Here is a 51,414-nt window from a genome sequence, read left to right on the forward strand (position 1 = left end):
GACCTGGGAAAACGTCGCAGTGACCAGGCGATTTGACTCCCCGTTAGTGCTCACGTAACTTATTCCAGGTCAGAGCGCTCGGCGCGGAGCGCCTACACGCCCGTGCGCTCGACGCCCGCGATGTTGCGCTTGCCACGTCGCAACACGAGCCAGCGATCATGCAGAAAATCCGAATGCTGTGGTATCCACTCGTCGCTTTCAATACGAATGTTGTTCACATAGACGCCGCCCTCTGCCACGGTGCGGCGCGCGGCGCCCTTGCTGTTCACCAATTCCGTGGCGACCAACAAATCGGTGATCGAGTCCGGACCGCCCGGCTTCAACTGCGCCACCGCTCCGTTACTGGCCTCGCGCAGCGCGGCACCGAGGGTCGGCTCGTCGAGATCGGCCAACTCTGCCCGACCGAACAGCGCCTGGCTGGCCAGCTCGACAGCCTTCGTCGCGGCTTCTCCGTGCACCAACGTGGTGAGTTCGCGTGCCAAACGTTTCTGCGCGGCACGTTCATGCGCACGGTTCTTCGTGGCGTCCTCGAGTTCGGCGATCTCGTCCGACGACAGAAAGGTGAACCAGCGTAGGTACCCGATCACGTCGGCGTCGGCGGTGTTGACGAAGTACTGGTACCAGGCATAGGGGCTGGTCATCTCAGGGTCCAGCCACAGATTGCCGCCGCCGGTCGACTTACCGAACTTCTTGCCCTCGGAGTCGGTGACCAGCGGAGTCGTCATGGCGTGCACGGTGGCGCCGGCCTTCTGCCGCACCAGCCGGGCGCCGGCCACGATGTTGCCCCACTGGTCGGAGCCGCCGATCTGCAGCGCACAGCCGTGCCGCTGGTGCAGTTCGACGAAGTCGTTGGCCTGCAGCAGCATGTAGCTGAATTCGGTGTAGGAGATACCGTCGCCCTCAAGCCGGCGCCGAACCGTCTCCCGGTCGAGCATCACGTTGACCGAGAAGTATTTCCCCAGGTCGCGCAGGAACTCGATCGCCGAAAGTTCGGCCGTCCAGGAGAGGTTGTTCTCGACGATGGCACCCGTGGGCGTGTCGTCGAACTCGACGAAGCGCTCCAGTTGGCCGCGGATGCGATCGGCCCAGTCGGCGACGGTGTCTGCGGTGTTGAGGGTGCGCTCCCCCGTGTCCCGCGGGTCGCCGATCATCCCGGTGGCGCCGCCGGCGAGCACGATCGGACGGTGCCCGGCGCGCTGAAAGCGCCGCAGCGTCAACAGGGGTACCAGGTGGCCCGCGTGCAGGCTGGGCGCGGTCGGATCGAAGCCGGAATAGACGGTCATGGGTCCCTTGGCCAGGTCTTCGGCCAGGGCGTCGCGGTCGGTCGACTGCGCGATCAGCCCACGCCAGTCCAGCTCATCGAGAATTCCCATGCTCATGACGACGATCATGCCGCATTGACGACATCAGTCACTTGCGCCGGGCGCCGGCGCACGTGGGCTACGCCGATACGCCGACACCTGGGGGCAGTCAGCCAGCCAGAACCGCCACGGCCGGTCGGCGGCCTTGCTCACCCCGACGCGCGGGCCTTCCACCGCCTGGTGCGCCTCGCCCATCGTCAGCCGCACCGGACTGTCGGCCGCGAACAAGTCGATTCCGTTGTCCTCCATGGTGATTCCCAACGCAGAGCACAGATTGCCCGGGCCCCGCGCCAATCCGACCGGCAACACCGCAGGCCCGCGACGACGGGTGGCCAGCGCGGTTCCGCTGTGCACCACGGCGGCCCGCAACAACACGGCAGCCGCGACGCCGTCGTAGCCGCAGACCACGTTGGCGCACACGTGAATGCCGTGGCTGCGATAGGTGTAGAGCCGCCCCGGTGGTCCGAACATCACCTGGTTGCGCCCACTCGGACCGCGATACGAATGCGCCGCGGCGTCGGGCCAGGGCCCGTCCGGCGGGCCGCCGTAGGCCTCCACCTCGACGATCGCGGCGCGTACACCGCGGCCGATCAGCTCGGCTCCCAGCAGCCGGCGGGCTGCCAGCAGCGGATCCACGGCCAGCTGCTCAGCGCTCACCCGAGCGATTCTGCACTTCGCAACAACCACCGTTGACACCGCCCGCACAGTGAGCGCAGTATTCATCACATGATGACTTCATCGGTCGATGAATTCTCGGGGCCGTCCACCTGTGCCGTCGAGATCACCGGGTTGCAGGTCGACCGCGGTGGCCGGCGAGCAATCAGCGACCTCGACGTGCAGATCAAACGGGGCGCGATCACCGGTCTTCTGGGGCCCTCGGGTTGTGGCAAGACCACCTTGATGCGCAGCATCGTCGGCACCCAGATCATCACGGCAGGCACCGTCACAGTGCTGGGACACCCGGCAGGTTCGGCGCCGCTGCGACACCGGGTCGGCTACGTCACGCAAGATGCCACGATCTACGACGACCTGCGGGTCATCGACAACGTCAGGTACTTCGCCGCCCTCTACGGCACGTCGGCGAATTCGGCAGCCGAGGCCATCCGATCGGTGGGTCTCGATGACCATCGCGGCGCATACTGCGGCGATCTCTCCGGAGGTCAACGCACGCGCGTCTCGCTGGCCTGCGCCTTGGTGGCCGAGCCCGAACTGCTGGTGCTCGACGAACCCACCGTCGGCCTGGACCCGGTGCTGCGCGTCGACCTGTGGGAACAGTTCCGGCGGCTCGCCGCGCAGGGAACGACACTGCTCGTCTCGAGCCACGTCATGGACGAGGCCGATCACTGCGGGGACCTGCTGCTCATGCGCGAAGGCCGATTGCTCGCCCACACCACCCCTGACCGGCTACGGAAGGACACCTCATGCACGTCTCTGGAGGAAGCGTTTCTCACCGTCATCCGGCGCAGCGCCACAGCCGGCCGCGACCGGGCCGACTGAGCCCGACGGCCTACCTGGCCACCACCGGCCGCATCCTGCGGCAGTTGGCGGCGGATCACCGCAGCGTGGCGATGATCCTGGTGGTGCCCAGCCTGATCATCGCCCTGATGTACTTCATGTTCCAGAACGCACCGACGGCACCGGGGCACCCGGGCCCGTTCAACAACGCGTGCCTGATCATGCTCGGGGTCTTCCCGCTCATCGTGATGTTTCTGATCACCTCGATCACCATGCAACGCGAACGGGTGTCGGGAACGCTCGAGCGGATTCTCACCACACCGCTGCGCCGCTTCGATCTACTCGCCGCCTACGGCACCGCGTTCTCGCTCGCCGCCGCGGCCCAGGCCACCCTGGCCTGCATCGTCTCTTTCTGGCTCCTCGGATTCCACACCGAGGGAAGCCCGGCCCTGGTCTTCCTGATCGCGATCGTCAACGCCGTCCTCGGCGTCGGTCTGGGCCTGTTGTGCAGCGCGTTCGCCCGGACGGAGTTTCAGGCCGTGCAGTTCATGCCGCTGGTCATCGCTCCGCAACTGTTGTTGTGCGGCATCATCGTCCCGCGCGCGGCGCTGCCCGAGTGGCTGCAGTGGATCAGCAACGTGCTGCCGGCCAGTTATGCGCTCGAAGCGTTACAGCAGGTCGGCGCCCACCCCGGGCTGACCGGCGTGGCGGTACGCGACATCGCGATTGTGGTGGGCTTCGCGGCAGTGGCACTATGTCTGGCCGCAGCCACACTGCGCCGCCGAACCCCCTAGGAAGCCGTGACCACCGACATCGATTCCCGACGAGAACGCAAACGCCCCGGTCGTCCCGCCGGGCGGTCGGACAAGCGCGAGCGCATCCTGGCCGGCGCGCGAGAATTGTTCGCCCGCAACGGGTTCGACAAGACGTCGATCCGCGCCATCGCCGCCGAAGCGGGAGTCGACGCCGCCCTGGTACACCACTACTTCGGGACCAAGACCGAGCTGTTCGCCGCCGCGATCCACATTCCCATCGATCCGATGACGGTGATCGGGAAGCTGCAGGAGGTGCCGGTAGAGCAGATCGGGCACACGCTGCCGGCAATCCTGTTGCCGCTGTGGGATTCCGAGATCGGCAAGGGATTCGTGGCGACGCTGCGCTCGATCCTCGCCGGCAACGACGTATCGCTGGTGCGGTCGTTTCTTCAGGAGATCATCGTCGGTGCGATCGGTCCCCGGGTGGACAACCCGGTCGGCAGTGCCCAGATCCGAATCCAGTTCGTCGCCTCACAACTGGTCGGGGTCGCGATGGCCCGCTACATCCTGGAACTGGACCCGTTCGCGTCGCTGCCGGTGGAACAGATCGTCGAGACCATCGGCCCCACCCTGCAGCGGTATCTCACCGGGGACCTACCCGGACTCCCCTGACCCGGCCAGCGCCAGCAGTCGGCGGTGCTCGGCATCGTCATCGATGGCCACGGCCTCGTCCACGAGCAGCACCGGGATACCGTCCTCGATGCGATAGGCGCGCCGCAGCCGCGGGTTGTACAGCCAATCCGCGCCGGCCAGCAGCAGCGGGCCGCGGTCCTGCGGACAGACCAGGATGCTCAAGAGCTTGTCGTCGACCACCACGTGACGCTAGCCCAGCGGGATCTGGATGCCGCCACTCGGGCCGGGCTGTCCCCCGCCCGGAAGGGGAGCGATGCCTGCCGGGAACTGGCCGACGCCGGGATTGACGACCCCCTGCTGTGGGACCTGCGCGGCGTTCGACTGGGCCTGAAGCTTGCGCTGATAGGACAAGGTGCTCTTGAGCGCGTCGATCAACGGAACCTGGTTCGGGCGCTTGTCGAGTGCCTTGGTGATGGCCGTGCGGTTGGCGTTCGACGGCCTGTAGCCCTGCGCACGCAGCTTCATGATGTCGTGGATCAGCTGGGAGATCTGGCCGCCGCCTTCGCCGGTGTCGTAATCCCGGGCGATGATGGCCAACGCCTCGTCGGCGGTCATCGGTGGCGCTTCACGCGCATCGCCCCCGGACGCACCCGCTCCCGCCGCGGGCGGCGCATCGGCGTGAGCCGACGGCTCGACAGGATCGGCGGCCGCCTGCGGCGCGCCGGCGCCCACCAGCAGACCCACCGCCAGCGCGGCGCCGGTCACCGATCCGGTGACGACGCGACGCCACTGGTGCATACCCGATCCCGATGTCATCGATCCTCCTGTCGCTGCGCCGTCCGCCGGAGCGTAACAGCGCTTTCCGGCGCCGGCACCTCGTCGGTTACCGGGCCTCCGGTGCGTCGGCGGCTGCTCCGCCGACGAGTTCGGCCCGGCTGGCCGCGGTCAACTTCTTGTATGTACCGGTATCGGCATCGAAGTACCAACAGTTACGGCGCGACGGTTTGGGGATCCCGGCCTTGCGCAACGGCGCGATCAGCGGGCGGTACGACGCTCCGAGTTCCATGTCGGCCACCACGTGCACGACATCGGGCGGGCAGCCGGCGGCCAGCTCGTCCATGGCGCGCGTGAGGTCGGCGGTCGGAACGCTGCCGCCGGGGCGCAGCGCCAGCGCCGTCACCGCCAGCAGCCGGCCGCCGTCCTCCACTCCGTAGGTGACCGACATGTCGACCGCATCCAGGCAACCGACCGCATCGTTGACACTTGTCGCGAAGACGGGGCCGCGTTCGGTGCGGATCACCGCGCTGCGGTTGTCCACCAACCAGTAGTCACCGTCCTCGTCCCGGCGGAAGAGGAACTCGGTGGACACCCAGGTGTCGGCCGGCGCGAACACGCCGCGCTTGACCACCGCGGTCGGATCGACCGGGCCGCGCGGATGGGCCAACAGCACACCGACCTCGTTGGTCTCGGCCTTGCGCACGAAGCCCTGCTCGTCTTCCAGGATCAGATCGTCGTCGGCGTCGTACGCGGCGAGCGCAACCGTGCCGCCGCCGGGCAGCGGACGACCCTTGCTGCCGATCTTGGCGCCCGACACGTTGGCCAGCACGGCCTGCCCGTCGGTGGTGGCGAAGAATTCGACGACGTGGGCCGGCTCGAACACGTCGATCACGCGTTTCCACAACCCGGCGGGCATACCGGAGCCGATGAAGAGGCGGACCGGGTGGCTACCGGTGAGCGAGAACGACGGATCGTCGATGACCTCGCGGAGCATGGCCCAGGTGTAGGACACCACGGTGACGCCGTACTGCCGGATCTCCTGCAGGAACCGGTCCGGCTGTAGGCCCCGGGACAGCGCGATCCGCGAGCCGCCGACGACGGCACCGCCGAGGCTGACCAGCAGACCCGACTGGTGATGCAGCGGCGTGAGGCAGTACACGGTGTCGCCGCGCCCCAGATTGGCCGCCGACGCCGTGCCGAACGCCGACAGCGCCCAGCGGTAGTTCGTGATCTGCCGGGCCACGAGCTCACCGCCGACCTCGCTGAACGCGACGAAGGCCAGATCCCGGGCCAACCCCGGGTTGGGCCGGTACCAACCGGGGAGTTCGACGGCGTCGGGATCGATCTTCTCCATGTCGACGACCGCGGCGACGTCGTCCGTTTCCTCCGGCAGATCGAGGTCCCGGCTCTCACCGCCGCCGAGAACGAGCACGCGCATATCGAGTTGCCGCGCCACCTCGAGATGGCTCGGGTCGGCGATGATCTCGGCCACGCGGCCGAGCCGGACCGCCTCTGCCAGATCCGCCTTGGGCAGCAACACCGCCACCGCACCCAGCCGGGACAGGGCCGCGATCGCCACCAGTGCGCTGGGTCGGGTGTCCATCAACACGCCGACCCGGGCGCCCTGTCGTACCCCAACGTCGATCAGGCCACGCACCACGTTGTTGATCCGGCGATCCACCGCCTCATAGGTGTGCACGCGGCCGTCGAACAGCAGTGCCTCACCGTTGGGGGCGCTGCGCGCCTGCTCGCTCATGATGCGGCCGAGCGAGATCCGGGTGTGGTCGTTGACCTGTCCCAGCCTGGCCAGGCGGGGCAACGTGCGCGCGGTCTCGATCACCAGCGTGCGCGCATTCTTGTTCGCCGCCACCAACGCATCCGCGGCCGACCGGGCCACCCCGAACGCCATCTCTGTCGCGGCGGTGGCCCCGTGGGTGACCCGGGTCGAGAACGACACTCCCCCCTCGGGGTGATTCGCCGGCTGTGATTCCATCGGGACGACGCCTTCTGGCATCTCTTCTCCGCCAAGCCATTTCACCCACTGCGCCACAGTCGGCCAGGTCTGGGTGGAGGCTTTCGATCCGACCACCAAGCCGAAATGCCCCGCCCTGATCAGATATTCGTAGACGTCGGCATCCGGCGCGGCGCGCTTGATCCCGCGAACGGCGGCCGGCTGGCCGATGTCGTCCACCTCGCCGACCACGGCCAGGATCGGGCAGTCGATGTCGGACAGCGTGACCAGATCGCCGTGCACCGAGAACCCACCGGTGATCATCCGGTTGTGCGCGATGAACTGCTTGAGCAGTTCGGAGATCGCCGGGCCCGACCACGCGATCCAGCCCTCCGAGGACAGGAACCGACGCTGCTGTTCGCGCGGCAGCAAGGCCTCGCGGTCATGCAACTGGCGCAGGAACTCCAGCCGCGACTGGGCGGTCTTGATGGGGTCGAGCATCTGAAATCCGGTGCGGGCCAACCACCCCGGGATGTCGATGCGGCTGAACACATGGTCGGCCATGAAATCCGCGGCGCCGGCGGCCACCCCAGCCGGAACGTTCATCGGCAACGCGGCCAGGGTGTCCACCGGCGAGCCGAAAGCGATGATGCTGGCCAGATCCTTGGACCGCCGGTACGCCGCGGCCTGGTAGGCGAACATCCCGCCTTGGGAGTACCCGGCCAGGTGGACGTCGCGGCCCGTGACCTCTTTGACCACGTCGATGGCTTCGGACAACGCCACCACGTGGTCGGCGAGGTTGCGCTGCATCCCGCCCTCGACCTTGTCCGGTGAGCCGAAGTCGATCACCCACGGGTCGATCCCCGCGGCGTTCAGGATCCCGACGGCGCCGTCCTCGCGCGTGACGTCCCACATGTCGGCCGACATCATCATCGGGTGCACCATCAGCACGGGCGGACGCGGATGCTGCGCTCCGGGGCGCACATCCGGCGGGAAGTACCGACGCAGCCGGTACATCGGCACACTCTGGATGAGCTGAAATGGCGAAGGGACCGCGCCGGTCTCCAGGCCGCCGTAACGCAGCACCTCCAGGCCGTTCTGCGCGGTTGCCAGCAACCGCTCCACCGGTCTGGTCACTGCCGAGAAATCCACCAGCCTGCTCCCCACATGACTAATCGACCCAACCCCCGATTGACCTGGCCATCATGGCACAACAGCAACGGATCACCGACTTGATCGGCCCGAGCCCGGATACGGCCCCGGGCGGTGCCGGTGTCGGTGCCGCCGAACGATAGGGTCGGCGGCGATGGCTCACCTGCTCGGGGGCGAAACCCTACATCTGGAGTACCCCACCGGGGTGGTGTTCGATTCGGTCACCGTCGGCGTCAGCGAAGGCGACCGGATCGGAATCGTCGGCCGCAACGGCGACGGAAAGTCGACGCTGCTGGGCATGCTCACCGGCCGCATCACGCCGCACTCCGGCCGCGTGACCCGGCGCAGCGGGCTACGAGTGGGTTCCCTGGACCAGACCGACACGCTCGATCCCGAGCACACCGTGGGCTGGTCCTTGGTCGGAGATCGGCCCGAACACGAATGGGCCGGTGATGCCCGCACCCGCGACGTGATCGGCGGCCTGGTCGCCGATATCCCGTTCGACGCCCAGGTCTCGACGCTGTCGGGTGGACAACGTCGACGGGTGCAGCTGGCCGCGTTGCTGATCGGCGACTGGGACGTCATCGCGCTCGACGAGCCGACCAACCACCTCGACATCCAGGGCATCACCTGGCTGGCCGGCCACATCAAGGCGCGCTGGGCGCGCGGGACCGGCGGGCTGCTGCTGATCACCCACGACCGTTGGTTTCTCGACGAGGTCGCCACCACCACCTGGGAGGTGCACGATCGGATCGTCGAGCCGTTCGAGGGCGGCTACGCGGCGTATGTGTTGCAGCGGGTGGAACGGGACCGCCAAGCGGCATCGATCGAGGCCAAGCGGCAGAATCTGATGCGCAAGGAGTTGGCCTGGCTGCGCCGCGGCGCGCCGGCGCGCACCTCCAAACCCAAGTTCCGGATCGACGCGGCCAACGCCCTGATCTCCGACGTGCCGCCGTTGCGCAACACCGTGGAGCTGTCTCGGCTGGCCACCGCACGGCTGGGCAAAGACGTGATCGACCTCCTCGACGTGTCGGTGTCCTATCCCGGCGCCGAACGAGAAGTGTTGCGCGACATCGAATGGCGCATCGGACCAGGTGAGCGCACCGGCATCCTCGGGGCGAACGGGGCCGGCAAGTCCACGCTGCTGGGCCTGATCGCCGGAACGGTGGCCCCGACCAGCGGCCGGGTCAAACGCGGTAAGACCGTGCGGCTTTCGATCCTCGACCAGCAGTCCAGCGAGCTCGACGCCGTCGCGGGTGACATGGTCCGCGAGGTGATCGGCCGGCTGCAGACCAGCTACCAGATCGACGGCAAGGACTTCACCCCGGCGCAATTGTTGGAACGGTTGGGGTTTGCCCGCGACCAGTTGTCCACCCGGGTCGGACAACTCTCCGGCGGGCAGCGCCGCCGGCTGCAGCTCATGCTGGTGGTTTTGTCGGAACCGAACGTGTTGATCCTCGACGAGCCGACCAACGACGTCGACACCGACATGCTGACCGCCACCGAGGATCTGCTGGATTCCTGGCCGGGCACGTTGATCGTGGTGTCGCACGATCGGTATCTGCTGGAACGGGTCACCGACCAGCAGTACGCGATCCTCGACGGCCGGCTACGGCACCTGCCCGGAGGCGTCGACGAGTACCTGCGGTTGAGTGCAGCGTCGGCCACCTCGTCGGCGCCGGCTCCGCGCGCGGAACCGGCGGTGTCACAAGGGCTTTCCGGCGCCGAGCAGCGCGCCATCGAGAAGGAGATCTCGTCGATCGACCGGTCGCTGGCCAAGCTGGCCGATCGGATCGCCGCCAAACATGACGAGCTCGCCGCTCACGACCAGTCCGACCATGTCGGGCTCGGCAAGCTCACCGGCGAACTGCGTGAACTGGAATCACAGGTCGCCGAGTTCGAGGCGCGTTGGCTGGAGCTGTCCGAACACCTGGAATAGCCGCTAGCGGCTCAGCCGGATCCGCAACTCCTCCATGGCGTTCCGGACCATTCCCAGCTGCTTGGCCACCTGAACGGGCGCGGTACCGCCGCGGGCACTGCGCGCGTTCACCGAACCCTCGACCGTCAGCACCTCACGCACCCGCGCCGTGAGCGCTGGGTTGATCGCGGCAAACTCGTCGTCGGTGAGCTCGTCCAGCCCCACACCGCGGCCCTCCGCCGTCTGCACCGCGGCACCGGCGGCCTCATGGGCCACCCGGAACGGAACACCTTGGCGAACCAGCCATTCGGCGATGTCGGTGGCCAACGTGTAGCCGGCCGGGGCCAGCGCCGCCATCCGCGCCTCGTCGAAGGTCAGTGTGCCGACCAGCCCGGCCATTGCCGGCAGCAGCAGCTCCAACTGCGCCACCGAGTCGAAGACCGGTTCCTTGTCTTCCTGCAGGTCGCGGTTGTAGGCCAGCGGCTGCGCCTTGAGCGTGGCCAGCAGGCCGGTCAGGTTGCCGATCAGCCGCCCGGATTTGCCGCGGGCCAGCTCGGCGATGTCCGGGTTCTTCTTCTGCGGCATGATCGAGCTGCCGGTCGACCAGGCGTCGTGCAGTGTGACGTAACCGAATTCGGTGGTGCTCCAGAGGATGATGTCCTCGGCGAGCCGGGACAGGTCCACCCCGATCTGGGCGAAGACGAAGGCGGCCTCGGCGGCGAAATCGCGTGCGGCGGTGGCGTCGACGGAATTGTCTGCAGCCGAGGCGAACCCGAGGTCCGCAGCGATGGCATCGGGGTCCAGCCCCAGCGAGGAGCCGGCCAGCGCCCCCGAGCCGTAGGGCGAGACCGCGGTGCGGTCGTCGAAGTCGGCGAGCCGGTCGACGTTGCGCAGCAAGGGATGAGCATGCGCGAGCAGGTGATGTGCGAGCAGGATCGGCTGGGCCGCCTGCAGATGGGTCTTGCCGGGCATGATCGCCGTCGGGTGTGCCGCAGCCTGGATGGCCAGCGCATTGACCACCTCGAGCACCCCGTCGGCGACGCGGCGGACGGCGTCGCGCAGCCACATCCGGAACAGCGTCGCCACCTGGTCGTTGCGCGATCGTCCGGCCCGCAACCGGCCGCCAAGATCGGGACCGACCCGGTCGATCAGGCCACGCTCGAGGGCACCATGCACATCCTCGTCGGTGGGCAGCGGTTCGAAGCTGCCGTCGGCGACGTCGGAACCGAGGCTGTCCAGCCCGGCGAGCAGGCCGTCGCGCTGCTCGTCGGTGAGCAGCCCGGCCCGGTGCAGCACCCGGGCATGCGCCTTGGACGCGGTGACGTCGTACGGGGCCAGCACCCAGTCGAAGTGCGTCGACTTGCTCAGGGCCGCAAGGGCATCCGAGGGGCCGTCGGCGAACCGACCGCCCCACAGCGAACCTTCGTTGGTACTCATGTCCGTTCCTTCCGCGAGCAGACGCACATGTACCCGACACACCGAGGTTTTGGGGACATCCGCGTCTGCTCGCGCGTCGAGGTGACCTAGAGGCCCAGGTCGCGCTTGGCGGAGATCTTGCTGCTCAACCCGTGCACGTGCACGAAGCCCTTGGCCGAGGACTGGTCGAAGCTGTCGCCCTCGTCGTAGGTGGCCAGGTTGAAGTCGTACAGCGACTCCGCGCTGCGGCGGCCGTTGACCGCGATGTGGCCGCCGTGCAGAACCAGCCGGATCTCGCCGGTGACGTGCTGCTGGGTGTGCTCGACGAAGGCCTCCAGCGAGGCCTTCAGCGGCGAATACCACAGGCCGTCATAGACCAACTCGCCCCACTTCTGGTCGGTGGTGCGCTTGAACCGGCCCAGCTCACGCTCCAGCGTGACGTGCTCGAGTTCGGTGTGGGCGGTGATCAGCACCATGGCGCCCGGCGCCTCGTAGATCTCGCGGCTCTTGATGCCGACCAGCCGGTCCTCGACCACGTCGAGGCGGCCCACACCTTGGGCGCCGGCGCGGCGGTTGAGCTCCTCGATGGCCTGCAACACGGTCACCGGACGACCGTCGATCGAAACCGGGACACCCTTTTCGAAGCCGACAATGACCTCGTCGGGGGTGTTCCAGTTGACCGTCGGGTCCTCGGTGTAGTCGTAGACGTCCTTGGTCGGGGCGTTCCACAGGTGCTCCAGGAACCCGGTCTCCACCGCGCGGCCCCACACGTTCTGGTCGATCGAGAACGGCGAGCGCTTGGTCACGTTGATCGGGATGGCGTTCTCCTCGGCGAAGGCGATGGCCTTCTCCCGGGTCCAGGCGTAATCGCGGACCGGGGCCAGCACCTGCAGATCGGGCGCCAGCGAGGCGAATCCGACCTCGAAGCGGACCTGGTCGTTGCCCTTGCCGGTGCAGCCGTGGGCGACGGTGCCGCCGCCGTGCTCACGGGCCGCGGCCACCAGGTGCTTGACGATCAACGGCCGGCTGATGGCCGACACCAGCGGATAGCGGTCCATGTAGAGCGCGTTGGACTTGATGGTCGGCAAGCAGTACTCGTTGGCGAACTCGTCGCGGGCGTCGACCACCACCGCCTCGACCGCACCGCAATCCAGTGCACGCTGCCGTACGACCTCCATATCCTCGCCACCCTGGCCGAGGTCGATGGCGACGGCGACGACCTCACGGCCGGTCTCCTTGCCAATCCAGCTGATGGCCACCGAGGTGTCCAGACCCCCGGAGTACGCGAGGATCACGCGATCGGACATGTGAGCAGTCTCCTTTTACTTCAGCTCTATTTGAGGTTCTCGAAAGTGCTGGCGAGCTCGGCACCGGTCATCGGCTCGCGAGCCAGTACGAAGATGGTGTCATCACCGGCGATCGTGCCGACGACGTGGGGTAATGCCGCCCGGTCGATCGCGCTGGCCAGATAGTGCGCACCGCCGGGCGGGGTGCGCAGCACGGCAAGGTTAGCGCTGGAGTCGGTGGACACCAGCAACTCCCCCAGCAACCGGGTCATTCGCTCGGTGCCGCCGGCCACCCCGCGCACCGGGCTGCCGTCCTCGGGCACCACATAGACGCCGACGCCGCCGTCGGCCCCACGCAGTTTCACCGCGCCGAGTTCCTCCAGATCGCGCGACAACGTGGCCTGGGTGACCTCGATGCCCTCCTGCCCCAGCAGAGCGGCCAGTTCGGTCTGACTGCTCACCTGCCGCGACGACAGCAGGGCGATGATGCGGGCCTGACGGCCGGCGCGGGTGGGGGTACTCACCGGGGTTGCCTCACCGGTGCTCCAGCAACCAGACCAGTAGCGCCTTCTGCGCGTGCAACCGGTTCTCGGCCTCGTCGAAGACTGCGCTCTGCGGCCCGTCGATCACGTCATCGGTGATCTCGTGACCGCGGTGCGCCGGAAGGCAGTGCAGCACAACGGCTTCCGGGTCGGCGAGCTTGAGCAGGTCGGCGTTGACCTGGAACGGGCGGAACGGCCGCACCCGGTCCAGCCCGTCGTTCTCCTGCCCCATCGAGGTCCAGGTGTCGGTGACGAGCACGTCGGCTCCGTCGGCACCGGCCCGCGGGTCCTCGGTCAGCGACACGGTGGCTCCGGTCTCGGCGGCGCGGCGCTTGGCGGCGTCGACGAAGTGCGGATCAGGTTCGAAGCCGGCCGGGGCGGCGATGGTGACGTGGATGCCGGCGGTGACCCCACCCAGCATCAGCGAGTGCGCCATGTTGTTGGCCCCGTCACCCAGGTAGGTCAGCTTCAGGCCGTTGAGGTCACCCTTGCGCTCGGCCAGGGTCTGTAGGTCGGCCAGCACCTGACAGGGATGGAACTCGTCGGACAGCGCATTCACGATCGGCACGCTCGACCCGGATGCCATGGCGGTCAGCCGTTCCTGGGCGAAGGTGCGCCACACGATGGCGTCGACGTAGCGCGACAGCACCGCGCCGGTGTCTTCCAGGGTCTCCTCGCGGCCCAGCTGGGTGCTGCGGCCATCGACGACGACGGCATGGCCACCGAGCTGGGCGATGCCCATCTCGAACGAGAACCGGGTGCGGGTCGAGTTCTTCTCGAAGATCACCGCGACGCCGCGCGGGCCTTCCAGCGGGCGGCGCGAGAACGGCGCCTTCTTCAGCTCGGCGGCCAGGGCCAGCACCTCGGCCTGCTCGTCGGGCGACAGGTCGTCGTCGCGCAGGAAATGCCGGGTCATGAATCAGCCTCCACAGCGGTGTCGAGTACGGCGGGCAGGGCGGACAGGAACGTCTCGATCTGGCCTTCGGTGATGATCAGCGGCGGCGCCAACCGGATCACGTCGGCGGCCGCGGCGTTGACCAGGAAGCCGGCATCGCGGGCGGCGGTCTCGACGGCCTTGGCACTCGGCGCGGTCAACACCACGCCCTGCAACAGACCCTTGCCGCGTACGTGGTCGACGAGCGGATGGCCGAGCTCCTCAATGCCGTGGCTCAGGGTCTTGCCGAGCACGCCGGCACGCGTGATCAGGTCCCCGTCGGACAGCGCCTTGAGCACGGCCAACGCCGCCGCGGTGCACACCGGGTTGCCGCCGAAGGTGCTGCCGTGCAGGCCCGGGGTCAACAGATCACCGGCCGCGCCGATGGCCAGGCAGGCGCCGATCGGCAGCCCGCCGCCCAGGCCCTTGGCCAGCGTGACGATGTCGGGGGTGATGCCGTCGTGCTGATGGGCATAGAAGGCACCGGTACGCCCGACGCCGGTCTGCACCTCGTCGAGCACCAGCAGGGCGCCGTTCTTGGTGGTGATGTCGCGGGCTTTCGCCAGGTAGCCGGCTGGCGGGACGACGACGCCGCCCTCCCCCATGATCGGTTCCAGGAACACCGCGGCGGTATCCGAATCGACCGCGGCGGCCAGGGCTTCGGCGTCACCGTAGGGCACGTGGGTGACGTTGCCCGGCAGCGGCTCGAACGGCGCCTGCTTGGCGGGCTGGCCGGTCAACGCCAGCGATCCCATGGTGCGGCCGTGGAAGGCGCCTTGGGCGGCAACGACATTCGTCTTGCCGGTGAGCCGGGTGATCTTGAAGGCGACCTCGTTGGCCTCGGTGCCCGAGTTGCAGAAGAACACGCGAGCCTGAGTTCCCAGATGGTCCACGAGCTTTTCGGCCAGCGCGATCCCGGGTTCGGTGGCATACAGGTTCGAGGTGTGGCCCAAGGTGTTGAGCTGGGTGGTGACGGCCTCGATGACCGCGGGGTGGCGGTGCCCGAGCAGGTTGACCGCGATTCCGCCGAGCAGGTCGAGGTAGGACTTGCCGTCGGTGTCGGTGACCACGGCGCCGTCGCCGCTGGCCAGGGCCAACGGCGGGGTGCCGTAGTTGTTCATCATCACCGCTTCCCAGCGGTCCTGCAGAGTCACGACGGGCTCACCACTTTCGTTCCGGTTCCTTCATCGGTGAAAAGCTCGACCAGCACACAGTGTTCGACGCGGCCGTCGATGACGTGCGCACTCGGCACCCCGCCGTTGACCGCCCGCAGGCAGGCCTCGATCTTGGGCACCATGCCCGATTCGAGCTTGGGCAGCAATTGGGTCAGTGCGGCCGTGTCGATCTCGCTGACCAGTGAGGAGCGGTCGGGCCAATCGGTGTAGAGGCCTTCGACATCGGTGAGCATGACCAGCTTTTCGGCACCCAACGCCTCGGCCAGGGCTGCGGCCGCGGTGTCGGCGTTGATGTTGTGCACCACGCCGTCGACATCCGGACCGATGGTCGAGACCACCGGAATACGTCCGGCGGCAATGAGGTCCAACAGGGAGCCGGCGTTGACGTGCTCGACGTCGCCAACCAGCCCGATGTCGGTGGCCACACCGTCGACGGTGACGCTGCGCCGCACCGCGGTGAACAGGTGTGCGTCCTCACCGGTGAGGCCCACCGCGTACGGGCCGTGGGCGTTGATCAGGTTGACGAGTTCCCGGCCCACCTGCCCGAACAGCACCATGCGCGCCACGTCGAGCACCTCCGGCGTCGTCACCCGGAAGCCGCCCTTGAAATCGCCGGCGATGCCCAGCTTCTTGAGCATGGCACTGATCTGCGGCCCGCCGCCGTGCACCACGACGGGTTTGATGCCGCAATTGCGCAGGAACACCATGTCGGCAGCGAAGGCGGCCTTGAGGGTGTCGTCGGTCATGGCGTTGCCGCCGTACTTGACGACGACGATCTGGCCGTGCAGTTGCTTGAGCCACGGCAGCGCCGAGGCGAGCACCTGGGCCTTGACGCCGCGCTCGATGAGTTGACTCATGAGCTGTAGGCCGAGTTCTCTTCGACGTAGGCGTGGGACAGATCGGTGGTCCTGATGGAAGCACTGCCGCTTCCCACCGCCAGGTCCACCGCCACGGCGATGTCCGCACCGGATAGGTCGACCTCGCGGGCACCAGGCGCCCCGGCCCCGTCGATGCACACCGGAGAACCGTTGAACGACACGCTGATCCGCTCCGGATCAAGCTTCACCGGCGCGATACCGACCGCGGCCAGGACCCGGCCCCAGTTCGGGTCGGAACCGAACAGCGCGGTCTTGACCAGGCTGTCGCGGGCGATGACCCGCGCCGCGACGAGCGCATCGTCCTCGCTCTCGGCTCCGGTGACGGTGATGGTGATGCGTTTGGTGACACCCTCGGCGTCGGCCTGCAACTGCGCGCACAGGTCGTCGCACACCCGCAGCACGGCCGCGTCGAGATCGTCCTGGCTCGGGGCGATCTCGCTGGCACCCGAGGCCAGCAGCAGCACGGTGTCGTTGGTCGAGCAGCTGCCGTCGACGTCGAGCCGGTCGAAGGTCAGCGCGGCCGCGCGCCTGAGTGCGGCATCGAGCGCCGCAGCATCGGCGACCGCGTCGGTGGTCAGCACCACCAACATCGTGGCCAGTGACGGCGCCAGCATGCCAGCACCCTTGGCCATCCCGCCGACCGTCCAGTTCTCCTCCGATTCCGGGGAGTGGTGCAGCGCAACCTGTTTCGGCACGGTATCGGTGGTCATGATGGCCCGGGCCGCGTCTTCGCCTCCGGTCAGGCCGCCGGCCAACTCATGCACGATCTCGGTGACGCCGGCCAGCACCTTGTCCATCGGCAACCGGTCCCCGATCAGGCCGGTGGAGCACACGGCTACTTCGATGGCACCGGTCTCGGTGCCCCAATCACTCAGCGCAGTGGCCACGGCCTCGGCGGTGGCGTGGGTGTCCTGGAAGCCCAGCGGGCCGGTGCAGGCGTTGGCGCCGCCGGAGTTCAGGATCACCGCGCGCAGCCGGCCAGTGGTCAGCACCTGCTGTGACCACTTCACGGGTGCGGCCTTGATCTTGTTGCGGGTGAACACGCCGGCCGCGGCGTAGTCCGGGCCCTCGTTGAACACCAGCGCCAGGTCCGGCGCACCGGATACCTTGATACCGGCGGCGATTCCCGCGGCCCGGAACCCGGCCGGGGCCGTGACACCCTGGGTGCGGAAGAGCTTGGTCGTCTGTGCCGCTTCTGTCACGGTGCCACTCCCACGATCGACAGTCCTTCGGTCTCAGGCCAGCCCAGGGCCAGGTTCATCGACTGCACCGCGGCGCCGCCGGTGCCTTTGGTCAGGTTGTCGATGGCGGCGATGGCCACAAGACTGCTCGCCTCAACATCCAAGCCGACCTGGATCTGGGCGGCATTGCTGCCGATCACCGATCCGGTCTTGGGCAGTTGCCCCTCGGGCAGCAGATGAATGAACGGCTCTGCGTCGTAAGCCTTTTCGTAGGCGGCCCGGATCTCTGCGGCTGATGCCTCGGTGCGGGCGGTGCAGGTGGCCAGGATGCCACGTGCCGTCGGGATCAGCACCGGGGTGAACGAGACGGTGACGTCCTTGTCGGTCACCGCCCGCAGTCCCTGCGCGATCTCCGGGGTGTGCCGGTGCTTGCCGGCGATGTTGTAGGCGCGGGCCGACCCGATCACCTCCGCGCCGAGGAGATCCACCTTGGCCGATTTGCCGGCGCCGGAGGTGCCGCTGACGGCGACCACCGTGACGGTTGGGTCGACGAGATCGGCGGCGACGGCCGGCAGCAGCGCCAGCAGTGCCGCGGTCGGATAGCAGCCGGGTACCGCGATGCGCTTGGTGTCGCGCAACCGGTCGCGGGCGCCGGGCAGCTCGGGCAGGCCGTAGGGCCAGCTGCCGGCGTGCGCGGAGCCGTAGAACTTCTCCCAGTCGGCGGCGTCGGTCAGCCGGAAGTCGGCACCGCAGTCGATGATCAGGGTGTCCGGGCCGAGTTGTTCGGCCAGGGCCGCGGAATGTCCGTGCGGCAACCCCAGAAACACCACGTCATGCCCGGCCAGCACCTCGGCGTTGGTCGACTCCAGTACTCGCGAGGCCAACGGCAGCAAGTGCGGATGATGTTCAGCGAGCGTCGTCCCGGCACTGGATGCCGCGGTCAATGCCCCGATCGTCAATCGACCGTCTGCATAGGCCGGATGTCCGAGCAGCAAGCGCAGGATCTCTCCGCCGGCGTAGCCGCTGGCGCCGGCCACCGCTATCGAAGTCATGCCGCCAATTCTGCATGGTTATGCATGCAGATGCAAACTCATTAACCCGTTCGCTCCGTGAGCGGGTGGGGGGGTCAGCCGCGCAGGACGGCGCCGACCCGCTCACCGGCGACAGCGACGGCAGCGTCGCGGGCGGCGCTCGCCTCGTCTTCGGTGAGGGTGCGGTCGGCGGCCCGGAACCGCAGCGCCAGGGTCAGGGACTTGCGCCCCTCCCCGATCTGCGGGCCGGTGTAGACGTCGAACAGCCGGACGTCCTCCAGCAGTTCACCGGCGCCGTCGCGGACGGCGTCGACGACCGCAGCGGCCGCGACGTCGTCGCCGACGATGACGCTGATGTCCTGGAACACCGCCGGGAACGGCGAGACCTTCGGCGCCGGCAGCGTCTCGACGATCGGCACCGCATCGAGGTCGAGTTCGACGACACAGGTGCCCTTGGGCAGGCCGGTCCGCTCGATGACGGCGGGGTGCAACTGTCCGGCATAGCCGACGATCGTGTCGCCAACGAGCACCTCGGCGCAGCGGCCGGGATGCCACGGCAGTTCCTGGGCAGCGCGCAGGGTGAATTCCACCCCGGCGGCCCGGCCGATCACCCGGACCGCCTCGAACGCATCGGCGGCCTCGACAGGGCGGCCCGGGCCCCATGGCCCAGCGGGCTCACGGAGCCCGGCCAGCACCGCGGCGACATGCTGCGGTTGCCGTGGCAGCGAGGCGTCCAAACCGGCGATCTCGGCATCGGTGGGTCTGCGGTCGTTCGGGATCCGCTCGACGGAGCGAGTCTCGTCGGTGGGGTGCACCACCTGCTGGATCGCGAACAATGCCACATCGGCGGTACCACGGGAGACGTTGCGGCCCAACGCCTCCAACAGCCCCGGCAACAGGGTGGTGGCCAGCTGGGGCCGGTCGGCCTCCAGCGGGTTGAGCACCTTGGTGGTGCGGCGGCGCGGATCGTCAGCGGCCAGCCCCCAGGCGTCGAACACCCCGGCAGGTAGGAACGGCGTCGGCAGGATCTCGACGAATCCGGTCAGCGCCAATGACTTTCCGACCGCACGGCGACGCTTCTGGACTGCGGACAGCCCCCGCCCGGCCGGCGCGGTCGGCAGCACCGACGGGATGGACTCCAGCCCTTCCAGACGCAGCACCTCTTCGACGAGGTCGGCACGCTGACGCAGATCGGGCCGCCAGCTCGGCGGGGTCACCGTGAGTGGATCGGAACCGGCGACAACAGCCCCGATCTGGGCCAGCCGCCGCGCCGTCGTTCCTGCGGCGTACTCGACGCCCGCGGTGCGGTCGGGCAGATCGGCCGGGATCTCGATGGCCGGCTGCGACCAGTCGGTACGCCCGTCGGCGCGCCAGTCGGTCAGCTTCGGTTCGACCGTGCCGCCGGCGATCTCGGCCAGCAGGGTCGCGCAACGATCAAGTGCGGCAACTGAAATCGCCGGGTCAACGGACCGCTCGTAGCGGCGTCCGGCCTCACTGGCCAGATGCAGGCGGCGCTGGGTGCGTGACACCGCGGCCGGATCCCACACCGCGGCCTCCAGCAGTACATCGGTGGTGGAATCGCGCACCTCGGTGGTGCCCGCGCCCATCACGCCACCGATCGCGGCGGTCGCGACGTCATCGACGATCAACACGTCGGCCGAGTTCAAGGTGCGCTCGACATCGTCGAGGGTGACGACCTTCTCGCCGTCGCGGGCGAAACGCACGTCGAACCCGCCGGTGATCAGGCTGCTGTCATGTGCGTGCATCGGGTGCCCGAGTTCGAGCATGACGTAGTTGGTCACGTCGACGGCCGGCGAGATGGCACGGATACCGCTGAGCATCAACCGCCGCTGCATCCACCACGGCGTCACCGCGGCCGGATCGATGCCGGTGACCGGACGCAGGCCGAAACGCAGGACCCCGGTGCCGGGTTGGACGGTCAGCGGCCAGGCTTCGCCCTCGGCGGGCAGCGGCGCCACGTCGGCCAGGTCGACGAAATCCAGGTCGTGAGCACAGGCGATCTCGCGCGCCAGGCCGCGGACCGACAGGCAGTAGCCGCGGTCCGGCGTGATCGCCAGGTGAAACACCACGTCGTCCAGACCGAGGAGATCGGCCGCCGGGGCACCCGGTTCAGCCGTACCCTCGGGCAGGACCAGGATGCCCGCACCCTCGACGCCCAGGTTCATCTCCGACGCCGAACAAATCATGCCGTCGGACACCCGGCCGTAGGTCTTGCGGGTGGCGATCGTGAAATCGCCGGGCAGCACGGTGCCGGGCAGGGCCACCACCACCAGGTCGCCGATCGTGAAATTCGTTGCCCCACACACGATGTCGCGCAGCTCTGGCTCGCCGACATCGACCTTGCAGGCGCGGATCGGCTTCTTGAACTCGGTGAGTTCCTCGATCTCGGCGACCCGGCCGACGGTCAGCGGACCGCTCACCGGACCGATCGGAATGATCTCCTCGACCTCATGTCCGATCCGGATGAACGTGTCCTCGAGCTCTTCGACGGACGCATCCCAATCCGGGGCGCCGGCGCGGACGGCCTCACGCAGCCAGCTGAAAGGAATTCGCATCAGGCACCGACCCCGAACGGCAGTGAGAAGCGGACGTCGCCCTCAACCATGTCGCGCATGTCAGGAATTCCGTTGCGGAACTGCAGGGTTCGCTCCAATCCCATACCGAAGGCAAATCCGGAGTAGACGTCGGGGTCAATACCGCAGGCGCGCAACACATTCGGGTTGACCATGCCGCAGCCGCCCCACTCGACCCAGCCGGCGCCACCCTTCTTGCCGGGGAACCAGATGTCCACCTCGGCCGACGGCTCGGTGAACGGGAAGAAGTGCGGACGGAACCGGGTGCGCCCCTCCGGGCCGAACTGGGACCGTGCGAACGCGTCGAGCGTGCCGCGCAAATGCGCCATGGTCAGGCCTTTGTCCACGGCCAGACCCTCCACCTGGTGGAACACCGGAGTGTGGGTGGAATCGAGTTCGTCGGTACGGAAGGTCCGCCCGATCGAAACGACATAGACGGGCAGGTCGCGTTCCAGCAGCGCCCGGATCTGCACCGGCGAGGTGTGGGTGCGCAGGACCTGGCGTGACTTGTCCGGCGCAATCTGGAAGGTGTCCTGCTCGCTGCGGGCCGGGTGATCCGGCGGGAAGTTGAGTGCGTCGAAGTTGAACTGCTCGGTCTCGACCTCGGGCCCCTCGGCCAGTTCCCAGCCCATCGCCACGAAGGTGTCGGCGACGTTCTCGGCCAGGATCGTGATCGGGTGCCGGGCGCCCAGCGGCTGCCGCGTCGAGGGCAGCGTCACGTCGATGCGTTCGGCGACCAGCACGGCGGCGTCGCGTTCGGCGCGCAGCGCGGCCAGCCGCTCGTCGTACGCACGCTGGGCCTCGCCGCGAGCGACGTTGACGCGTTTGCCGGCATCGGCGCGGTCGGTCTTGGGCAGCGTCGCCAGCGACTGGCGGGCCACGGCGATCGGGGCACGATCGCCGAGGTGCTCGGTCTTGGCGCGCGCCAGCGCATCGAGGTCACCGGCCAGCTCGAAGGCATGCCGGGCCGCGCTGACGGCTTTGGTCAGGGCTTCTTCTGAGAGATCACTGGGCTGCTGAGCCACCCGGCGATCATAGGTGATCGGCCCTTCACACCTCGAACGCGTTTGCCGTCAGGAAGCGGGCAGCTGCCCCGACGTTTTCACCCGGTACATCACCAGATCGTCGGGCACACCTTCCGGCTTGGTCGAGAACATCTGCCGGCGTTGACGTTTGACACTGACCCCCAGCTCGGCCAGCTGATCTTCGGCGATGCCCGCCAGCGTGGTGTGGGACACCACGAGGCCGCCACTGTTGGCCCGCTCCATCACCCGGGCAGCGATGTTGACATCGACGCCGAGCCAGTCCGACCCGATGCGCTGCGGGCGCCCGGTGTGAATACCGACCCGCATACGGGGCGCGTATCCGTCCAGGTCGATACCCTTCACCCCGTCGAGCGCCACGACCATCGCCGCAAGGGCGGTAACCGGGTCAGAGAACACCGCCATCATGCCGTCGCCCATGCGTTTGACGATGTGGCCACCGGCTTCCAGAACCGGGGGCTCGATCACCTGTGCCACGCGGCGCAGCAGTCGCAGTGTGGCGTCGTCGCCCGAGCGCAGCGACCACGACGAGAATCCGACCAGGTCGGTGAACACCAGCGTCACCTCGGGATTGGCCGGCGTTCCCGAGACCCGCTCGGTCAGCGCCTGCCACACCTGCAAGGCACCCAGACTCACCTCACGCGAGGCGGCGTCGCGGTCCAGGAGCCGGTCGGCCACGCGCGCCGCCGCCCGCGGACCACCCTCACCCGACACCGAGAGCCGGTCACCGAAGTCCGGATCCCCGGGAAGGGACCGACGCACCCGACGGACCAGATCGACGACGGCCGGGCTGCGGTTGACGTTCTGCAGCCACCCCAGCGGGCCCGGCAATCCGGGTGCCCGCACTCGGCGCTGTTGCGACGCCTGCTCGACGTCGCCGACACGGCCGGACGGATCATCGAACGGCTCGCCATCCACAGCGCAAGACTAAGTGCCCCGGAGACCAGGCAGCAATCACGACGCGAGCGGGTTTGCCCACACTCCCCCGCCGGCCGAGAACCTGGCTGGTCACAGCGCTGTGGCGCGACGATAGCCGCCGAATAACAGTGCGCGACCACGCGCCGCGGCATCGTAGACAACGTACGTTGTCACTACTATCGTTGGCCCCAGCTGTGATTCACGTCATGACGAGTCAACGAGGACGCAATGACCACACGAACCACCCTCACCACCGAGCACGATCCCCTCGGCCCCGAGTCGCTGACCTGGAAGTACTTCGGCGACCTACGCACCGGGATGCTGGGCGTGTGGATCGGCGCGATCCAGAACATGTATCCCGAGCTGGGCGCCGGCGTCGAAGAACACTCGATCCTGCTGCGTGAACCCCTACAGCGGGTGGCCCGGTCGGTGTACCCGATCATGGGGGTGGTCTACGACGGCGACCGTGCGGCCGACACCGGTGCGCAGATCAAGGGTTTCCACACCACCATCAAGGGCGTGGACAGCCAGGGGCGCCGCTATCACGCGCTGAACCCGGAGACGTTCTACTGGGCACACGCCACGTTCTTCATGTTGATCATCAAGACCGCGGAGTATTTCTGCGGCGGTCTCACCGAGGCCGAGAAGCAACAACTGTTCGACGAACACGTGCAGTGGTATCGCATGTACGGCATGAGCATGCGACCGGTTCCCAAGAGCTGGGAGGAGTTTCAGGAGTACTGGGACGCCAAGTGCCGCGACGAGCTCGAGATCAACCGGGCCACCCTCGACATCTTCACCATCCGGATTCCCAAGCCGTGGTTCGTGCTGATGCCGACTCCGGTGTGGGACCAGCTGTTCAAACCCCTTGTCGGAGCGCAACGTTGGATCGCGGCCGGCCTGTTCGACCCGGCTGTCAGGGAGAAGGCCGGAATGCGGTGGACGCCGGGCGACGAAGTCCTCCTGCGAATCTTCGGCAAGGTGGTCGAACTGGCATTCGTCGCCGTGCCCGACGAGATCAGACTGCACCCTCGCGCCTTGTCGGCGTACCGACGCGCAGCCGGCAAGCTCCCGGCCGACGGCCCACTGGTGGAAGCACCGAGCTTCATGGCCCCGCCGCGCGACCGCCGAGGGCTGCCGATGCACTACTTGCCGCGCCACAAGACCCTGCTGGACCGGGCCGGCGCGCTGGTCCACACGACGTTCTCGCTGCCGGCGCTGCGGCGTCCGGCCCGCCGCCCTGCCGCCTGAGTTTTGACACGTGTCTAAGCTGTCGAGATGCTTGATTGGTCTGACGTAGACATCGCTGTTCGGGACGCAGTTCGCGAGTTCGTGGACAAGGAGATCCGGCCCCATCTCGACGAGCTCGAGAGCGGCGACATGGAGCCGTACCCGATCGTGCGAAAGTTGTTCTCCACGTTCGGCATCGACAGCATGGCCAAGGAATCGCTGGACAAGCGGCTGGAGAAGCTGCGCAGCGGCGACACCAAACCCTCGGGCGCCCGTGGCGGGATGTTCGGCGGCAGCAGCTCGCCGGGTATGGGATTCGTCCTGATCAGCGAACTGTGCCGGGTGTCGATGGGCCTGGTCACCGGCTTGGGCGTCAGCCTCGGCCTGACCGTGTCGACCATCCAGAGCCGCGGCACGCTGGCCCAGCAGGAACGCTGGCTGCCCGGCCTGGTCACCTACGAGAAGATCGGCGCGTGGGCGATCACCGAGCCCGATTCGGGCTCGGACGCCTTCGGCGGCATGAAGTCCTATGTCACCCGTGACGGGGACGAATACATCCTCAACGGCCAGAAGACCTTCATCACCAACGGACCCGACGCCGACGTCGTGGTGGTCTACGCCAAATTGGACGAAGGCGACGGCGCCGACAAACGCAACCGCAAGGTGCTTACCTTCGTCCTCGACCGGGGCATGGAGGGCTTCGTGCAGTCGAAGCCGTTCCGCAAGATGGGCATTCACTCATCACGTACCGGCGAGCTGTTCTTCAACAACGTCCGTCTGGGCCGGGACCGACTGCTCGGCGAGACCGAAGGGTCCGACGACGGAGCCGACGAAGGCCGGGCCAGCGCGCGGTCGAACTTCTCGGCCGAACGCATCGGGGTGGCCGCAATGGCACTCGGCGTGATCGAGGAATGCCTGCGCCTGAGCGTGGACTACGCCAAGAACCGCACCCTGTGGGGCCAGGAGATCAGCCAGTTCCAGCTGATTCAGCTCAAGCTTGCCAACATGGAAGTGGCCCGGATGAACGTGCGCAACATGCTGTTCCGCGTCATCGAATCGGCTGAGAAAGGGGCGCCGATCTCGTTGGCCGAGGCGTCGGCGATCAAGTGGTACTGCTCGCAGGCCGCCACCGACGTGGCGATGGAAGCCGTGCAGCTGTTCGGCGGCAACGGCTACATGACCGAGTACCGAGTGGAACAGCTGGCCCGCGACGCCAAGTCACTGATGATCTATGCCGGCAGCAACGAGGTACAGATCACCCACGTGGCGCGGGGTCTGCTCAGTTAGGGCTGTCCCTGGATCATTTCGCGACCCGGGTGCGCCGCGCGCCACCCGGCCATCGCGGCATCCCAGTCGTCACCGTCGAGCGCGGTGAGCGCCGCCGGAAACAGCCCGTCTTCTTCTTTGGCGATGTGGACGTAGAGCTCCTCGATCTCCGCCCGAACCCGCGCCTGGTGGTCGGGGTCGGTCAGATCGACGACCTCGAGAAATGCGGCCAGCTCGCGATGTTCGGCCACCAGCGGGTCGATGTGCTGGGCATAGAGCTCGTCGGAGTGCATCACCGCGAACAGTCCGTTCTCCTCGCCCTCCCAGTGGGCGCGCAACTCGTCGAACATCGCCGTCAGACGCTGTGCGGCCACGTCCAGTTCACCGCGGTCCAGGGCGCGTACGGCTTCGCGGCCATGGTCGACGGACCGTTCATGTTCGGCGATGTAATCCCGCAGCAGCGGCATGTCCCGGCATCCGCAGTATTGGCACATGGCTCGACCTTAAACCGACCGTATTGCTCCACGCGTGAAGCGCTGTGGCGGAAAACCGGGCCGAAAATCGCCACAGCGCTTCAGACGCGGCGCCAACCCGTCGGGCTAGTTGGCGCGGTGGGCGCGCGCGCTCTCATACAGGCAGATCGACGCGGCCGAGGCGATGTTGAGGCTTTCGGACTGCCCGGGCATCGGAATGTGCACCCGATGATCGGCCGCGGTGGCCAATTCGATTGGCAGGCCGTGGGCTTCGGGGCCGAACAGCCAGGCCGTGGGCGGCGTGAGGTCGACGTGATCGAGGCTGGCCTCGCCGTCGATCGTGGTGGCCAGCACCTGTAACCCGGCGGCCTGCAGCTGCGCCACCACGGCCGCCTCGTCGGGCGCACTGATCACCGGCAGTGAGAAGATGCTGCCGGCCGACGCCCGCAGGCACTTGCTGTTGTAGGGGTCGACGCTGTTGCCGGCCAGCACCACCGCATCGGCACCCATCGCGTCGGCGGTGCGGATCAAGGTACCGGCGTTGCCCGGTTCCGAGATCTGCACGGGCACCGCGACCAACCGGGGTGCGGCAGCCAGCACCTCGTCGAGGGTGATCTCGGGCAGCCGGCACACGGCCACCAGGCCGACCGGAGTCACGGTGTCGGACAAGGCTTTCGCCGCACGCTCGGTGACCAACTGCACCGGAGCGTCGGCCAGCAGCGCACCGAACCGGTCCAGCGCGGCCTCGGTCGCGAACACCTCGGAAACAAGTCCGCGCCGCAACGCGGCCTCGACGAGGTTGGGACCCTCGGCAAGGAAACGTGCGGCGCGGCGGCGCCCGATGTGGCGCTGCAGTTTGACCGCAGCCACCACCCGGGCAGAACGCTCGGTGAGCGTCAGGCGGCCTCTCCGGAGGGCGCATTGACATCCTCGGGGAGCGCGGCCTTGGCAACCTCGACCAGCGCGGTGAACGCGGCGGCGTCACTCACGGCGATCTCGGCCAGGTTCTTGCGGTCGACCTCGACACCGGCGGCCTTCAACCCCTGGATCAGGCGGTTGTAGGTGATGTCGTTGGCGCGGGCCGCGGCGTTGATGCGCGAGATCCACAGCTTGCGGAACTCACCTTTGCGGGCGCGACGGTCGCGGTAGGCGTAGGTCAGCGAGTGGAGCTGCTGCTCCTTGGCCTTGCGGTAGAGCCGCGACCGCTGACCGCGGTAGCCCTTCGAGGCCTTGAGTACGGTACGCCGCTTCTTCTGGGCGTTGAGTGCGCGCTTCACGCGTGCCATGGGATGTTCCTATTCTCGGTCGGTACAGGGAGCGGCAGGTCTAGCCGTTGAGCAACTTGTTGACACGCTTGGTGTCGTTGGCTGCCACCACGGTGCGGCCGTCGAGCCGGCGGGTGCGCTTGGTGGGCTTGTGCTCCAGCAAGTGGCGACGGTTCGCCTTCTGCCGCACGATCTTTCCGGTCCCGGTCTTGCGGAACCGCTTGGAGGCACCGCTGTGGGTCTTCGCCTTGGGCATGAATCCTCAGTTCTCTTGTGAAACTAGCTCTACGTGACGTCTGGTTCTTGGGTGTCGGCCTGCTGCCCGCCCGGGCGCTCGGCCTGCTCCGCCGCCTTGGCGCGAGTCTTCGCGCCGCGGTGCGGGGCCAGCACCATCGTCATGTTGCGGCCGTCCTGCTTGGCGGACGTCTCGACGAAGCCGTATTCGGCCACGTCTGCGCCCAACCGTTGCAACAACCGGTACCCGAGTTCGGGCCGGGACTGCTCACGACCACGGAACATGATGGTCACCTTGACCTTGGATCCGGCTTCGAGGAAGCGGACCACATGGCCCTTCTTCGTCTCGTAGTCGTGATCGTCGATCTTGGGACGCAGCTTCTGTTCCTTGACGACGGTCTGCTGCTGGTTTTTGCGAGACTCGCGCTCCTTGAGAGCCGTCTCGTACTTGAACTTGCCGTAGTCCATGATCTTGCAGACCGGCGGTCTGGCGTTGGGAGCTACTTCGACAAGGTCGAGATCGGCATCCGCGGCGACGCGGAGAGCGTCTTCGATGCGCACAATGCCTACCTGCTCGCCGCCTGGTCCGATCAGGCGGACTTCTGGTACACGAATGCGCTCGTTGACGCGGGTCTCAGTGCTGATGGGGCCTCCTATGTTGGGTCTGCTGAGGAGACCCGCCCATCTGCACTTCTGCCCGTAGAACAGAAAAGCCCTGCTCGAAGCAGGGCCCAATGCCGACCGATCACGGCTTGCGCCGCCTGCGTCACCATGGTGGAACGCAGAACCGGTGCCCGAGGACACCGGCGACCGGACCGTTGTACCTTGTGGCCAACGGTGGGAGTGGGACTCCACTTGCTGTCCCTGACATGTGCCGGGACGGTCGCGCATGACAGTCTAGCAGGCATGACCGATCCAACTGAAACGCCCGACGACGCGACGTCGCAGGTCGTGCGTGACCTGGCCGAGATTCCCGCCGTCGAAGTGATCACCCGGGCGGCGGTCATGTTGATGAGCGCCGCGGCGGAGAAGATCGGTCTGTCCGCCGAGGACCCCGAGGATAGCCCGCACCGCGACCTCGACGAGGCCCGCCGCCTCATCACCGCACTGGCCGGGTTGGTGACCGCCTCGGCCGAATTTCTGGGACCCCACGCGGGTCCGGTGCGCGACGGCCTCAAGAGCCTGCAGCTGGCGTTCCGGGAAGCCAGCGTGGCGCCCGAAGAGCCGGGCAAAGGACCGGGCGAGAAGTACACCGGGCCGGTCTGGTAACCCGCCCGGGCAGCGTCTGTGCGCGCGCTCAGCCCAATTGACGGGTTGACCGCCTATTCTCCGGGCGTATGACCGTTCTCAATCGCGGGCACCGGACCCCGACGCAGCCGGTGTCGAGGTTCTCCTGGGTCCCCACGGCCGCCGGCTGGACCGTCGGGATCATCGCGACGCTGTCGCTGATCGCCAGCGTGTCCCAGACGGTGCGCTGGTTGATCCAGGTACCGCGAGAATTCGTCAACGACTACATCTTCAACTTCCCCGACACCAGCTTCTCCTGGGCATTCGTGCTGGCGCTGTTGGCCGCGGCGCTGGCCGCGCGCAAGCGGATCGCCTGGTGGATCCTGGTGCTGTACTTCGTCGGAGCGATCGGCTGGAACGTCGGCGATCTCGCCACCGGCGGCGACCCAGTCGCCGAAGACGTCGGCGAGGTCATCGGGTTGGTCTTCCACGTGGCCGCGATCGCGCTCCTGGTGTTGGCCCGCAACGAGTTCTGGGCCAAGGTGCGCCGGGGCGCACTGGTCAAATCGGCCGTGGTGTTGATCGCGGGAATGGCGGTCGGCATCCTGGCCGCCTGGGGGCTGCTGGAGTTGTTCCCCGGCACGCTGCCGCCGGACTGGCGGCTGCTGTACGCGGTCAACCGGGTCAGCGGCTTCGCCACGGTTCCGACCGATGTGTTCGAGGGGTACTCCCACCCGTTCCTCAACGCCATCTTCGGTTTGTTCGGTGCCCTGGCGTTGATGGCGGCCGCGGTGGTGCTGTTCCAGTCCCAGCGCGCGTCCAATGCGCTCACCGGCGAGGACGAATCGGCAATCCGGGGTCTGCTCGAGCTCTACGGCAAGAACGATTCGTTGGGCTACTTCGCCACCCGCCGCGACAAGTCGGTGGTGTTCGCCCCCAACGGACGCGCCGCGATCACCTACCGCGTCGAGGTCGGCGTCTGTCTGGCCAGTGGCGACCCGGTGGGCGACCCGAAGGCGTGGCCGCACGCCATTGCCGCCTGGTTGCAGTTGTGCCAGACCTACGGCTGGGCGCCAGGGGTGATGGGCGCCAGTTCGGCTGCCGCCGAGGCGTTCCGGGCGGCCGGTCTGAACGCGCTGCAACTCGGAGACGAGGCGATCCTGTACCCGGACAACTTCCGGTTGTCCGGGCCCGACATGCGCGCCGTACGTCAGGCCGTCACCCGGGCGCGGCGGGCCGGCACCTCGGTACGGATCCGCCGCCACCGCGAGCTCGACGAAGCAGCGATGGCCGAGGTCATCGAGCGGGCCGACGCGTGGCGCGACACCGAGACCGAACGCGGGTTCTCGATGGCACTGGGCCGGCTCGGCGATCCCGCCGACGGTGACTGCCTGTTGGTCGAGGCAGTGCAGGCCGACGGGGACGCCGAGAACGTGGTGGCCTTGCTCTCCCTCGTACCGTGGGGGACCAACGGCGTCTCGCTCGACGTCATGCGCCGCTCCCCCCAATCACCCAACGGCACCATCGAACTGATGGTCAGCGAACTGTGCCTGCAGTCCGAAGGGTTTGGGATCAGCCGCATTTCGTTGAACTTCGCGATGTTCCGATCGGCGTTCCAGCAGGGCGCACAGCTGGGCGCGGGTCCGGTGGCCCGGCTCTGGCGGGCCCTGCTGGTGTTCTTCTCCCGCTGGTGGCAGTTGGAGACGCTGTACCGCTCGAACATGAAGTACCAACCCGAATGGGTACCCCGCTACGCCTGCTATGAGGACGCCCGGCTGATCCCGCGGGTCGGGGTGGCCTCCGTCATCGCCGAAGGCTTTCTGGTGCTGCCGTTCTCACGGCGCAATCGTCAGCACACCGGGGACCATGTCGCGGCCCCGGCGGGTCTACTGCAATCCGGCCGGTTGCACCACGACGGCAGCGCCCCGGACCTCAGTGGACTGGCGACGGAGGCTGCCGACGGCAATGGTCAGCCCCGACTGCCCGAGCAGGTCCGCGTGCGGATGGCCAAACTGCGCCAGTTGCAGGCCGGCGGTGTGGACGCCTACCCGGTGGGGCAGGCCCCCAGCCACACGGTCGCAGCCGCCCTGGACTCGGCGGACGGTACCGGTGTCACCGTGGCCGGGCGGATCCTGCGGGTTCGCGATTACGGCGGGGTGCTCTTCGCCGAACTACGCGACTGGTCGGGCGAAGTTCAGCTGCTACTCGACAACGGCCGGCTCAGCAGCGCCACGACCGCCGATTTCACCTCGACCATCGATCTGGGCGATCTGATCGAGGTGAGCGGCGCGATGGGCCGCAGCCGCACCGGCACTCACTCGCTGTTGGTGGATGGCTGGCGGCTGATCGGCAAGTGCCTGCGCCCGCTGCCCGACAAGTGGAAGGGCCTGACCGACCAGGAGGCCCGTGTCCGGGCCCGCTACGTCGACCTCGCGGTCAACACCGAGGCTCGTGAGCTGATCCGGGCCCGCAGCGGCGCCCTGCACGCCATCCGGGAAACGTTGTACGCCAAGGGTTTCCTGGAGGTCGAGACGCCGATCCTGCAGCAGATCCACGGCGGGGCCAACGCCCGGCCGTTCCTGACCCACATCAACGCCTACGACCTGGACCTGTATCTGCGGATCGCCCCGGAGCTCTACCTCAAGCGGCTGTGCGTGGGTGGCGTCGAGCGCGTCTTCGAACTGGGCCGTGCGTTCCGCAACGAGGGCGTCGACTTCAGCCACAACCCCGAGTTCACCCTGTTGGAGGCCTACCAGGCGCACGCCGACTACACCGTGTGGATCGACGGCTGCCGTGAGCTGATCCAGAACGCGGCGGCGGCAGCCAACGGCGCCCAGGTCTTCCAACGGCCACGGGCCGACGGTGTACTCGAGCCGGTCGACATCTCCGGCACCTGGGCCGTCAAGACCGTGCACGACGCCGTCTCGGAGGCCCTCGGCGAGCACATCACCGTCGACACCGACCTGGCCACGCTGCGTCGGCTGTGCGATTCGGCCCGCATCCCCTACCTGACCCACTGGGACGCCGGCGCGGTGGTGCTGGAGATGTACGAGCACCTGGTCGAGGACCGCACCACCGAACCCACCTTCTACAAGGACTTCCCCACCTCGGTATCGCCGTTGACCCGGCCGCACCGCAGCATCCCCGGCGTCGCCGAGCGCTGGGATCTGGTGGCCTGGGGTGTGGAGCTCGGGACCGCCTACAGCGAGCTGACCGACCCGGTCGAACAGCGCCGCCGATTGCAAGAGCAGTCGTTGCTGGCCGCCGGGGGCGACCCTGAGGCGATGGAACTCGACGAGGACTTCCTCCAGGCCATGGAGTATGCGATGCCGCCGACGGGAGGCCTTGGCATGGGCGTGGACCGCGTGGTCATGATGATCACCGGACGCAGCATCCGCGAAACCTTGCCGTTCCCGCTGGCAAAGCCGCGTTAGCAGGTACTTCACAGCCGATCACAAGAATCGGCGACGACGATATTGCTGTGACGTTCACCCACCACCTGTCGTTGATGCACGGCTGGGTCCCGACCAGTGTCCAAGCCGTCACCGCCGTGGTGCTGATCGCCGCGATCGGCTATCGCACCCGCCGTTGGGCGCTGATCTGGTTGCCGTTGGCGGCCGCGGTCGGTGGCGTTCTGGTGGCGGGCACCAACTGGTACATCGAGTCTGAGGGACTGGCCGGCAATCCCGCACCACGGTCCCTGTGGGTGTGGATCGGATTGGCCGGTGCGGCCGTGGTGATCCTGCTCGCCGGCTGGCGCGGCAGCCGATGGTGGCGCCGCGGCAGCGCGGTGCTGGCGGTGCCGTTGACGTTGCTGTGCGTGGCCTTGGCAGTCAACCTCTGGGTGGGTTACTTCCCGTGGGTGCAGACCGCGTGGAACCAGTTGACCGCCGGTCCGCTGCCCGATCAGACCGATCAGGTGACCGTGACCGCCATGCAGCGTCAAGGCCGGGTGCCGGCCAGGGGCACCGTGGTCCCAGTCGAGATTCCCAGCACCGCATCGGGTTTCCGGCACCGAGGCGAGTATGTCTACCTGCCGCCGGCGTGGTTCGCCGCCAACCCCGCTCCGCATCTGCCGACGGTGATGATGATCGGCGGTGAGTTCAACACCCCGGCCGACTGGATGCGGGCCGGCAACGTGATCAAGACCATGGACGACTTCGCCGCCGCCCACCACGGCTACGCCCCGGTTCTGGCGTTCGTCGACCCCGGCGGCACCTTCAACAACGACACCGAATGCGTCAACGGCAAACGCGGCAACTCGGCCGATCACCTCACCAAAGACGTTGTGCCGTACCTGAACAGCCATTACGGGGTCAGTCCAGCGTCCGCCAACTGGGGCATCGTGGGCTGGTCGATGGGCGGCACGTGCGCGGTGGATCTGGCCGTCATGCATCCCGAGTTGTTCAGCGCGTTCGTCGACATCGCCGGTGACATCGGCCCGAACTCCGGAACCAAGGCGCAGACGATCGACCGGTTGTTCGGCGGGAACGCCGCGGCGTGGGACGCCTTCGACCCGGCCACGGTGATCAACCGGCACGGCCAGTACTCGCAGACAGCGGGCTGGTTCGACGTCAACGACACGTCCTCGGCCGGCAAACCCGGCAGCCAGGTCAACGATCAGGCCAAGGCGGCCAACGCCTTGTGTGCGCTCGGGTCGAAGCACGGCATCGCGTGCGCGGTGGTGACCCAACAGGGCACCCACGACTGGCCGTTCGCCAGCCACGCGTTCGCCATGGCCCTGCCGTGGCTGGCCGGCGCCATCGACACTCCAGAGGTACCGGCGGTCGGACTACCACAGTCGTCGACCTCACCGACCTTCATCCAGACCGCGGCGAAGTAGGGGCTCAGTAGTCGGATTCGGCCGCGAACACCTCGGCCAGAAAGGCGTCCTCGGGCGGCGCCGCAAGCCTGGCCCGGGCCAGCGCGCGCACCCGGTGCCGGGTCTCGGCCGATTCCGCCACGTGTACCGCGCCAACCCGCGCGGTGGTCTGTGACCAGTCCTGGTTCCATACCTGAGTCTCATTGAGACGCTGACCATTCGGATCGTGTAACGGCAGCACGGCGCGGCCGGCGGCGTCGAGAACCCCGGAGCCGACGGGGCCGCCACCGTGCAGTTGCACCGCGATGCCCGACGGAGAATCCGGGCCGGCGAGCGCGACCTGCACCACCGCCTCGGCACCGGCGTTCACCGACCACTCGATCGTGTTCTCGGCGGCGTCGAACATGCCCGGCGGCACCGCCGCCCATTCGACCGACGCCACGCCGCCGGCGATCCGGTCTGCCACAGGCGATGGTTCGCCGCGGCCGGCGGCCAACGCAAAGTCATCGCGCCGAGGTGTGGCCTCGGTGACATCTGGCCAATCCAGCCCGATGTCGGCGGCCAGCTCGCGGCAGTCGTCGATCAGCGCCACCACCCTCGGGTCTCCTTCTGCGGCACGGATGTTCAGTGCCGTCAGCTGGGGGGCCAAGAGCCCGGCGGCATCGGAATCCAGGGTGTCGTCGGTGAAGTATTCCTCGGCCGCTACCGTCAGCAGGGCCACCTCGGCGTCGAGTAGGCAGCGATCCAGCGTCGCGATGCCGTCGCGGTCGCTGGCCGGCCACCATCGCCGAAGCCAGTGCCCAAAGGCCAACCGCCGCAACGCATTCGTGGCACCCGGTAGCGCGTCGACACCGGGCAGGTCGACCGGTTCCCCCGGTTCCCGATGACGCACGGTCTCCAGGACGGCGACATGGCCGGCCTCGCCGAGCACGCGCCACAGCCAGTCCGCGCGGGCCGGGTCGGTGAATGTGATCGACGGCGGGTCGGTGGCGTCACCGTCGACCGCCCACGACAGCACGGCGCCGCTGACTTCGAGGACGGCGACCAACGGTGCTGGGAGGTTCAGCGGACCGGTGCTCCACAGACCGCCGTCGGCAACCAATCTCACGGTGCCACCTGCGTTTCCAGCATCGATTTGATCTGCTGTCGATGGTCGAGGCTGACCGATCTGGCCACCCCTTCCAGCAGTGACCGAAACTCGTCGACATCCGCACAGGATTCCTGCCACACGTCGCGGCCATGCAGACGTGCCCAGAGCCGGCTCAGATAGGGCCGGGCGAAGCCCGTCAGATCCGCGAGGACCTGCCGTTGGCGAGGATGGATGGGCCCGCCCTCGGACGCATAGCGACGCGCGTGCAACACGTAGGCCTCCTTGGCCAGCCGGGCCTGGATACGAGCCGACAGTTGGTAACGTCCCGTCCTCGCGGCGTCGAGCGGATGAAGATCCCGGGCGACTTCGATTCCGGCCAGCAGGCCGGCCTGTTTGTCCTCGGCGAGCAGACCCCACGGTGCGCAGGCCCGGTCCACCTCCTCGTCGCACAGCAACGGGATGTCGGGCAGTTCGTCGCGGTCCAGTGCCCGCCGCAAGGTGGCCCGCACCCGGTCCACCACGCTGCGGTCCAGCGGGCGGTCGCTTTTGGCCGGACCGGTGATCGCCGGGGGCCGTTGCGGCAGTGCCGAACTCAACCCTGCCTCGACGATCGAGAACGGCAGTTCCGGGTCGGGCCGTCGCGCCCGCGCGCCGAGGTTGTACGGGGTGGCGTCGGCCACCAGCGCCGACCACACCCGCTGCCGGGCGGCCTCGGCGCGGTGGCTGTCGGCAGGGCCCAGCACGGTCGCCAGCCCGGCGAAGAACGGGTCGGTGATGGCATCGGAGGCGACGACGTCATCCCAGCTGCGCTCCAACTGGCGACGCAACCGATCGAGAACCCGCGGGTCGGCCACGTACCGGTTGAGCGACTCGATGGCGGTCCGGTCCCGGCCGTGATGCAGCTCGGCCAGCACCTCGGCGGCCACCTCGCCTTTGTCGGATGCCGGGGCACCACGGGTCACCGCAAGTTCGAAACACACCGGGAAGTACAACTCTTGAGCGTTGCCGCTGGTGATGCGCAACCGTCGGCGCTGTGCTTTGAGCTCGGTGAACCACGCTGCGGCAGCACGCAATTGCGGTGCGCAGCGCATCATCTGCTCATGCAGCTCGGCGGCTGTCTCCGGCGCCAGCACCGGTGCCGAGAAGTGCGTGTTGCTGCGCAGCCGGAGCACCAGTGGATCGATGATGCGTTTGACGGTCCGGCGCAGCGGTCCGCCGTCGCCGGCGCTGAACACCTCGACTCCCGGGCCGAGTGCACGCCAGGCCCGGTCGATCACGGCGCGGCGCGGTGCCGGCAGGTTCAGGCCCCGATTCGCGGCGGCCTGCGCCCCCGCCGTCTCGGACCCGATGCTCACCGATCCCACGATAGAGGGGCCGAAGTTGGGTTCGGTAGCCGCCGGTCGGCCGCAGCCTGATGAGATGACCGACGCCGTGCTGCTCACCGTCCTGTGGTTACTGTGCGGCGGCGCCCTCGGCGCCGCGTTGACCGCCGCGCCCCGCACGCGTTGTCGCACGACGGACGACGAGACCGACGAGCGTCTGGCCACACTCGCCGAGCTGGCAGCCGAATTCGACCACATGCTGATCCGCAAGGGCCTGATGACTGCCGCTCAGCTCGCCTTGATCCGCACCGGCACCCGGTCCCGCGGGATCGTCACCGGGATGCGCACCACCGGGACGATCTGCGAGGACCACCACGAGGTCGAGCTCGACCTGATGGTCAGCCGGTGTGGTGGAGGCCAGTTCCCGGTGCGGCAGCGGACGCTGATTCCGGTCTCGGCGCTGCCGAAGCTGTCACCGGGCAGCGTGGTCGACGCGTATTACCGGCCCGGGGATGAATGCACCGTCGCGGTCTGCGTTGCGCCGGTGTGATCGACCGGCCTGATCAGCGGGCGCCGTCGACGGTGAACGTGGCCAGCGCAGCCCAATAGAGCGGACTGGCACGGAGATCCCCCTCACGCCAACGCCGCATCTGGGCGCGCTGCCAACGGTTGACGGCGCGTCCCGCCTCGTCCTCGCGGTGGGCCAGGTCCACACCGACCACCGTCTCCCCCATCGGATCGTGCTCCGGATCCGTTGCACCCGAGACGAACCGGCGGTATCCGGCCGTGGTGGGCAGTGGCCACAGCGTCGCGGTGACCAGCTGGGCCCCGCCCAGAACCATCGCCGCCACCAGGCCCGTGGCCTCGTCGAACCGGTAGTCTCCGCCGGACGCACAGGCCAGCAGCGCCACACGCGGGGGGACCGCAAGCCCGGCGGCGATGATGTCGGCCGCACTCAGGGCGCGGTCTTCGGCGAGGTGCAGCGCCGCCCGGTCAGCATGTCCGACACCGCCCTCGGCGGCGCTGGCGTGTCCGACATAGAGGAGCCGGGACGGGGTGTCGGCACAGACCGTCGCCAGCCAGTGCCGGTCGATATCGGTGCGCCGGAACAGTTCTACGGACGCGGTCACGTCGGGCCGCACCCGGCCGGTTTCCACCAGCGGCGCGAAATGGCGCGCCAGCGCGGTCTCGGGTGAGGGACGGCCCAGTACCGAGCCAAAGGCCGAATCGGGACGCTGTCCGGGAATCCGCGGGTCGAGGACCAGCGCCGCGGGCTCCTCTCGCCGCGCCGACCAGTTGGCGGTGCTGCGGGGTGCGTGCACGATATTGGGCGGCACCGCCATCAGCACATCGACCAGCTCCATCAACCGGAATCGATGGCGGTCGGGCATGACCAGCTGACCCCAGGGTACCCGGGCCAGTTTCGGACTCGGGGTGATGAACAATGCGGCGCGCGGGGAGGCCACGTAGTCGGCCAGCAGGTTCCAGGCGTCCCTCCCGATCAGCCGGGCCCCCAGATCGCCGGCCCACTTCAGCTCGCTCTTCGGGTCAGCGAAAGGCCCTGCAGTGAGCGATCTTTCGATGGCGTCGGCCGGGGATTCCGTGTCGCGAGGGTCAGGTAGCGCCAGGTCCAGCGCGTCGTAGAGCGTCTGCAGTTCCGGTTCTTCGAGCACCCAGGTGACCGATCGGGCAGGCTCTCCCACCACGCGCAGGCTGGCGTAGGTCACGATACCGACATCGGCGAAGCGCAGCACCAGGGTTGCGGTCATGGCCAGGTCGTCCATTCCGGCTCCGGCGAGGTGACGGTCCGGCCATAGCGCTCCCAGGCCAGTTCGCGGTATCGAGTCAGGATCGGGGCGGCCTGCGGGTCCATGCGCAGCGGCGGCAGCGGGCCCAGCCTGGTCAGCCCTCCCGTACCAGGCGCGGGCGCTGCCGCCGCCACCGCCAGTTCAGGGACCAGTTCCGCCTCCAACGGGACCGGCGCGGTGGCCGTGTCGGCCCAGTCGGCCGCCTGCTGCGCAGTCGGTTCGGAGCTGAAGGTCCCTCTGGCGCTGTGGTATTCGACCAGCTCGGAGACCAGTTCGGCGTTGTCCCACTCCCAGGCCACGGCGAATGCGCCGGCCAGCATCGGCGCCGAGACGCAACTGGCCCAACGCATCCGGGCGCCGGCGTCGACGATCGTGTAGCGCACTGAGTCCACCGCGAGCGCCGCGGGCACCTTGAGATCAGCGGCCCGCTCCAACATCGCCATGCCGCTGCGGTACTTCTTGCTGCCGGGCCGGCAGTTGAACACCCCCTTGCCGGAAGCGTGGGTGGCCTCGACCTCTTCCCAGCTCTGGTCCGGGCGGCCCAGGCCGTCGAACCCCATCTCGGCCAGCGCCCGGGCCCGCCAGATGTTGCCTAGGTGGGCGTCGAGCCGGGCGTACTGCAACCAGCTGTGCCGCGGTGCGGAGTCCAGCAGTTCACGGGCCTCGGCCACCATCGCCGCGGCGTCGTCGAAAGCCCCGCGGAACACCGAGATCCAACTGCGCTGCAACAGGATCCGATGGATATGTTGGGGTTTGCCCAACTCCCGCCAGTGCCGCTCGGCATACTCCCAGCACTGGTCGGCCTCGCGCAGCGCGCCGACCCCCAACCGGATCAGGCCGAAGTACAGCCAGCTTCGAGAAACGTCGTGGGCCCTGGCATGCTCGGCGATCACCGGGTAGGCCTCGGTGACCAGGTCCTGGGTGTCGCTGTATTCGGCGGCCGTCCAGCAGGCCGCGGCCTGTTCCAGTTGGGCCCGGGCCCGCGACAGCGCCCAGCCGCGGGCCTCGGCCCGCGCGGCGGCCCGGCGAAGCCACGGCTGGGCTTCGTCGAGCCGTCCGGATTCCACACAGAAGCGGCCGTAACCGAGGGCGCCGGTGACGAACAGGTGATCGTCCTCGGCGTCGTCGACACCCGACGCAGCGACGGCGTTCAACGATTCGGTGACCGCATCCCACAGTGGGGCCGATGCGGCGTACAGATCGTCGTCACACAGACCGTCGGCAACCAGGATGCGGGCGCGGCACACCAAGCGCCGGTGTTCGTCGTCGAGATCCGATGGCCCGGGCGCCATTTCGGTCAAGGTCTGTAGATGCGCCGCGGCCTGCTCGTGTTCGCCTCGCGCCGCCGCCAGCCCGGCTCGCAGGAATTCGGCGCGCCGGCCGTAGCGGCAGATCATCCGGTCGACCTCGGCATCGGACAGGCTGACTTGGTCTGCCGCTTCCGGCATGGTTCCGGCCCGGATCGCGCTGTAGATGGCCAGGCAGTCATCGATGCGTTGAATGCCTTCGGCCGCACCGTCATAGGCGCTGCGCACGAGGTACATCTCGCTGAGTTGGGCGAGCGCCTCGAGGGCGAAGTCGTCGCGGTCGGCCTCTTCGATGCGGGGCATGAGCGCCGCCAACAGATCGTGTGCGGCTTGCTCGTGGGCGGCCAACGCGAGGTGACGGGCGCGGCCCAGCTCCTCCACGATCGTCACACCACGCATCATAGGAAAGCGGCGGGCGTCGACGAGACGCCCGCCGCTGTCGGCGGTTTCCGGATGGTTCAGCTGCAGCTCACCGTGATGGTGAACGGCTTGTTGATCATCCCGGCCATCGGGTTGGCCATGTCCGCGCCCGAGGCCTCGCCGGTGATGGTGTAGGTGTCACCGTCCACCGTGACCTCTGCCGAGCCGACCTTGGCGCCCATGGCCTCGCTGACCGCGAGCGCGCTGCCGTCGTAGACGAGGCCCAACGATTCGACCTTCGGAGTGGCCTCGTCGGTCATCACCACCCCCAGGCCCTGCTGCCCGCCGATCGCGGCGCTGCCCACGTTGATCTTGCCGCCCTGCTTGACGCAGGTGACGGAGTTGAGGTCGAGCCCGGCCAGGTCCTTGCCGTCCACCTTCACCACGGTGGTGCCTCCGCTGCTGACCTTCGCGTCACCGGCGGATTGGTCTGCCGCGGCGGCAGGCTTCTCGGATGTGTCCGTCGGCTTCTCGTCCGAGCAGCCGACCAGCACCGCACCGGTGGCCAGCATTCCCATGGCGGCTGCGATGACTCGATTCATGTGCTTCCCCTTCGCTTCTTTCGCGTCGCCCCGTTGGCTCCGTCGTGTCTTGAGTCAAGATCGGACCGATCGCTACCGATCCCAAGAAATGTCGGTTCGCCCAGGTACCGTGGGTGTTGTGAGCAAGGAACCCACGCAGCCGGAGGTGCCGCAGGAAACCGAGACCGGTTACACACCGGCCGGGGTGCCGACGTTCGACGCCGTGCGGGAGAAAATCGAGACCCGATTCGGCACCGCATTGGGCGCCTCGGAGCTGGCGGCCGAGACACCTGAGGGCCGTTCGGTCGAGGAGCAGTACGAGAAGCGTCAGCAGGCGGCGGCCGAGCGGTTGCAGAAGATCCGTGAGTCGATGCACGAGCAGGGCGACGCCTGACCCGTGCGCTCATTCACCTTGGCGGAGCGTCGCGCGCGGTTGGCCCGGCGCCATTTCCTGAGCCGGCCGGCCGAGTCGATCGATGCCGCAACGGCCGCCTTCGTCGGTCTACACGCGACCGACCCGTCGACCCCGTACCTGTCACTGTGGGCGCGGATGCCCGCGTTCGGTGTACCAGATCTGGACACGGCACTCTACGAAAAGCGCTCGGTGGTCAAACATCTGGCGATGCGACGCACATTGTGGATCGTGCGCGCCGAGGACCTGGCGCTGGTGCAGGCCGCTGCCAGTGATCGGGTGGCCGGCAACGAACAGCGCAAACTCAGCGGTGATGTGGAGATGGCCGGTGTCGCACCGGATGGCCGCACATGGCTGGACACCGCATGCGCGGCGGTGCTCGACCACCTCGAACAGAATGGCCCCACCAGCGCCAAGGACCTGCGCGCCGCGCTGCCGGAGTTGGCCGGCCGCCACGACCCCGCGCCCGGCAAACGCTGGGGCGGCGAAACCCCGTTGGGGCCAAGGGTTCTGACAGTTCTCGGGGTCCGCGGTGAAATCGTGCGTGGTCCCAATGACGGCGGCTGGAACACCTCACGGCCCCGATGGACGCTCACCGCCGACTGGCTCGGGGCGCCGTTGCCCGCTGCGCAACCCGGTCATGCCCGCGCCGAACTGGTCCGCACCTGGTTACGGATGTTTGGCCCGGCGACGGTGACCGACGTCAAATGGTGGTTCGGAAACACCCTGACCTGGGCCCGGCACGCCCTAAACGATATCGGTGCCGTCGAGGTGGATCTGGACGGCGCCCCGGGCTATGTGCTGCCCGACGATCTCGACGTCGAACCCGAGGCTGAGCCCTGGGCGGCGCTGCTCCCGGGCCTGGACGTCACCACCATGGGGTGGTTCGACCGGGATTGGTACCTCGGGGAGCACCGCGGCCAGGTGTTCGACCGCAACGGCAACGCCGGCCCCACCGCATGGTGGAACGGGCGGATCGTCGGCGGTTGGGGCCAAGACGCCGACGGACGCATCCAGCTTCATCTGCTGGAAGAGATCGGACGCGACGGCACCCGGGCGCTGCAGGAGCGCGCCGACGCACTCACCGACTGGCTGGCCGGGGTACGCGTCAGCCCGCGGTTCCCGTCGCCCTTGTCGAAGCGGCCGGTCTAGGCGCTGACCTTGCGCCGCTTGGCTTTCGGTGCCGGCACATCGATCAGCTCGGCCAGGAATTTTCCGGTGTAGCTGGCCGGGTCCGCCGCGACGTCCTCCGGCGTGCCCTGGGCGACGACGGTGCCGCCGCCGGCCCCGCCTTCGGGACCCATGTCGACAATCCAGTCCGAGGTCTTGATCACGTCGAGGTTGTGCTCGATCACGATCACCGTATTGCCTTTGTCGACAAGCCCGTTGATCACCTTGAGCAGTTTGCGGATGTCCTCGAAATGCAGGCCGGTGGTGGGTTCGTCGAGGATGTACACCGTGCGCCCGGTGGAGCGCTTCTGCAGCTCGGCAGCCAGCTTGACGCGCTGCGCCTCACCGCCGGACAGCGTCGGCGCCGGCTGTCCCAGCCGCACGTAACCTAACCCGACATCGACGAGGGTCTTGAGGTAGCGGTGGATCGAGCTGATCGGCTCGAAGAACTCGGTGGCGTCTTCGATCGACATGTCGAGCACCTCGGCGATGGTCTTGCCCTTGTAATGAACCTCAAGGGTCTCCCGGTTGTACCGCGCGCCCTGGCACACCTCACACGGCACGTACACGTCGGGCAGGAAGTTCATCTCGATCTTGATGGTGCCGTCACCCGAGCAGGCCTCGCACCGGCCGCCCTTTACGTTGAACGAGAACCGGCCCGGCTGATAGCCGCGAACCTTGGCCTCGGTGGTGGCCGCGAACAGTGACCGGATCTTGTCGAACACCCCGGTGTAGGTGGCCGGGTTGGACCGCGGCGTGCGGCCGATCGGCGATTGGTCGACGCGGACCAACTTGTCCAACTGATCGAGACCGTTGACACGGGTGTGCCGGCCGGGCACCTGGCGCGCGCCGTTGAGCTTGTTGGCCATCACCGCGGCCAGGATGTCGTTGACCAGAGTCGACTTACCCGAGCCGGAGACACCGGTGACGGAGGTCAGCACGCCGAGCGGGAACGCGACGTCGATCTCCTTGAGGTTGTTCTCCCGCGCACCCACCACGGTGACCTGGCGGCGTTTGTCGGTGGGCCGCCGCATCGCCGGCACCTCGATGCTCTCCTTACCGGAAAGGTAAGCACCCGTGATGGATTCGGGATTCGTCAGCAGATCCTGATAGGTGCCGCTGTGCACGATCCGGCCGCCGTGCTCACCGGCTGCCGGGCCGATGTCGACCACCCAGTCGGCATGGGCGATCGTGTCGAGGTCGTGCTCGACGACGATCAGGGTGTTGCCCAGGTCGCGCAGGCGAACCAGGGTGTCGATCAGCCGGCGGTTGTCGCGCTGGTGCAGGCCGATCGACGGCTCGTCGAGCACGTACAGCACGCCGACCAGGCCGGAGCCGATCTGGGTGGCCAGCCGGATGCGTTGTGCCTCCCCACCGGACAGCGTCGCGGCCGCCCGAGACAGCGACAGGTAGTCCAACCCGACGTCGAGCAGGAACCCGAGCCTCGACTGGATCTCCTTGAGCACCTGCCCGGCGATGGCCTGCTCGCGATGCCCCAAGGTCAGTGCATTCAAGAAATCGGCGCAGTCCGCGATCGACAGTTCAGCGACTTCGGCGATGGATTTCGCGCCGAAGTCCCCCGCCGCCATCGTCACCGCGAGGATCTCGGGCTTGAGGCGCGTGCCGTTGCATTCCGGGCACGGGATGTCGCGCATGAAGCCCTCGTAGCGTTCCTTCATCTGCTCCGAGTCGGTCTGCTCCATGCGGCGCTGCAGGAACGCCATCACGCCCTCGAAATCGGCGTAGTAGGACCGGGTACGCCCGTAGCGATTCTTGTAGCGGACGTGCACCTGGTGGTCGCAGCCCTCCAGGATCGCCCGCCGCGCCTTGGCCGGCAGCTTCTTCCACGGAGTGTTGACGTCGAACCCCATCTCCTCACCGAGGCCGGACAGCATCCGGGTGAAGTACTCGGCGCTCTGTCCCACCGCCCACGGCGCGATCGCGCCTTCGGCCAGGGTGAGCTCCGGGTCCGGGATCACCAGTTCCGGGTCGACCTCTTTGCGGATGCCCAGGCCGGTGCACTCCGGGCAGGCGCCGTAGGGCGAGTTGAACGAGAACGACCGGGGTTCCAGGTCATCCACGGCCAGCGGGTGGCCATTGGGGCAGGCCAGTTTCTCGGAGAAGCGCTGCTCCCGATGCGGATGGTCATCCTCGCGGTCGACGAACTCCAGCACCACGATGCCGTCGGCCAGGTTCAGCGCGGTCTCCACCGAATCGGTGAGCCGCTGCTTGGAGCTGGCCTTGACCGTCAGACGGTCGACGACCACCTCGATGTCGTGCTTCTCCTGTTTCTTGAGCTTCGGCGGATCGGTCAGCGGATGCACCACGCCATCGACCCGCACGCGGCTGTAGCCCTGCGTGTTGAGCTTCTCGAACAGGTCGACGAACTCGCCCTTGCGGGTGCGGACCACGGGCGCCAGCACCTGGAACCGCAGGCCCTCGTCCATGGCCAGGACCTGGTCGACGATCTGCTGCGGGGTCTGCCGGGCGATCCGCTCGCCACAGACCGGGCAGTGCGGCGTGCCGGCGCGGGCGTACAGCAGACGCAGATAGTCGTAGACCTCGGTGATGGTGCCGACGGTCGAGCGGGGGTTGCGGTTGGTCGACTTCTGATCGATCGACACCGCAGGTGACAGACCCTCGATGAAGTCGACATCAGGCTTGTCCATCTGTCCGAGGAACTGCCGGGCGTACGCCGACAGAGACTCGACGTACCGGCGCTGCCCCTCGGCGAAGATGGTGTCGAAAGCGAGCGACGATTTGCCGGACCCGGACAGGCCGGTGAACACAATCAGCGCATCACGGGGCAGATCGAGGTCGACTCCTCGCAGATTGTGCTCGCGGGCACCCTTGACGATCAGGCGGTCAGCCACGCGGTTCCTTTCCGAAAACAGACTTCACGCCCATGCTATGTGCGCCCACCGACAAGCCGGTTACGGTGACGCTATGACCAGCCCTCACATCACGGTTGACGACACCTACACCGGTCACGTCGAGTCGCGGACCGCCGCTCGGCGCACCCTGCCGAACGCCTCGATCATCAAGGTGTCGGTCGGCCCGATGGATAACAACGCCTACCTGGTGACCTGCACCTCTACCGGAAAGACCCTGCTGATCGACGCGGCCAACGACGCCGAGGCGCTGCTGGACGTGATCGAACAGCAGGCGCCGGACGTGTCGTTGATCGTGACCAGCCACCAGCATTTCGACCACTGGCAGGCCCTGGAGTCTGTGGCAAAGGTCACCGGCGCACCGACCGCCGCCCACTCCCTGGACGCCGAGCCGCTGCCGGTGACCCCGGACCGCATCCTGGCCGACGGGGACACCGTGCAGATCGGCGATCTCACGTTCGACGTGATCCACCTACAGGGGCACACCGAGGGATCCGTCGCTTTGGCGCTGACCGCACCCGACGGCGTGACGCACCTGTTCACCGGGGACTGCTTGTTTCCCGGCGGCGTCGGCAAGACCTGGCAACCGGGTGACTTCGAGCGGCTACTGGGTGACGTCAGTGCCAAAGTGTTCGACGTCTACGACGACCGCACGGTGATCTATCCCGGCCACGGCGACGACACCACGCTCGGCGCCGAGCGTCCCCATCTCGGAGAGTGGCGGGAACGCGGCTGGTAGCCGGCTGGGGCGGCTCAGCTGGTGTGGACGATGAGCACGTCGGTCTTGGACCGGCGTGCCACGTTCGCGGGCACCGATCCGAGCAGACGCCCGGCGATGGTGCTCAAACCGACGTTGCCGACCACCAGCAGATCCGCCTTGACGTCCTCGGCCAGCTCGACGAGCGCATCGACGGGTGCGCCGACCACGGGGCGCTCTTCGATGTCGGTGGCACCTGCGGCCTTGGCCCGGTCCGTCGCCTCACGCAGGATGGCGTAGATCGGTGCGTTGCCGGCCATCTTGTAGCCCTCGTCCTTGAGCACATCAGCGGCCCGCTGATCTTCGCTCTGGGGGAAGTAGGCGGTCGCCACGATCAGCTTGGCATTCGAGCCGGCGGCAATCTGACCGGCGCGGTCGACTGCACGCAATGACGAATCAGATCCGTCCGTGCCGACCACCACGGTTCGATACGCGCTCATCAATACCCTCCCACTGTCAGTTGCAACGCCACCCGAGACAGTAACCCGTTGCCGCTGACCAGGGGCGCAAATCACGACACCCGCACGGCCTGGCGACAACTGAGCCCCCTGTGAGCTCTGGGCGGCGCATACCGGCACTGATGTTAACCCTCGATCCGGTGAAATCGATGCTGACCGTGACGTAACAGACGCCCGGCGAATCAGCGTTGTCGCCAGGACGATTCGCCGTCGGGCGTGATCCAGTTCATTGGGGTGCCTGCGCTCGGCGCAATCTCGGTGCCGGAGAAAGCGACTCGAAGTGACTCGGGTTACTGTTTGCCATCGGGATGAGGGGGGCCGTCGCTGACGTGGATCTATCGCTGAACGAACGCGCCGGGGGCAAGGCTCGGCGCACGCAGGGGGACGTTCGCTTCGACGCACTGGCCGTGGCGGCCTTCGCCGTGGTGTTGTGCGCGGCGGGAGCCGCCCGGCCCTCGCTCTGGTTCGACGAGGCCGCCACCATTTCGGCGGCCACTCGGTCGGTGCCCCAACTCTGGGACCTGATCGGCCACATCGACGCCGTCCACGGGCTGTACTACCTGGGCATGCACGGCTGGTTCACCATCTTCCCGGCCACCGAGTTCTGGTCCCGGTTCTCCAGCTGCCTGGCGGTCGGCGGCGCGGCAGGCGCAGTGGTGGTTCTCGGCCGGCAATTGAGCAGCCGGACCGTATCAGTCTGTGCCGGCGTCCTTTTCGCGATGCTGCCGCGGATCACGTGGGCGGGCATCGAGGCTCGTTCCTATTCCTGGTCGACGCTGGCGGCGGGGTGGCTGACAGTCCTGCTCATCGTGGCCATCCGGCGTGACCGTACCGCGTTGTGGTTGTCATACGGTGCGCTGCTGGCGGTTTCGAGCGTGCTGAACATCTTCGTGGTGCTGATGGTGGCCCCGCATGCGGTAGCCGTGGCCATGATGTCCGACCGTCGTGGCCGCACCCGATGGGCCGTGGTGACCACGGTAGCCGTCGCGCTCGTGGTGCCGTTTGCCATGTGGTGTCGTTCGCAGAGCTTTCAGGTCGGCTGGATCTCGCCGCCCGGTGCGCACTGGTTCGGCGAAGTTCTCGTGGAGCAGTACTTCGACCACAGCGTGGCCTTCGCCGTGCTGGCGGGCGTGGTGTTGATCGCCGCGTCGGTGCTGAGGAAGCTGCGGCCCGGCGATGGCGGTACCGAGCTTGTGGTGGCCCTGGCCGCGGCGTGGGTGACGGTCCCGACCGCGGCGCTGTTGGTGTATTCAGCTGTCGCCCAACCGCTCTACTATCCCCGCTACCTCTGTTTCACCACGCCGGGGATGGCGCTGCTGCTCGCCGTGTGCGTAGTGAGGGTGGCGCGAAGCAGGGAGTGGATCACCGCGGTGCTGGCGCTGTTCGCCGTCGCCGCGGTACCGAATTACCTGGTGGGGCAACGCGGTCCCTATGCCAAAGAGGGCATGGACTTCAGCCAGGTCGCCGATGTCATCTCGGCGCACTCCGCTCCCGGTGACTGCCTGATCTTCGACAACACCACCTCGTGGAAGCCGGGACCGATTCGACCTCTCAAGGCCGCCCGTCCGGCGGCCTATGCCCATCTCGTCGATCCCGGCCGGGGTGCCCCGGCCCGTGAGCGAAACCGGTTGTGGGACGCCCACCTCGGGATCTGGGGCGTCGCCGACCAGGTACGCCGGTGCACGGTGCTGTGGACGATATCCGAGCGCGATCCGTCGGCACCGAGCCGCCAGACCGGTCCCGCGTTGGCCCCCGGGCCGCGACTGGGCCGCGCTCCGGCCTATCGGGTGCCCGAACGCATGGGCTTCCACATCGTCGAACGCTGGCAGTTCAACTTCGCCCAGGTGGTCAAGTCCACCCGGTGAGCGTGGTGGCTCAGTCGTGGCGGTCTCGGCCGAAGTACATCTCCTGGGTCGACGAACACACCAGTTGACCCGCCCGGTTGTACAGGGTGGCGCTGGCCAAACCGCGCCCGTTGATGCCGCTGGGTGAAACCTGGTCGGACAGTATCCAATCGGTGAAATCAGCCGGGCGGTGAAACCAGATGGCATGGTCGATCAGCGCCGAGAACACACTCACCTGGGTGGCCCGCCGCATCGTCACCGTGGTCTCCAACAGTGCGGTGCCGGTGAAGTAGGTCAGCAGCGCGCTGTTGATGATCGGATCGTCGGTGACCGTCTCGGCCGGGCGCCACCACATCCGGGTTCGCTCCGGAGGCTGGGCCATTTCGACCGCAAGCCGCGCCGGCGGATCGATGTAACGGCGTTCGATCCACTGCGGACGCACCCAGAATCCGTGCGCCTCGTCGGCAAATGCCTGCAGTTGTTCCTCGACCGGAGGCAAGCTGTCGGGCTCGGGAACGGCGGGCAACGGTTGCTGATAGTCCGCAGCCGCCATGGGAATGCTGAACGAGACAAGAGCTTCGAGCAGCACCTCGTCCCCCTGACGGCCGATCACCCGGCGGGTGGACAGCGAACCACCGTCGCGCAGGGTGCTCACCTCCATCTGCACCGGGTATCGGGCGTCACCGGCGCGCAGGAGGTAGACGTGCAGGCTGTGCGGCGATCGGTGGGCGACCGTGCGGCTGGCTGCGATCAACGCCTGGGCCGCAATGTGCCCGCCCACGATGTGGTGAGTGGCATTGTCCTTCTGCTCTGCGACGAAGGTGCCCTCACCCGTCTCCGTCAGGTCAAGCGTGGACAGGATCTCGGCGAGCTGCAGCATGGGCACCGCAGCATTATTCGCTCGAGTCGGTGCGGGTCAAAATGCTGATGACTTCCGACCAACGGCCCAGATTGGTGCGTCGCGCGGGGCCGAGGGTGCTCGACAATGGTGTGAACCAATCAGATTTTGTCCGGAGGACCGATGTGAGCGCGCTCGCCCAGTTCTACTCTGCGTGGTCGCAGGCGCGCCAGACATATGGCAGTGGCCAGCCGGAGACCGGCAGCAGACTGAACGGAAACGCGTGGTCAGCACCCCGCGACACAGTCGAATCTGCCGTCGCCCACGACAGCTGGTCGGGTTCTGCCGCCGAAAACTACACTGCCAAGACCGAGCGACAGGCACGACGGATCGCCGAAATCGCCGACCTCGACCGTCAGTTGGGCAACGAGGTGACACGGTCAGCTGCCCTGATCGAAGCCGGGCGACGCGAACTGACCGAACTCAAAGAATGGGTACAGGCGATGGCGGCGGCCGTCCCCGAGGGCCCCGACCGCGAACTGCGTCTGACTCAGATAGCCCGGCGCGGGGTGGAAACGATGGAAGAGATCGTCGGTCGGACCGTCGCCGAAGTAGAGAGGATCGCCCGTCGCGTCGCGGGCATCACGGCGCGCTACGTGGAACTTGAGAAAGACGTTGCCGCCGAGAACGGAACGAGCGGGAACGACACCGGACTGAATTCCGGCGAGCCTGAGATAACCCAGAACGGCAGCGAGGTCACCGTGAAAACCGGCGACGAGGACGACCAGGTCAGCGTCACCCAAGACCCAACGACCGGCGAGATCGTGATCACCACCAACGGCGTCACCAAGCGCTACCCGCCCGGGCAGGCCCAACAGGTCAATATCGAAACGCGCGGCGGCGACGACGTGATCGCGGTGCAACAGGGGATTCCGGTACGCGCGAAGATAGAAGCCGGCGCGGGCAACGACCGGGTCAAAGGTGGATCCGGCCGCGACTACATCAACGGCTCCACCGGCAACGACCACATCGAGGGCGGTGACGGCGATGACGTCATCTACGGCGGTGATGGTGAGGACTACATTCAGGGCGACTTCGGCAACGACTATCTCGAGGGCGGCGCCGGTAGCGACGATGTCTACGGCGGCAACGGCAACGACATCGTGTCCGGTGGTGTCGGAAACGACTTGGTCTCCGGCGGTTTGGGCGACGACAAGGCCTACACAGGCGCCGGCGTGGACCGCGTCTACAACGACGGCGGCAACGACACGATCTATGCGCAGGCCGGCGAGGACACTGTCCACGGTGTTGCCCCGGTGGACGGTACCAACACCGTCGTCAACGTGGTACTGAAGGATCTGCCCGACAACATCGTGGTCCAGGGCACGCCTGAGTTCCGGGAGCGGGTGCTGGCCGACCTGGAGTTCTACCGATCGTCACCGACGGGGCAGTCCATGCTCGACGGTCTGGGCCAGCAGCCGTCCACCGTGACGATCACTGAATTCGCCGAGCAAAACGGGACCGCCGACCCGAACAACGGCAACCCGACGATCCAGTACAACCCGCAGTTCTTCCTGGACGACTTCGGATACCCGAGCGCCCCACCGTCGGTGACCCTCTACCACGAACTCGCCCATACCTATGACTTCACCCACGGGCACTCGACAGGAAACGAGTACACCGGCAACGACTCGATCGACTATGGCCAAGACGTGCTGGAACGCGTCGCGGTGGGCCTACCGATCGATCACGACAACAACCCGAAGACCCCTGAAATCGTGGCGCCCTGGCATTCGAAGAACTTGACCGAGAATGGTCTTCGCGAAGAACTCGGACTGCCCCGACGAGATCACTACGGACGGTGAGATGCCATGAAGGCCAACGTAGTTTCCAAAGGTGTCGCCATCGCGGGACTGCTGTTGATGGCCGCATGCACAAGTGAGGATGCCACCGCAATGAGTGAACCACCGCCACAACCGCATTCGTATGGATGCGCAGATCCGGCGGCCGGAGGGTTGACGGCACTGGGAGCGACGCTGGTCGTTGACATCACACCGTCGGACAGTGGAATCCAGGTCCGCTACGACGTGGTCAACGACGGCGCCGCACCGGTGTACGTGGTGCAGCTTCTCACCCACCCGGCGTTCAGCACGAACTACAGCCCGCAGAACTATCTCTTGACGCCGGGAGCCGATGGCGTGGTCGAGGTCGCCAAGAGGGAGTACTGGCCGCCGGCGAGTTGCCAGTTGCCGTTGTATGCAGCCCCTCCGCTGCCGGCATTGTCCGTGCGTCTCGATCCCGGGCAGCGCGTGAGTGAGACGTTCACCGTCCAGCGGCCATTCGAGGTCCGCAACCCGTACGGCGCTGACGCGGTGCGCCAACTCCCGGCCCTGCCCGACCCCGCGAACCGTCTCCGGTTCTGCGTCGGTGTCGCTGCGACGGCGACACAGGTAAGCGGAGTGCCCTTCCCCACCGATCACGAGTACCACCGGTTCCGTCGCGGCGACCAACGGTTCCTGTGCAGCGATCCGACCGAGATCGGCTAGCACGTTGGGTCCCACGCTTGACAACGTTGGCGAGGATTCGGTTGCGCCCCAACATCTTCAACATTCCCGTCGGCGCGCAGAAGCACGAAAAACGCGAAAGGGCGAGCTCAGACCGCAGTCGGAGCACCGCCCTATCGGCGTCTTCCTCATCGAGCGAGTGACGGGATTCGAACCCGTGTAAACGGCTTTGCAGGCCGGTGCCTTGCCACTCAGCCACACCCGCATCGCTGATCAATCTGCCAGTGAACCCCGGGCGCGGCCACGGTTTCGATCGCGGTGATCGTTAAGGAGTTCCCGAGGGTGCGCACAGTGTTGACGTGGCACGGCGTGTCGGGCGACAGACCCGCACGCTCGCGGTGCTGGCGATGACGCCCACGGCGGCAAGTACCGCGAAGGCGGCAAAGAGCCAATGCGCGGCGGCCGCGTCGGCGGCGATCAACACCGTGCAGTTGATCTGCGGGGCGTTCGGTGCGGGCTTGGCCGGTGTCATGGTCAACCTCCGCGATTCGGGCA

The 51,414-nt window shown here is 67.7% G+C and carries 46 protein-coding genes and 1 tRNA gene; 17 read left to right on the forward strand and 30 right to left on the reverse strand.

Annotation, left to right across the window (positions count from 1 at the left end; genetic code table 11):
• Window positions 1–92: 92 nt before the first annotated feature.
• Window positions 93–1,379 (reverse strand): tyrosine--tRNA ligase, encoded by a 1,287-nt coding sequence (gene tyrS, locus A5699_RS07650; protein WP_197508222.1) that lies wholly within the window; start codon window positions 1,377–1,379, stop codon window positions 93–95.
• A 27-nt stretch (window positions 1,380–1,406) separates the two neighbouring features.
• Window positions 1,407–2,018 carry a DNA-3-methyladenine glycosylase gene (locus A5699_RS07655; protein WP_067767799.1) on the reverse strand — a complete coding sequence of 204 codons (612 nt, stop codon included), beginning with the start codon at window positions 2,016–2,018 and terminating at the stop codon, window positions 1,407–1,409.
• A 69-nt stretch (window positions 2,019–2,087) separates the two neighbouring features.
• Between A5699_RS07655 and A5699_RS07660 the strand changes: the two genes are divergently transcribed.
• The 3 genes from A5699_RS07660 to A5699_RS07670 are packed head-to-tail and all read left to right on the forward strand — an operon-like array spanning window position 2,088 to window position 4,243.
• Window positions 2,088–2,858 carry an ABC transporter ATP-binding protein gene (locus tag A5699_RS07660; RefSeq protein ID WP_067767803.1) on the forward strand — a complete coding sequence of 257 codons (771 nt, stop codon included), beginning with the start codon at window positions 2,088–2,090 and terminating at the stop codon, window positions 2,856–2,858.
• Window positions 2,783–3,610 (forward strand): ABC transporter permease, encoded by an 828-nt coding sequence (locus A5699_RS07665; protein WP_076238639.1) that lies wholly within the window; start codon window positions 2,783–2,785, stop codon window positions 3,608–3,610. The genes A5699_RS07660 and A5699_RS07665 overlap by 76 nt, the downstream gene beginning before the upstream one ends.
• A 6-nt stretch (window positions 3,611–3,616) precedes the next feature.
• Window positions 3,617–4,243, forward strand: a complete 627-nt coding sequence (locus tag A5699_RS07670; protein WP_067767806.1) for a TetR/AcrR family transcriptional regulator — start codon at window positions 3,617–3,619, stop codon at window positions 4,241–4,243.
• On the opposite strand, the gene A5699_RS07675 is transcribed toward A5699_RS07670, so the two are convergent.
• The 3 genes from A5699_RS07675 to A5699_RS07685 all read right to left on the reverse strand — a co-directional run bounded on the left by A5699_RS07675 (window position 4,226) and on the right by A5699_RS07685 (window position 8,084).
• Window positions 4,226–4,444 (reverse strand): Trm112 family protein, encoded by a 219-nt coding sequence (locus A5699_RS07675; RefSeq protein ID WP_067767900.1) that lies wholly within the window; start codon window positions 4,442–4,444, stop codon window positions 4,226–4,228. The two genes, A5699_RS07670 and A5699_RS07675, sit on opposite strands and share 18 nt — an antisense overlap.
• A gap of 9 nt (window positions 4,445–4,453) precedes the next feature.
• Window positions 4,454–5,020: a hypothetical protein gene (locus A5699_RS07680; RefSeq protein ID WP_067767809.1), complete on the reverse strand. Its 567-nt coding sequence runs from the start codon at window positions 5,018–5,020 to the stop codon at window positions 4,454–4,456.
• A gap of 67 nt (window positions 5,021–5,087) precedes the next feature.
• Window positions 5,088–8,084, reverse strand: coding sequence for an acyl-CoA synthetase (locus tag A5699_RS07685; protein WP_067767812.1), 2,997 nt, complete (start codon window positions 8,082–8,084; stop codon window positions 5,088–5,090).
• Between the two features lie 154 nt (window positions 8,085–8,238).
• Here A5699_RS07685 and A5699_RS07690 point away from each other — a divergent pair, with 154 nt between their 5' ends.
• A complete protein-coding gene (locus A5699_RS07690; protein ID WP_067767815.1) occupies window positions 8,239–10,023 on the forward strand; it encodes an ABC-F family ATP-binding cassette domain-containing protein in 1,785 nt (594 codons plus the stop codon).
• Between the two features lie 3 nt (window positions 10,024–10,026).
• Here the strand turns inward: A5699_RS07690 and argH are convergent, their stop codons facing one another.
• The 11 genes from argH to A5699_RS07745 all read right to left on the reverse strand — a co-directional run bounded on the left by argH (window position 10,027) and on the right by A5699_RS07745 (window position 23,000).
• Window positions 10,027–11,439, reverse strand: a complete 1,413-nt coding sequence (gene argH, locus A5699_RS07695) for an argininosuccinate lyase (RefSeq protein ID WP_067767818.1) — start codon at window positions 11,437–11,439, stop codon at window positions 10,027–10,029.
• Window positions 11,440–11,525: 86 nt separating this feature from the next.
• Window positions 11,526–12,725, reverse strand: coding sequence for an argininosuccinate synthase (locus tag A5699_RS07700; protein WP_066898172.1), 1,200 nt, complete (start codon window positions 12,723–12,725; stop codon window positions 11,526–11,528).
• Window positions 12,726–12,751: 26 nt separating this feature from the next.
• Entirely contained in the window at window positions 12,752–13,228 is a 477-nt protein-coding gene (locus A5699_RS07705) for an arginine repressor (protein WP_067767821.1), read from the reverse strand.
• A 10-nt stretch (window positions 13,229–13,238) separates the two neighbouring features.
• Window positions 13,239–14,162 carry an ornithine carbamoyltransferase gene (gene argF / locus A5699_RS07710; protein ID WP_067767824.1) on the reverse strand — a complete coding sequence of 308 codons (924 nt, stop codon included), beginning with the start codon at window positions 14,160–14,162 and terminating at the stop codon, window positions 13,239–13,241.
• A complete protein-coding gene (locus A5699_RS07715) occupies window positions 14,159–15,334 on the reverse strand; it encodes an acetylornithine transaminase (protein ID WP_067767826.1) in 1,176 nt (391 codons plus the stop codon). Before A5699_RS07715 ends, argF begins: the two co-directional genes overlap by 4 nt.
• A complete protein-coding gene (gene argB / locus A5699_RS07720; RefSeq protein ID WP_067767828.1) occupies window positions 15,331–16,212 on the reverse strand; it encodes an acetylglutamate kinase in 882 nt (293 codons plus the stop codon). The genes A5699_RS07715 and argB overlap by 4 nt, the downstream gene beginning before the upstream one ends.
• Complete coding sequence (gene argJ / locus A5699_RS07725) at window positions 16,209–17,435, reverse strand: bifunctional glutamate N-acetyltransferase/amino-acid acetyltransferase ArgJ (protein ID WP_067767830.1); 1,227 nt, start codon at window positions 17,433–17,435, stop codon at window positions 16,209–16,211. Before argJ ends, argB begins: the two co-directional genes overlap by 4 nt.
• Window positions 17,432–18,466, reverse strand: coding sequence for an N-acetyl-gamma-glutamyl-phosphate reductase (gene argC, locus A5699_RS07730; protein WP_067767832.1), 1,035 nt, complete (start codon window positions 18,464–18,466; stop codon window positions 17,432–17,434). Before argC ends, argJ begins: the two co-directional genes overlap by 4 nt.
• Window positions 18,467–18,540: 74 nt before the next feature.
• The gene (gene pheT, locus A5699_RS07735; protein ID WP_067767835.1) at window positions 18,541–21,021 is read right to left on the reverse strand and encodes a phenylalanine--tRNA ligase subunit beta; all 2,481 of its coding nucleotides are present in this window, start codon (window positions 21,019–21,021) and stop codon (window positions 18,541–18,543) included.
• Window positions 21,021–22,064: a phenylalanine--tRNA ligase subunit alpha gene (gene pheS, locus A5699_RS07740; RefSeq protein ID WP_067767838.1), complete on the reverse strand. Its 1,044-nt coding sequence runs from the start codon at window positions 22,062–22,064 to the stop codon at window positions 21,021–21,023. The genes pheT and pheS overlap by 1 nt, the downstream gene beginning before the upstream one ends.
• A gap of 48 nt (window positions 22,065–22,112) precedes the next feature.
• Window positions 22,113–23,000 (reverse strand): adenylate/guanylate cyclase domain-containing protein, encoded by an 888-nt coding sequence (locus A5699_RS07745; protein ID WP_067767841.1) that lies wholly within the window; start codon window positions 22,998–23,000, stop codon window positions 22,113–22,115.
• A gap of 228 nt (window positions 23,001–23,228) precedes the next feature.
• Between A5699_RS07745 and A5699_RS07750 the strand changes: the two genes are divergently transcribed.
• Window positions 23,229–24,251, forward strand: a complete 1,023-nt coding sequence (locus A5699_RS07750) for an oxygenase MpaB family protein (protein ID WP_067767844.1) — start codon at window positions 23,229–23,231, stop codon at window positions 24,249–24,251.
• 27 nt (window positions 24,252–24,278) lie between these two features.
• On the forward strand, window positions 24,279–25,517 hold the full coding sequence (locus A5699_RS07755) for an acyl-CoA dehydrogenase family protein (RefSeq protein ID WP_067767846.1): 1,239 nt from the start codon (window positions 24,279–24,281) through the stop codon (window positions 25,515–25,517).
• Here the strand turns inward: A5699_RS07755 and A5699_RS07760 are convergent.
• The 5 genes from A5699_RS07760 to infC all read right to left on the reverse strand — a co-directional run bounded on the left by A5699_RS07760 (window position 25,514) and on the right by infC (window position 28,113).
• A complete protein-coding gene (locus A5699_RS07760) occupies window positions 25,514–25,963 on the reverse strand; it encodes a hemerythrin domain-containing protein (protein ID WP_082957620.1) in 450 nt (149 codons plus the stop codon). The genes A5699_RS07755 and A5699_RS07760 overlap by 4 nt on opposite strands.
• Window positions 25,964–26,095: 132 nt before the next feature.
• Window positions 26,096–26,842: an RNA methyltransferase gene (locus tag A5699_RS07765; protein ID WP_067767852.1), complete on the reverse strand. Its 747-nt coding sequence runs from the start codon at window positions 26,840–26,842 to the stop codon at window positions 26,096–26,098.
• A gap of 23 nt (window positions 26,843–26,865) precedes the next feature.
• The gene (gene rplT, locus A5699_RS07770) at window positions 26,866–27,255 is read right to left on the reverse strand and encodes a 50S ribosomal protein L20 (protein ID WP_003885175.1); all 390 of its coding nucleotides are present in this window, start codon (window positions 27,253–27,255) and stop codon (window positions 26,866–26,868) included.
• 40 nt (window positions 27,256–27,295) lie between these two features.
• Window positions 27,296–27,490, reverse strand: a complete 195-nt coding sequence (gene rpmI, locus A5699_RS07775; RefSeq protein ID WP_066898154.1) for a 50S ribosomal protein L35 — start codon at window positions 27,488–27,490, stop codon at window positions 27,296–27,298.
• Between the two features lie 29 nt (window positions 27,491–27,519).
• On the reverse strand, window positions 27,520–28,113 hold the full coding sequence (gene infC / locus A5699_RS07780) for a translation initiation factor IF-3 (protein WP_197508225.1): 594 nt from the start codon (window positions 28,111–28,113) through the stop codon (window positions 27,520–27,522).
• A gap of 261 nt (window positions 28,114–28,374) precedes the next feature.
• Between infC and A5699_RS07785 the strand changes: the two genes are divergently transcribed.
• The 3 genes from A5699_RS07785 (at window position 28,375) to A5699_RS07795 (ending at window position 33,538) form a co-directional block, all read left to right on the forward strand.
• Window positions 28,375–28,737, forward strand: coding sequence for a DUF1844 domain-containing protein (locus A5699_RS07785; RefSeq protein ID WP_067767860.1), 363 nt, complete (start codon window positions 28,375–28,377; stop codon window positions 28,735–28,737).
• A gap of 68 nt (window positions 28,738–28,805) precedes the next feature.
• Window positions 28,806–32,129 (forward strand): bifunctional lysylphosphatidylglycerol synthetase/lysine--tRNA ligase LysX, encoded by a 3,324-nt coding sequence (gene lysX, locus A5699_RS07790; RefSeq protein ID WP_067767863.1) that lies wholly within the window; start codon window positions 28,806–28,808, stop codon window positions 32,127–32,129.
• 74 nt (window positions 32,130–32,203) lie between these two features.
• On the forward strand, window positions 32,204–33,538 hold the full coding sequence (locus tag A5699_RS07795; RefSeq protein ID WP_067767903.1) for an alpha/beta hydrolase family protein: 1,335 nt from the start codon (window positions 32,204–32,206) through the stop codon (window positions 33,536–33,538).
• Window positions 33,539–33,542: 4 nt separating this feature from the next.
• On the opposite strand, the gene A5699_RS07800 is transcribed toward A5699_RS07795, so the two are convergent.
• The gene (locus A5699_RS07800; protein ID WP_067767866.1) at window positions 33,543–34,625 is read right to left on the reverse strand and encodes a hypothetical protein; all 1,083 of its coding nucleotides are present in this window, start codon (window positions 34,623–34,625) and stop codon (window positions 33,543–33,545) included.
• Window positions 34,622–35,962 carry a hypothetical protein gene (locus tag A5699_RS07805; protein ID WP_369806673.1) on the reverse strand — a complete coding sequence of 447 codons (1,341 nt, stop codon included), beginning with the start codon at window positions 35,960–35,962 and terminating at the stop codon, window positions 34,622–34,624. The genes A5699_RS07800 and A5699_RS07805 overlap by 4 nt, the downstream gene beginning before the upstream one ends.
• Window positions 35,963–36,026: 64 nt before the next feature.
• On the opposite strand from A5699_RS07805, the gene A5699_RS07810 reads away from it, so the two are divergent.
• On the forward strand, window positions 36,027–36,479 hold the full coding sequence (locus tag A5699_RS07810) for a hypothetical protein (RefSeq protein ID WP_067767869.1): 453 nt from the start codon (window positions 36,027–36,029) through the stop codon (window positions 36,477–36,479).
• Window positions 36,480–36,492: 13 nt separating this feature from the next.
• Here the strand turns inward: A5699_RS07810 and A5699_RS07815 are convergent, their stop codons facing one another.
• The 3 genes from A5699_RS07815 to A5699_RS07825 all read right to left on the reverse strand — a co-directional run bounded on the left by A5699_RS07815 (window position 36,493) and on the right by A5699_RS07825 (window position 40,006).
• A complete protein-coding gene (locus A5699_RS07815; protein ID WP_197508226.1) occupies window positions 36,493–37,698 on the reverse strand; it encodes a CHAT domain-containing protein in 1,206 nt (401 codons plus the stop codon).
• Window positions 37,695–39,434: a hypothetical protein gene (locus A5699_RS07820; protein ID WP_067767907.1), complete on the reverse strand. Its 1,740-nt coding sequence runs from the start codon at window positions 39,432–39,434 to the stop codon at window positions 37,695–37,697. Before A5699_RS07820 ends, A5699_RS07815 begins: the two co-directional genes overlap by 4 nt.
• A 68-nt stretch (window positions 39,435–39,502) precedes the next feature.
• Entirely contained in the window at window positions 39,503–40,006 is a 504-nt protein-coding gene (locus A5699_RS07825; RefSeq protein ID WP_067767875.1) for a lipoprotein LpqH, read from the reverse strand.
• A gap of 88 nt (window positions 40,007–40,094) precedes the next feature.
• Here A5699_RS07825 and A5699_RS07830 point away from each other — a divergent pair, with 88 nt between their 5' ends.
• Both A5699_RS07830 and A5699_RS07835 read left to right on the forward strand, forming a co-directional pair.
• Window positions 40,095–40,379 (forward strand): hypothetical protein, encoded by a 285-nt coding sequence (locus A5699_RS07830; RefSeq protein WP_067767879.1) that lies wholly within the window; start codon window positions 40,095–40,097, stop codon window positions 40,377–40,379.
• 3 nt (window positions 40,380–40,382) lie between these two features.
• Window positions 40,383–41,549: a winged helix DNA-binding domain-containing protein gene (locus tag A5699_RS07835; RefSeq protein WP_067767882.1), complete on the forward strand. Its 1,167-nt coding sequence runs from the start codon at window positions 40,383–40,385 to the stop codon at window positions 41,547–41,549.
• On the opposite strand, the gene uvrA is transcribed toward A5699_RS07835, so the two are convergent.
• Window positions 41,546–44,440, reverse strand: coding sequence for an excinuclease ABC subunit UvrA (gene uvrA / locus A5699_RS07840; protein WP_067767885.1), 2,895 nt, complete (start codon window positions 44,438–44,440; stop codon window positions 41,546–41,548). The two genes, A5699_RS07835 and uvrA, sit on opposite strands and share 4 nt — an antisense overlap.
• Window positions 44,441–44,513: 73 nt before the next feature.
• Between uvrA and A5699_RS07845 the strand changes: the two genes are divergently transcribed.
• Window positions 44,514–45,197, forward strand: a complete 684-nt coding sequence (locus A5699_RS07845; protein WP_067767888.1) for an MBL fold metallo-hydrolase — start codon at window positions 44,514–44,516, stop codon at window positions 45,195–45,197.
• 14 nt (window positions 45,198–45,211) lie between these two features.
• Here A5699_RS07845 and A5699_RS07850 read toward each other — a convergent pair whose 3' ends face one another.
• The gene (locus tag A5699_RS07850) at window positions 45,212–45,655 is read right to left on the reverse strand and encodes a universal stress protein (RefSeq protein WP_003884746.1); all 444 of its coding nucleotides are present in this window, start codon (window positions 45,653–45,655) and stop codon (window positions 45,212–45,214) included.
• A gap of 347 nt (window positions 45,656–46,002) precedes the next feature.
• Between A5699_RS07850 and A5699_RS07855 the strand changes: the two genes are divergently transcribed.
• The gene (locus A5699_RS07855) at window positions 46,003–47,538 is read left to right on the forward strand and encodes a glycosyltransferase family 39 protein (protein ID WP_067767890.1); all 1,536 of its coding nucleotides are present in this window, start codon (window positions 46,003–46,005) and stop codon (window positions 47,536–47,538) included.
• A gap of 10 nt (window positions 47,539–47,548) precedes the next feature.
• Here A5699_RS07855 and A5699_RS07860 read toward each other — a convergent pair whose 3' ends face one another.
• Window positions 47,549–48,397, reverse strand: a complete 849-nt coding sequence (locus A5699_RS07860) for an acyl-CoA thioesterase II (RefSeq protein WP_157561146.1) — start codon at window positions 48,395–48,397, stop codon at window positions 47,549–47,551.
• Between the two features lie 143 nt (window positions 48,398–48,540).
• Here A5699_RS07860 and A5699_RS07865 point away from each other — a divergent pair, with 143 nt between their 5' ends.
• A complete protein-coding gene (locus tag A5699_RS07865; protein ID WP_067767894.1) occupies window positions 48,541–50,220 on the forward strand; it encodes a M91 family zinc metallopeptidase in 1,680 nt (559 codons plus the stop codon).
• 6 nt (window positions 50,221–50,226) lie between these two features.
• Window positions 50,227–50,901: a hypothetical protein gene (locus A5699_RS07870; RefSeq protein WP_067767896.1), complete on the forward strand. Its 675-nt coding sequence runs from the start codon at window positions 50,227–50,229 to the stop codon at window positions 50,899–50,901.
• A gap of 152 nt (window positions 50,902–51,053) precedes the next feature.
• On the opposite strand, the gene A5699_RS07875 is transcribed toward A5699_RS07870, so the two are convergent.
• Window positions 51,054–51,124 (reverse strand) — tRNA-Cys (locus A5699_RS07875).
• Window positions 51,125–51,218: 94 nt separating this feature from the next.
• On the opposite strand from A5699_RS07875, the gene A5699_RS07880 reads away from it, so the two are divergent.
• On the forward strand, window positions 51,219–51,414 hold a 196-nt coding region (locus A5699_RS07880; RefSeq protein WP_157561144.1), incomplete at its 3' end, for a hypothetical protein.

It is taken from the genome of Mycobacterium sp. E802 (assembly GCF_001666875.1).
Classification (GTDB): Bacteria; Actinomycetota; Actinomycetes; order Mycobacteriales; family Mycobacteriaceae; genus Mycobacterium.

Excerpts from the sequence above, each read along its gene's own strand:
- argC (WP_067767832.1), bottom strand. The coding sequence starts at position 18,466 with ATGACTTCGATAGCGGTGGCCGGCGCCAGCGGCTACGCCGGCGGAGAG.
- argF (WP_067767824.1), bottom strand. The coding sequence starts at position 14,162 with ATGACCCGGCATTTCCTGCGCGACGACGACCTGTCGCCCGACGAGCAG.
- A5699_RS07785 (WP_067767860.1), top strand. The coding sequence starts at position 28,375 with ATGACCGATCCAACTGAAACGCCCGACGACGCGACGTCGCAGGTCGTG.
- A5699_RS07870 (WP_067767896.1), top strand. The coding sequence starts at position 50,227 with ATGAAGGCCAACGTAGTTTCCAAAGGTGTCGCCATCGCGGGACTGCTG.
- A5699_RS07825 (WP_067767875.1), bottom strand. The coding sequence starts at position 40,006 with ATGAATCGAGTCATCGCAGCCGCCATGGGAATGCTGGCCACCGGTGCG.
- A5699_RS07750 (WP_067767844.1), top strand. The coding sequence starts at position 23,229 with ATGACCACACGAACCACCCTCACCACCGAGCACGATCCCCTCGGCCCC.
- A5699_RS07690 (WP_067767815.1), top strand. The coding sequence starts at position 8,239 with ATGGCTCACCTGCTCGGGGGCGAAACCCTACATCTGGAGTACCCCACC.
- A5699_RS07700 (WP_066898172.1), bottom strand. The coding sequence starts at position 12,725 with ATGTCCGATCGCGTGATCCTCGCGTACTCCGGGGGTCTGGACACCTCG.
- A5699_RS07760 (WP_082957620.1), bottom strand. The coding sequence starts at position 25,963 with ATGCCGCTGCTGCGGGATTACATCGCCGAACATGAACGGTCCGTCGAC.
- A5699_RS07680 (WP_067767809.1), bottom strand. The coding sequence starts at position 5,020 with ATGACATCGGGATCGGGTATGCACCAGTGGCGTCGCGTCGTCACCGGA.
- A5699_RS07795 (WP_067767903.1), top strand. The coding sequence starts at position 32,204 with ATGCACGGCTGGGTCCCGACCAGTGTCCAAGCCGTCACCGCCGTGGTG.
- pheT (WP_067767835.1), bottom strand. The coding sequence starts at position 21,021 with ATGCGAATTCCTTTCAGCTGGCTGCGTGAGGCCGTCCGCGCCGGCGCC.
- rpmI (WP_066898154.1), bottom strand. The coding sequence starts at position 27,490 with ATGCCCAAGGCGAAGACCCACAGCGGTGCCTCCAAGCGGTTCCGCAAG.
- A5699_RS07850 (WP_003884746.1), bottom strand. The coding sequence starts at position 45,655 with ATGAGCGCGTATCGAACCGTGGTGGTCGGCACGGACGGATCTGATTCG.
- tyrS (WP_197508222.1), bottom strand. The coding sequence starts at position 1,379 with ATGAGCATGGGAATTCTCGATGAGCTGGACTGGCGTGGGCTGATCGCG.
- A5699_RS07815 (WP_197508226.1), bottom strand. The coding sequence starts at position 37,698 with ATGACCGCAACCCTGGTGCTGCGCTTCGCCGATGTCGGTATCGTGACC.
- A5699_RS07665 (WP_076238639.1), top strand. The coding sequence starts at position 2,783 with ATGCACGTCTCTGGAGGAAGCGTTTCTCACCGTCATCCGGCGCAGCGC.
- argH (WP_067767818.1), bottom strand. The coding sequence starts at position 11,439 with ATGAGTACCAACGAAGGTTCGCTGTGGGGCGGTCGGTTCGCCGACGGC.
- A5699_RS07845 (WP_067767888.1), top strand. The coding sequence starts at position 44,514 with ATGACCAGCCCTCACATCACGGTTGACGACACCTACACCGGTCACGTC.
- lysX (WP_067767863.1), top strand. The coding sequence starts at position 28,806 with ATGACCGTTCTCAATCGCGGGCACCGGACCCCGACGCAGCCGGTGTCG.
- A5699_RS07810 (WP_067767869.1), top strand. The coding sequence starts at position 36,027 with ATGACCGACGCCGTGCTGCTCACCGTCCTGTGGTTACTGTGCGGCGGC.
- A5699_RS07860 (WP_157561146.1), bottom strand. The coding sequence starts at position 48,397 with ATGCTGCAGCTCGCCGAGATCCTGTCCACGCTTGACCTGACGGAGACG.
- argB (WP_067767828.1), bottom strand. The coding sequence starts at position 16,212 with ATGAGTCAACTCATCGAGCGCGGCGTCAAGGCCCAGGTGCTCGCCTCG.
- A5699_RS07830 (WP_067767879.1), top strand. The coding sequence starts at position 40,095 with ATGTCGGTTCGCCCAGGTACCGTGGGTGTTGTGAGCAAGGAACCCACG.
- A5699_RS07755 (WP_067767846.1), top strand. The coding sequence starts at position 24,279 with ATGCTTGATTGGTCTGACGTAGACATCGCTGTTCGGGACGCAGTTCGC.
- rplT (WP_003885175.1), bottom strand. The coding sequence starts at position 27,255 with ATGGCACGCGTGAAGCGCGCACTCAACGCCCAGAAGAAGCGGCGTACC.
- A5699_RS07660 (WP_067767803.1), top strand. The coding sequence starts at position 2,088 with ATGATGACTTCATCGGTCGATGAATTCTCGGGGCCGTCCACCTGTGCC.